Below are 57,546 nucleotides of genomic sequence, written 5' to 3' on the forward strand. Positions count from 1 at the left end.
ATGCGCAGCACATTGGCGGCTGTGATGACTTGTATGCGCTCGATGCCCGTGGTGGACTCGATCCGCTGCTGAGCTAAGAGACTTTAGGACAATTAAAAAGGGTTTTTTCATGTCAGAACAAAACAACACCGAAATGACTTTCCAGATCCAGCGTATCTACACCAAGGATGTCTCTTTCGAAGCGCCAAATGCGCCACACGTTTTCCAGAAAGATTGGCAGCCAGAGGTTAAACTTGATCTTGATACCGCATCTACCCAACTGGCGGATGACGTGTATGAAGTCGTACTGCGTGTGACTGTTACTGCCTCTCTGGGCGAAGAGACTGCATTCCTGTGTGAAGTTCAGCAGGGCGGCATCTTCTCCATCGGCGGCATCGAAGGCAACCAGATGGCGCACTGCCTGGGTGCATACTGCCCGAACATTCTGTTCCCGTATGCTCGCGAATGCATCACCAGCCTGGTTTCTCGCGGTACATTCCCGCAACTGAACCTTGCGCCAGTTAACTTTGATGCGCTGTTCATGAACTATCTGCAGCAGCAAGCTGGCGAAGGTACTGAACAACATCAGGATGCCTGATGAGCACTCTTAATGCGTCAATGACTGTGATCGGTGCCGGCTCATACGGCACCGCTCTTGCCATCACGCTGGCAAGAAATGGTCACGAAGTGGTTCTCTGGGGCCACGACCCAAAACATATCGCGACGCTGCAACGCGACCGTTGCAACGTGGCGTTCCTCCCGGACGTTCCGTTCCCAGACTCCCTGCACCTTGAAAGTGACCTTGCGACCGCGCTGGCGGCCAGCCGCAACATTCTGATTGTGGTGCCGAGCCATGTGTTTGGCGAAGTGCTGCGCCAGATCAAGCCGCTGATGCGTTCTGATGCGCGCATTGTATGGGCCACCAAAGGGCTGGAAGCCGAAACCGGACGCCTGTTGCAGGATGTCGCCCGCGAAGCGCTGGGTGATGACATCCCGCTGGCGGTTATCTCGGGGCCGACGTTTGCTAAAGAGCTGGCCGCTGGCCTGCCGACGGCGATCTCGCTGGCATCAACCGATCAGGCCTTCTCCGACGATCTTCAGCATCTGCTGCACTGCGGTAAAAGCTTCCGCGTTTACAGCAACCCCGATTTTATCGGTGTACAGCTGGGCGGTGCGGTGAAGAACGTGATTGCGATCGGCGCCGGAATGTCCGATGGGATTGGCTTTGGTGCCAACGCACGTACCGCACTGATTACGCGCGGCTTAACCGAGATGTCCCGCCTTGGCGCAGCACTGGGTGCCGATCCGACCACCTTCATGGGCATGGCGGGCCTGGGCGATCTGGTGCTGACCTGTACCGACAACCAGTCCCGTAACCGCCGCTTTGGCATGATGCTCGGTGAGGGCATGGATGTGAAAGGCGCGCAGGAGAAGATTGGTCAGGTGGTTGAAGGCTATCGCAATACCAAAGAAGTTCGCGAATTGGCGCACCGTTTTGGTGTCGAAATGCCAATAACCGAGGAAATTTATCAGGTATTGTATTGCGGAAAAAATGCGCGCGAGGCAGCATTGACCTTATTAGGTCGTTCGCGCAAGGATGAGCGCAGCAGTAACTAGTCGCAGGGATTCTTGTTAGCACTATGACCCGGCCAGCACAGAACTGGCCGGTCATTAACATGTCGTCTGGAGTAAGCAATGCCGTGTGAAGAACTGGATATCGTCTGGAACAATATTAAAGCTGAAGCCCGGGCTTTGGCTGACTGCGAGCCAATGCTGGCCAGTTTCTATCATGCGACGCTACTCAAGCACGAAAACCTCGGCAGCGCCCTGAGCTATATGCTCGCCAATAAACTGGCTTCCTCGATTATGCCCGCTATCGCCATTCGTGAAGTGGTGGAAGAGGCCTATGCCGCTGACCCTGAAATGATCGCTTCTGCCGCCTGTGATATCCAGGCCGTGCGCACGCGTGACCCGGCGGTGGACAAATACTCTACGCCGTTGCTGTATCTGAAGGGCTTTCATGCCTTGCAGGCTTATCGCATCGGCCACTGGCTGTGGAATGAAGGCCGCCGCGCGCTGGCTATCTTCCTGCAAAACCAGGTTTCCGTGACCTTCCAGGTGGATATTCACCCGGCCGCGAAAATTGGCCGCGGGATCATGCTTGACCATGCCACCGGCATTGTCGTCGGTGAAACCGCGGTGATTGAAGATGACGTTTCGATTCTGCAGTCGGTCACGTTAGGCGGCACCGGTAAAACCAGCGGCGATCGCCATCCGAAAATCCGTGAAGGGGTGATGATTGGCGCGGGCGCCAAGATCCTCGGCAACATCGAAGTGGGTCGTGGTGCGAAGATTGGCGCCGGTTCGGTTGTTCTGCAGCCTGTTCCGCCGCACACGACCGCCGCTGGCGTACCGGCTCGTATTGTCGGTAAACCAGACAGCGACAAACCGTCGATGGATATGGATCAGCACTTCAACGGTATTCACCATACGTTTGAGTATGGTGACGGTATTTAACTTCTGAGAATGGCGCCCGGGTAACCCAGCTGGCGCCATGCTTCATACACCACCACCGACACCGCATTTGACAGATTCATGCTGCGGCTGTCCGGCATCATCGGAATACGAATCTTCTGCTCAGCGGGCAGGGCATCAAGAATGGTGGCCGGCAGGCCGCGCGTTTCCGGGCCAAACATCAGATAATCACCGTCCTGATAGCGCACGGCGCTATGTGCCGGCGTACCTTTGGTGGTCAGGGCGAACATGCGCTGTGGGTTTTCGCTTTCCAGAAACGCGGCGTAATCATGATGGCGAACCACGGCCGTAAATTCATGATAATCCAGCCCCGCGCGGCGCAGACGTTTGTCGTCCCACGTAAAACCCATCGGCTCGATGATATGCAGACGAAAACCGGTGTTGGCGCACAGGCGGATAATATTGCCGGTATTCGGCGGAATTTCTGGTTCGAATAAAACGATGTTAAGCATGCTGCCCCCTTAATTGCGGGGGCAGAATAGCAGAAACCGGGCCGCTTATGCGACGCCGAGATCCTGCGAGCGGCAACGCAGCATTTTGTAGAAGGTTGCCGCGGCCGCCAGCAGGGCGGGCAGGCTAAGGATCATCAAAATGCTGTCTGCCTGCCACTGCATGGAGAGAAGCTGCGCGCTGGTCATGGTGCCCGCCACGCCACCAAAGCGGCCAATGCCCTGCATCCAGGCAATGCCCGTTGCGCGACACTCGGTAGGATAAAAGGTGGCTGCCAGCGTCTGCATTCCCGATTGTGCGCCGTTCATCGCGATCCCCATCAGGAAAATCAAGCCGCCAAACAGGGCGATATGGTTATGTTCAATGCCGAGCGCCAGAATGAGCAGCATGGTCAGGACAAAGCCACCTGCGACCACTTTGTGTGCCTCCCAGCGATCCATCATCCAGCCCGCGAGAAGGATGCCTGCGGTACCGCCGAAGGTGAACAGCGAGGTGAGCCATGCGGATTCCGCGAGGGGATAGCCCATCCCCAGCATCAGTGTCGGCATCCAGCTAAGCAGGACGTAATAAATCACCAGCCCCATAAAATAGGTTACCCATAGCATCAGGGTGCCGGGCAGCCAGGGCTGTGAAAACAGCTGTGCTACGCTCCCTTTTTTGGCGGCGACCCGATCCTCTGCAAGGAAGAAACCGGTGACGCCATCGAGGGTCGTGCGGGCGAAACGGCTGGCGATACGGTGGATCTGCATCACGTCTTTCCCGCGTTGCACCAGGTACTTTACCGATTCCGGTAAAAACAGCATCAGCAGCAGCGTTAATATCAGCGGTGCTATCGCGCCGGTCAGCAGTACGCTTCGCCAGCCATGATGCGGGATAAGCCAGGATGATATCGCCCCACCGCCGGCCGCGCCCAGCGGGAAGCCGCAGTACATGGTATTAATCGCCATGGCGCGACAGCGCTGAGGGGCAAACTCTGAGATGAGGGTGATGGCGTTCGGCATGGCGGCACCCAGCCCCAGGCCCGTCAGAAACCGCCATAGCGTCAGGGTGTTAAGGCTTTGTGCCCAGGCCGTCCCCAGGCTTGAAAGGCCGAAGAACAGACAAGAAAAGACCAGTACGCGCTTGCGGCCTATCCGGTCCGATACCGGGCCTGCGACCAGCGCTCCCAGCGACAGCCCGAGCAGTGCTGCGCTCAGTACCGGTCCCAGATCCTGTTTGTGTATGCCCCATTCTGCCGACAGCGTGGGCGCAATGTAGCCCATTGCTGCGGTATCAAAACCATCGATCGCCAGCACCAGAAAGCCCAGCACGATGAGCACCCAGTGAAACCCGGAAAAGGGACTGTCGTCGATCACCTGCTGAATATCCACCTGACCTGAATATCTCATACGCTCCCCTCTGATGTGATGGTGTTTTTGTGTTCTTGTATTTGCTTGTCTATACAATTGCGTGCGGCACAGGTATGTCAAATTTTCTTATCCAATATATTACCTAGATGTTATTTTTGACAAAAAAAAGCGCCCGAGGGGAGTTCGGACGCGAGGAGAGGGGAAGGGGAATCAAACGGGCGTCAGGCTGCGTCACCCTGGGCAAGCGGTGCCAGTGCTGCGGGTAATTTACCCAACTCCTGCACCAGGGAGTCCTTGCTGATTTCGCGAATCGTTTTTGCACCGGTCAACGTCATCGCCACTTTCATCTCTTTTTCGATCAGGTTGAGCAGATTCGCCACCCCTGCCTGACCAGCCGTAGCCAGTGCATAAAGATATGCGCGTCCGAGCAATACGCTGTCTGCGCCAAGGGCAATCATACGCACCACGTCAAGCCCGTTGCGGATACCGCTGTCGGCGAGGATAGCGATATCACCTTTCACCGCATCGGCAATCGCCGGCAGTGCGCGTGCGGAAGAGAGTACCCCGTCAAGCTGACGTCCGCCGTGGTTAGAGACCACAATACCGTCAGCGCCAAAGCGCACGGCATCGCGGGCATCTTCCGGGTCGAGGATCCCTTTGATCACCATTGGGCCGTCCCAGAATTCGCGGATCCACTCCAGGTCTTTCCACGAGATGGACGGATCGAAATTATTCGCCAGCCAGCCGATGTAATCTTCCAGCCCGGTGGGTTTACCGAGATAGGCCGAGATATTCCCCAGATCGTGCGGGCGACCATTCACACCGACATCCCAGGCCCATTGCGGGTGCGTTACTGCCTGCCAGTAGCGACGCAGGGCAGCATTTGGGCCGCTCATCCCGGAGTGGGCATCACGGTAACGGGCGCCAGGCGTCGGCATATCAACGGTAAAGACCAGCGTTGAACAGCCCGCGGCTTTGGCACGCTCCAGCGCGTTGCGCATAAAGCCGCGATCGCGCAGGACGTACAGCTGGAACCACATCGGACGCTGGAGGGTCGGGGCCACTTCTTCAATCGGGCAGACGGAGACGGTGGAGAGGGTAAACGGAATACCTTTGGCATCCGCTGCCCCTGCCGCCTGGACTTCACCCCGGCGGGCGTACATGCCGCACAAACCGACTGGCGCAAGGGCCACCGGCATGGAAAGCGTTTCGTTAAACAGCGTTGTCTCAAGGCTCAGCTCAGACATATCTTTCAGCACGCGCTGGCGCAGCGCCACTTCCGACAGATCTTCCACGTTGCGGCGCAGGGTGTATTCGGCATAAGCCCCACCGTCGATATAGTGGAACAGGAACGGCGGCAAAATGCGCTGCGCTGCGGCGCGATAGTCACTGGCTGCTGAAATAATCATGCTTTGTTCTCCCTGGAAATATCACTGTCGCCAGGCAGACGGGTAATACGCGCCTGTCGGGCCTGATCTTCATCGAATCGTTTAATGGTGGTGTGCACGAACCCCAGATGCGCCATCATCGCTTTGCGCGCGGCTTCAGCATCCCCGGCCAGAATGGCGTTGAGTACCGCCTCGTGCTGTTCGGTCAGTTGGGCAAATACCGGCGGGACCAGATACATACGCTGGCGGCTCTGCTTCACGGAGGATTGCAGCAGATCGAAGAAACCACGCATGGTCTGGAGCAGAACGACGTTGTGCGACGCTTCGGCAATCGCCAGATGAAACCGCACGTCCGCCTGCGAGGCGATGTCCGGGTCGCTGCTTTGGGTGGCGTCAAAGCAGGCTTTGAGCTTCTCTTTGTCGGCTTCAGTGGCCCGCATGGCCGCATGCCAGGCGGTACTGGTTTCGATGGCGTGCCGCGCTTCAATGATGTCGAAGCTGTAGTCCGGGTCGTTTTCCATCAGCGTTTTAAGCGGCTGCACGATGTTTTGCTCGGACCAGTCATCGTGCTGCCAGCGGACAAAGGTGCCGCCGCCCCGACGGCTTACCAGTACCCCTTCGCTGACCAGCGTCGCCAGCGCCTCACGCAGTGAGTTACGAGATACACCGAGTTGGGCGGCGAGCTGGCGCTCGGCGGGCAATTTCATGCCCGCTTCCAGCTGTTGTTCTTCAATCAGCGCCCGTACGCGAGAGGCAATCTCGTCGGACAGGCGTCTGGGCATGACTATCATGGGATCATCCAGGTTAAGACATAGGCCTGCAGGGTCGTGATCACCCCGACCATACAGGTGAATATCAGGCTGTGTTTCACGGTAAAGCGGAACAGGTCCGACTCTTTACCGACCAGTCCCACCGCCGCACAGGCAATGGCGATGGATTGCGGTGAGATCATCTTGCCGGTCACGCCGCCGGTAGTATTGGCGGCCACCAGAAGGATGTCCGACACGCCAATCTGCTGGGCTGCCGTCGCCTGCAGGGCCGCAAACAGGGCGTTAGATGAGGTATCTGAACCGGTCAGGAACACCCCCAGCCAGCCGAGGAACGGCGAGAAGAACGTGAAGGCGTGGCCGGTATGCGCCAGCGCAAGCGCCAGTGTCGATGACAGGCCGGAATAGTTCGAGATAAACGCGAACGCCAGCACCATGCCGATGGAGTAGATCGGCAGCATCAGTTCCTTAATGGTAGCCGCAAAAGTCTGTACTGCAGCCGCTGGCTTCATGCGTAACCACACCACAGACAGGATAGCGGCAAACAGGATTGCGGTGCCGGTTGCCGAGAACCAGTCAAATTTATACACCGCGGCATACGGCGTGGCGGTGTGCACCACGGGCGGCATACGGGCGACCATCTTGTCGAGGAACGGCACGGAGATGTTAATGACCATCTCATACAGTGCGCCACCCGGTGCGAACAGGGCCTTAAACGGTGGAATACTCCAGAGCGTAACCGTGGCGGTCAGGAACAGGAACGGAGACCATGCGCGAATGATTTGTCCCGCGGTATAACCGGTACGTGCCAGGGTTTGATCGACGTGTGAGGCACCCATATCGGCGAAACGGAATATGCGTACCGGCTGCCAGCGTTTCAGGAACAGCGTCAGGCAGACCAGCGACACCAGTGAAGAGATAATGTCCGGCAATTCGGGGCCGAGGAAATTCGAGCTGAGATACTGGGCAATGGCAAACGAGCCGCCAGCGACGACCACCGCAGGCCATGTCTCTTTCACGCCGCGCCAGCCATCCATAATCGCCATGATCCAGAACAGCACGATGATGGTCAGGAACGGCAGCTGACGGCCAACCATCTGGCCAATTTCAAAGCTGTCCAGACCGGTGACCTGCCCGGCGACCAGAATCGGGATCCCCATCGCACCAAACGCCACCGGCGCGGTGTTAACGATCAGACAAAGACCTGCGGCGTAAAGCGGGTTGAACCCCAGCCCGACTAACAGCGCCGCGGTGATGGCAACCGGTGCGCCAAACCCGGCCGCCCCTTCCAGAAAAGCCCCGAAGGAGAAACCGACAATCAGCATCTGCAGACGCTGGTCCGGGGTAATGGAAAGTATCGATGAGCGGATAATGTCGAACTGCCCGGTTTTCACCGAGATTTTGTAGACAAAGACCGCCGCGATGATGATCCACGCAATCGGCCACAGGCCGTAGAAGAAGCCATAGACGACGGAGGCCAGCGCGCGATCGACCGGCATTTTATAGAAGAACAGTGCCACCATCAGCGCAATGGCAACGGTGTACGTCGCGGCCAGGTATCCCTTCAGCTTGAGCTTAATCAGCGCAAAGAAGAAGAACAGGATCGGAAGCGATGCGATCAGGCTCGACAGCCAGATATTGCCAGCCGGATCGTAGTTTTGTTGCCAGAGGCTCATGCAGGTCTCCTGGGGACCAGACAGTCTGCGTAGCGGGTGAGTCTCCGCTCATCTCTGCGTCACAAACTGTGTAAAAGTGGTCCTGCCAATATTGTGTTGTAGGGTGAATGACAATAAATGGTTAACCAGTTGTTATGAGTCGGCAATGATTTTGTGAGGGGAATTAGTGGAATTGTGAACCAGGAAAGTGATTACCGGGAGATTGGTTGGGCCAATTTTAAGTGGTGAGGGGGCGATGCGGTGTGGTTTTCGCCCTCTCGCCTGGGAGAGAGGGCGGGGGACGATCAAAACGCGGTCTTACAAAAACCCGTCATCTCTTTCAGACCCATTTCGCGACCAAGCTCGGTCATTGGATGAACCACCACCAGGCCACGGACGCTTTTCTTCAGCTTGCCCATGTCGGCCTGCTCTTTTTTAGTGATGGCACGACGGTGCGGCATGCTCAACAGCTTTTGGGCTTCGTTGCTCAGCTTCTGGCCTTTGACTTCGCGCAGACGCTCGATTTCCGCTTCAAGCTTCTCACTCTCTTTCTCCAGCTCGGCATACTTCTCGGCGGACTCAACCAGCGAGAGACCAGCCATCTGGTGGCGGATCAGATCCAGGCGGTCGCTCAGGCGTTTAATTTCGTTCTTTTCGACTTCTTTCATGACAAATAACTCTGAAAACGGGGAATTTACAGGGAAGGATACACCAATGTGAGCAGGCTTACTTCTGAAACGCTTTTTTTAAGCTGATTCGGGAAATCAGCTCAGTCAGGGAAAGGACCATTGTGGAACGGACAACCTGTTGATAACGCAGCTTTTGCATTGCGTACAGCTCAGGGTCACTGTTATCAAAATGGGGAGCAGGGGGAAGCGCGGTGACGCAGTGTAGCTCGCCGAAGGGGCCAAGGATCTCATCATCGGTAAAGGTGTACTCATTACCGTCATGATTTAACTCTTCGCGCAGTGCCATCAGCAGCTCGGCATCTTCATACTCCTGTCGGTTCAACACGCCAAGACCATAAATCAGCTTCAGACGTACCGATAAATCGCCCAGCGGTCCGTCTCCGTCCAGTAACGGTTCTACAGCATATTTTACCGCGTAGTCGTCTTTGCGAAACACCTGAAGTACCAGAATATTCACCGCCTCGGTTAGCAACTCGACGGCGGCAATCAGGAAACTTCGTACGGTTTTGCCAGCATTCAGACGCTCAAGCACACGATTTTCAAAGGCCTGGGTTTGTTCCATTATTGCCTGCATATCTGACAATCTGTTATTTGGGCGCAGGCTATCCTGCGCCGCACTCTGCATCATTTGATTGCGTTGTAAGCGTTCACCGCCTCCACAACCACGTCGCTGTTGGCATCCAGACCAGAGATCTGCGCCAGCGCACCCTGCGGGCCTTTATCGTTAATCAGCTGAGCCAGCTCCTGCGCCTGTGGATCCTGTTCGCTGCGGTAATGCATCGCGGCGGCAATCCCTTTCACCAGGTTGGCGTGCGCAAGACCATACTCCAGCGTGCCCAGCAGCGGTTTAATCAGGCGATCGCCCGCGCTCAGTTTACGCAGTGGCTGACGGCCTACGCGCTCAACGTCATCTTTCAGATACGGGTTTTCAAAACGACCGAGGATTTTCTGGATGTATGCTGCATGTTTCTCAGCATCAAAACCGTAGCGTTTGATCAGCACCGCGCCGCTCTCTTCCATTGCCCCTTTAACCACCGCACGGATGCTCTCATCGAGGATCGCGTCACGAATGGTCTGATGACCGGCCAATTTTCCGAGGTACGCGGTTATAGCATGCCCGGTGTTCAGCGTGAAGAGTTTACGTTCGACAAAGGCCATCAGGTTATCGGTTAATTCCATCCCCGGAATGGTTGGCAGCGCGCCTTTAAACTGGGTTTTATCGACGATCCACTCGCTGAAGGTTTCCACGGTCACTTCCAGCGGATCGTGGGTGGCGGATTCTGATGGCGGAACGATACGGTCAACGGCGGAATCCACAAAGCCGACGTGCGCTTCCACCCAGGCTTTATCTTCGTCCGCGACGGCGGCGAGCACATGGCCTTTCAGCTGCGTGGTGCCGCGCACCATGTTTTCACAGGCGATGATGTTCAGCGGTGTGTCGATGCCCTGCGCTTTACGTTTTGCCAGGCCTTTCGCCACCGCAGGGGCAATGCGCTCAAGCACCACCGGGCCAACGGCCGTGGTCACCAGATCGACACTGGCGATGAGGTCGATAACGTCTTCGCCAATGCTGCTTACCGCATTAACGCCAGACACCGTCTCAACCTGCTCGTTTTCGCCTACCACGTGTACCTGATAGCTATGACGGGCATTCAGGGCATCCAGGACTACCTGATTCACATCGGCGAATGTCAGCGTAATGCCTGCGTCTGCCAGCAGTTTACCGATAAAGCCACGACCGATATTACCTGCGCCAAAATGTAATGCTTTCATAGTATTAACCTTAATCAATGTTTTTACCCGAGAGGGCTGGGGTGAGGCTTTGCCCTCACCCTAACCCTCTCCCCACAGGGGGAGAGGGAAGAGGTTCCGTTACTTGTTCAACAGCGCCAGCACTTCTTCCACGCTGGTGGTGTTGGCCAGACGTTCAATGACAGAGTCGTCATCCAGCGCGTTGGTCAGGCTGGTAATCACCTGGATGTGCTCGTTGTTGCGAGCGGCGATACCAATCACCAGGCGGGCGATGTCGTCTTCTTCTTCACCGAAGCGTACACCATCCGGATACTGGCAGAACACCACGCCGGTTTTCAGTACGCGGTCTTTCGCTTCAACCGTACCGTGTGGAACCGCAATGGATTCACCCAGATAGGTTGGGGTCAGCTTTTCACGCTCCAGCATCGCGTCAACGTATTCAGGCTGCACGTAGCCGCCTTTCACCAGCTGTTCACCGGCAAAGCGAATCGCCTCTTCCTTGTGGGACGCCGTGCGGCCCAGGAAGATGTTTTCTGCGCCCAGGCGGAACAGGTGGCTGTCGTTCGCGTCAAAGCTGTCTTTCAGGCTGTCGCGGACTTTGACTTCGTTATCTTCATGCCGCTGTGCGGCCACCAGACGTTCGGTCAGGTTGGTGTACAGGCCGCTGTCCAGGAAGTTGGTCAGCGAAATGTGCTGTGCCTGAGGAACCTGACGCATCGCACGTTCGGTCAGATCGCGGTGCGTAATCACCAGGTCAACATCTGCAGGCAGGCTGTTGATGGCGCTGTTGGTGACGGAGATGTTGGTCAGACCCGCATCCTGCACTTTCTTACGCAGCACGCCGGCACCCATGGCGCTGGAACCCATACCCGCGTCACAGGCCACGATGATTTTACGTACGTGGCTCAGGTCGTTAGAGACATCGCCCGCCGCCAGCGGCGTGGCGCCTTTTGATTCGGCTTTCATGTCATGCATACGACGGGTTGCCGCTTCGATATCGTCATCTTCTTTCACTTTGCTGGTTTTCAGCAGGATAGAAGAGACCACGAAGGAGACGGCCATTGCCGCACAGATGGCTGCGATGTTAGCGAAATAGGCACCTTTCGGGGTCATCGCCAGGACCGCCAGGATTGAGCCTGGAGAGGCCGGAGAAACCAGACCACCGCCCAGCACGCTCAGGGTGAACACGCCCGTCATACCGCCGAGGATAACGGCCAGGATCAGACGTGGGTTCATCAGCACGTATGGGAAGTAAATTTCGTGGATACCGCCCAGGAAGTGGATGATAGCCGCACCGCCCGCAGACTGTTTCGCACTGCCGCGACCAAAGAACATGTACGCCAGCAGAACACCCATGCCCGGGCCCGGGTTGGCTTCAATCAGGAAGAAGATGGACTTGCCGAGGTCATGAGACTGCTGAATACCCAGCGGTGAGAAGATACCGTGGTTAATGGCGTTGTTGAGGAACAGGATTTTCGCCGGTTCAACAAAGATAGACGCCAGCGGCAACATGTCGTGCGCAACCATGAAGTTAACGCCTGCCGCCAGAACTTTGGACAGCACTTCAACCGCAGGGCCAATGCCGAGGAACGCCAGAATCGCGAGGATCATACCGATGATGCCCGCAGAGAAGTTGTTCACCAGCATTTCGAAGCCGGATTTGATCTTACCATCAACCCAGACGTCGAATTTCTTAATTGCCCAGCCGCCCAGAGGGCCCGCAATCATTGCACCGAGGAACATCGGCATATCCGCACCGACGATAACCCCCATCGTCGTGATGGCACCCACAACGCCACCACGGTCTCCACCCACCAGACGACCCCCGGTAAACCCGATAAGCAGCGGCAGCAGGTAGGTAATCATTGGGCCAACAAGTTTCGCCAGCGTTTCGTTAGGCAACCACCCTGTCGGAATGAACAACGCAGTGATGATACCCCACGCGATAAACGCGCCGATATTTGGCATCACCATATTGCTGAGGAAACGACCAAAGCTTTGAACTTTGATCTTGAAATCGGATGACATAAAACACCCCTTCTTCTGTTTACGCTTAGGCTTGCGGCCCGAGGTTTATTGTTAATGAGGCGGCAGAGGTAGCCGGGCCCTGTTCTGATGCTGTGAAATCTGGCACTGAATCGTTCAACTGTCCAGACGACGGAAATTTGTGTGATATGAATCACGTAAATGTAGGGGGTGCAGACATGAATGAAGTGATCTTCGTCACAAAAATGGTGGATAAAAAAAATACGATGGCGATAAATAAAGCAAAAACCACCCACTTCTGTGATGTAAATCACATTTGGTTGTCGTGAGTTTGTTTCTGGATTGTGACTAATTTCACAAAAAATTTTTATGCAGAATTCTCCGGATGTGATCGGCGACAAATTCTGCCTGGCGATTCAACGCCAGGATGTCATGAAGTCACACATAAAGCTAAAAAATGACTTTTCATGTGTGGTATGGCGAAAAGCAATAAGGTACGTTACGCTCATATTGTAAGGTTAAGTCTATTATTATTCAGGATATATTTTGACACGCTTATAAACTTGCATGGAGATATTATAAAAAACGATACTCCCCGGCTCTGAAATATAAGTACACCTCGTATTTATAAAAAATTAATTAGGTTGCGTACCGTTTTATTAATTTAATGAGTTGACGTTGTTTAAGTGAGGAGAATATGTTTCTCAACTATTTTGCGCTGGGCGTATTGATTTTTGTATTTCTGGTTCTTTTTTACGGAATCATCGCCATCCATGATATTCCTTATAATATGGCCAAAAAACGGAATCATCCCCATGCGGATGCCATTCATACGGCGGGATGGATTAGCCTGTTTACGCTCCATGCGATTTGGCCGTTCCTGTGGATTTGGGCCACGTTGTACCGCGAAGATCGCGGCTGGGGGATGCAGAACCACATCTCAAAACCTGATGAGGTCCCGGGTATGGATGCTCTGACTAAACGTGTGGCCGAATTAGAACAAAAACTGGCAGCGGTACCTCCCACGGCTGACAAGAATACGCTGGAGCACTAATCATGGATCTGCTGATTATTTTGACCTATGTGGCCTTTGCCTGGGCCATTTTTAAAATATTCCGTATTCCGGTAAACCAGTGGACCCTCGCGACCGCAACATTAGGTGGGGTGTTTATTGTCGCCGGGCTTATCCTGTTGATGAACTATAACCATCCCTATACCTTTACGGCGCAAAAAGCGGTTATTTCCATTCCGATTACGCCGCAGGTTACTGGGGTAGTGAGTGAAGTTACCGATAAAAATAACCAGCTAATTAAAAAAGGCGAAGTGTTATTTAAACTTGATCCGGGCCGCTATCAGGCGCGCGTCGACAGACTGCAGGCCGACCTGGTCACCGCCACGCACAATATCGACAATCTCAAAGCGCAGCTTGCGGAAGCGGTCGCCAATACCACGCGCGTGTCTGCTGAACGTGATCGCCTGTATAAAGATTACCAGCGCTACCTGAAAGGCAGCCGGGCAAAGGTTAACCCGTTCTCTGAAAGCGATATCGACAACGCACGGCAAAACTATCTGGCGCAGGATGCGCTGGTAAAAGGCTCGGTGGCTGAACAGACGCAAATACAAAGTCAGTTAGACAGTATGGTCAACGGTGAGCAATCCCAGGTTGCTTCCCTGCGTGCTCAGCTTGCTGAAGCGAAATACAACCTGGATCAGACCGTGGTGCGTGCGCCGAGCAATGGCTATATCACGCAGGTGCTGATTCGTCCGGGGACCTATGCTGCCGCGCTGCCGCTGCGCCCGGTCATGGTCTTTATTCCTGAACAGAAACGCCAGATTGTGGCCCAGTTTCGTCAGAACTCGCTGCTGCGTCTGAAGCCGGGCGACGAAGCGGAAGTGGTCTTCAACGCGCTGCCGGGCCAGGTCTTCTCCGGCAAGCTCACCAGCATTCTGCCGGTGGTGCCGGGGGGGTCATACCAGGCGCAGGGTGCGCTGCAGTCGCTGACCGTGATCCCTGGCACCGATGGCGTATTAGGCACTATCGAGCTGGAACCGAATGCTGATGTCGATGCGCTGCCCGACGGCATTTATGCTCAGGTGGCGGTCTATTCGGATCACTTTGCTCACGTCTCGGTAATGCGCAAGGTGCTGCTGCGTATGACCAGCTGGATGCACTACCTCTATCTCGATCACTAACCCCTTCAGGGCAGGAATGCGACACGCATACCTGCCCTTTTTTCATCGCTTGATCCATACTGACTTTTTTCGGCATCAAGGATCAGGCAATGAAACTTATCGGCAGCTACACCAGTCCCTTCGTGCGAAAAATCTCGATTCTCCTGCTGGAGAAAGGGATTGAATTCGAGTTCGTCAATGAACAGCCTTATCACGCTGAAAACGGTGTGGCGCAGTACAACCCGCTGGGAAAAGTGCCGGCGCTGGTAACAGACGAAGGCCAGTACTGGTTTGATTCCCCCATTATTGCGGAGTACATCGAGCTGCTCGGCGTGGCCCCGGCGATGTTACCGGCCGATCCAAACGCGGCGCTGGCAATGAAGCAAATTGAAGCGCTGGCCGACGGTATTATGGATGCGGCGTTAACGTCCGTACGCGAGCAGGCAAGACCCGCCGCCCAGCAGTCTGAAACGGAACTGTTACGCCAGCGTGAAAAAATCAGCCGCAGCCTGGACTGGTGCGAACAGCTTATCCGGGAGGGAAAAATTCAACCCGATAGCCTGAACCTGGCAACGATAGCCATTGCCTGCGCCATCGGTTATCTCAATTTCCGGCACGTTTCCCCCGGCTGGTGCGTCGACCGTCCATTGCTGGTGAAGCTTGCAGAAACGCTCTTTCAGCGCGAGAGCTTTGCCCGTACCGAACCGCCAAAGGCTTGATGCGGGTTATAACACTTCGCAGCAGGAGGCGGTACAATCCCTTCTTATGTTGACTCCCTCTCCCGTCGGGAGGGGGGATGATATTTACTCGCCAGGCGCTTTCATGACAACTCATCACTCCCTGTACAGCCAGATCCCTGCAACCGACCGTCTTCTTCGCGAGCCGCGCGTGCATGCTGCCGTTGCGCGGTTCGGCCATACCGCGACGGTTGAAATATTACGTCTGCTTCAGGACGAAGCCCGCAGCCATATTCAGACAGAAAATGCATTGCCGGACTGGTGTGCGGCGTGGGGGCAGGAAGTGGAACTGAGGCTCGAGGAGAAAGCACAAAGCGCGTTACGCCCGGTCATCAACCTGACGGGAACCGTGCTGCACACCAACCTTGGTCGCGCTCAACAGGCAGAAGAGGCCGTCGCTGCAGTCGTGCAGGCCATGCGTTCCCCCGTGACGCTTGAGTACGATCTGGACGGCGCAGGGCGCGGACATCGCGATCGGGCGCTGGCGGACCTGCTCTGCGAGCTGACCGGCGCAGAAGATGCCTGCATCGTGAATAACAACGCGGCGGCGGTACTGTTAATGCTGGCAGCGACCGCCAGCGGTAAAGAGGTGGTGGTTTCCCGTGGCGAGCTGGTCGAGATTGGCGGTGCGTTTCGCATTCCGGATGTTATGCGCCAGGCGGGCTGTACCCTGCATGAAGTGGGCACCACCAACCGCACGCATGCAAAAGATTATCGCGCAGCAGTGAATGAAAATACCGGGCTACTGATGAAGGTCCACACCAGTAATTATCAGATAGCCGGATTCACCAAAACCGTTGAAGAGGCGGAGCTGGCGGAGCTGGGCCGTGAGCTGGGTGTGCCGGTGGTGGCCGACCTCGGTAGCGGTTCGCTGGTCGATCTGAGCCAGTACGGTCTGCCAAAAGAGCCCATGCCGCAGGAGATGATTGCGGCGGGCGTCAGTCTCGTGAGTTTCTCCGGCGACAAACTGCTTGGCGGCCCGCAGGCGGGGATTATCGTGGGTAAACGTGCGCTTATTGCGAAGATGCAGCAGCACCCGCTCAAGCGTGCACTGCGGGCCGATAAAATGACGCTTGCCGCGCTGGAAGCGACGCTGCGCCTTTATCTCCACCCGGAAAAACTGGCTGAACGTCTGCCCACGCTGCGCCTGCTGGCCCGTGATGCCGCCTCAATTCGCGCCCAGGGTGAGCTGCTCTTGCCACACGTTGCGCCGCACTACCCCGATTTTGACGTGCGCCTTGAAGCTTGTCAGTCGCAGATCGGCAGCGGTTCACTGCCGGTGGACAGGCTGCCCAGCGCGGCGCTCACGTTTACACCCCGTGACGGGCGCGGCAGCCAGCTTGACGCTTTGTCGGCGCGCTGGCGTGCCTTGCCAGCACCGGTTATCGGGCGCATTTACGATGGCCGAATGTGGCTGGATCTACGCTGTCTTGAAGATGAAGCGCGATTTCTGGAGATGCTGTTGAAATGATTATTGCCACCGCCGGTCACGTCGACCACGGAAAAACCACCTTATTACAGGCCCTGACCGGGGTGAATGCCGATCGTCTGCCGGAAGAGAAAAAACGCGGCATGACCATCGATCTGGGCTATGCCTACTGGCCTCAGCCTGATGGCCGGGTGCTGGGTTTTATTGATGTACCGGGACACGAGAAGTTTCTTTCTAACATGCTGGCGGGCGTCGGTGGTATCGATCATGCCCTGCTGGTGGTGGCCTGTGATGACGGCGTGATGGCGCAAACGCGTGAACATCTGGCAATTTTACAGCTGACGGGCAACCCGCAGCTGACCGTTGCGCTGACCAAAGCTGACCGCGTCGATGAGGCGCGACTCAACGCGGTGCGTGAAACCGTGCAGGCGACCTTGCGGGAGTATGGGTTTGCCGATGCGCCATTGTTCGTTACCGTGGCGACAGAAGGGCGCGGTATTGACGAACTTCGCCACCATTTGCAGCAGCTTACTTCACGCGAGCATGCCAGCCATCATCGTTTCCGTCTGGCGATCGACCGGGCCTTTACCGTTAAAGGCGCGGGGCTGGTGGTCACCGGTACCGCGCTGAGCGGTGAAGTGAACGTGGGCGATACCTTATGGCTCACGGGTGCCAACGCCCCGATGCGTGTGCGCGGTTTGCATGCGCAGAACCAGCCCGTAGAGCATGCCCATGCCGGGCAGCGCATCGCGCTCAATATTGCGGGCGATGCGGAAAAAGAGAAGCTTAACCGTGGCGACTGGCTGCTGGCCGGTGTACCGCCAGAGCCTTCTGAGCGGGCGATCGTCGCCCTGCAGACGCATGTGCCGCTGACCCAATGGCAGCCGCTGCATATCCACCATGCGGCCAGCCATATCACCGGGCGCGTGTCACTGCTGGAAAACGACCTTGCCGAACTGGTTTTCGATTCGCCGCTGTGGCTCGCGGATAATGACCGTCTGGTACTGCGTGACATTTCGGCCCGGGAGACGCTGGCCGGGGCGCGGGTGGTCACGCTCAACCCGCCGCGTCGCGGCAAGCGCAAGCCGGAGTATCTGCAATGGCTGGGAGCGCTGGCGCAGGCCGCGGATGATAAAGCCGCGTTGCTTGTTCATCTTGAGCGTGGTGCCGTCAATCTGAGCGATTTCGCATGGGCTCGTCAGCTCAGCGCGGAAGGATTACGCCTGCTGACCCAGGAGCCTGGTTTTATTCAGGCGGGTAACAATTTACTGAATGCCCCGGTCGCAGCATGCTGGCAGCGCAAGGTACTGACCACGCTCGCCACTTACCATGAACAGCATCAGGATGAACCCGGCCCGGGACGTGAACGCCTGCGACGCATGGCGTTGCCGATGGAAAACGATGCGCTGGTGCTGCTGTTGATTGAAAACATGCGCGAAAGTGGGCTGATAAAAAGCCACCACGGCTGGCTGCATCTGCCGGATCACAAAGCCGGGTTCAACGCCGGGCAAGAGGCGATATGGCAGAAAGTGGCCCCGCTGTTTGGCGACGAGCCGTGGTGGGTTCGCGATCTCGCACGTGAAACGAATACCGACGAACAGGTGATGCGCCAGGTGTTGCGCCATGCGGCGCAGCAGGGGTTAATCGTCGCGATCGTGAAAGATCGTTATTACCGTAACGATCGCATTGTGGCGTTTGCTAACCTGATCCGCGAGCTGGATCAGGCGCGAGGCACGACCTGCGCAGCAGATTTTCGCGATCGGCTGAACGTCGGGCGCAAGCTGGCGATTCAGATCCTGGAATATTTCAACCGCATCGGCTTTACCCGTCGTCGTGGCAACGATCATTTATTGCGGGATTCGTTATTATTTCCTGAAACTCCGTGACCCCCGTCGTAAACACCGTTACCGGCTGGCGAGAAAATCGCCAGCCGGAACTACCCTTGTTGTACACCAACAGCAAGGAGACGGTCATGACAAACAATCCTCCCTCATCGCGTATCCAGCCTGGCGAGTATGGTTTTCCCCTCAAGCTGAAGCCCCGTTATGAAAACTTTATCGGCGGCGACTGGGTTGCACCCGTCGGCGGCGAATACTATTCCAATCTGACGCCCGTTACCGGCCAGCCGCTGTGTGAGATAGCCAGCTCCGGCAAGGGGGATATCGATCTGGCGCTGGACGCCGCGCACAAAGCCAAAGACAAATGGGGGCATACCTCTGTTCAGGACAGAGCGGCGATATTGTTCAAAATCGCTGACCGGATGGAACAGAATCTGGAGCTGCTGGCTACGGCGGAAACCTGGGATAACGGCAAGCCAATCCGTGAAACGATGGCGGCAGACGTGCCGCTGGCCATTGACCACTTCCGCTATTTTGCCTCCTGTATTCGCGCTCAGGAGGGCGGAATTAGCGAGGTAGACAGCGACACCGTGGCGTACCACTTCCACGAACCGCTGGGCGTGGTGGGGCAGATCATTCCGTGGAACTTCCCGTTGCTGATGGCGAGCTGGAAAATGGCGCCCGCGCTGGCGGCGGGTAACTGCATTGTGCTCAAACCGGCCCGCCTGACCCCGCTGTCAGTCCTGCTGCTGATGGAAGTCATTGGCGACCTTCTCCCGCCAGGCGTGATTAACGTGGTGAACGGGGCGGGGGGTGAGATAGGGGAATATCTGGCGACCTCAAAACGGATCGCCAAAGTCGCGTTTACCGGGTCGACGGAAGTGGGTCAGCAGATCATGCAGTACGCGACCCAGAACATCATTCCAGTGACCCTGGAGCTGGGCGGTAAATCGCCGAACATTTTCTTCGCCGACGTCATGGAGGAAGAGGATGCCTTCTTCGATAAAGCCCTGGAAGGCTTTGCGTTGTTTGCTTTTAACCAGGGTGAAGTCTGTACCTGCCCAAGCCGCGCGCTGGTGCAGGAGTCTATCTATGAGCGCTTTATGGAGCGAGCCATTCGCCGCGTCGAGTCTATCCGCAGCGGTAACCCGCTTGATAACGTGACCCAGATGGGCGCGCAGGTCTCGCACGGGCAGATGGACACTATCCTCAACTACATTGATATCGGCAAGAAAGAAGGGGCGGATGTCCTGACCGGCGGTCGGCGTAAAATGCTGGGCGGCGATCTGCAGGACGGATATTACCTGGAGCCGACGATCCTGTTCGGCAAAAACAACATGCGCGTCTTCCAGGAGGAAATTTTCGGACCGGTGCTGGCCGTCACCACCTTCAAAACGATGGAAGAGGCGCTGGAGATTGCTAACGATACGCCGTATGGCCTCGGGGCTGGCGTCTGGAGCCGCAACGGTAATCTGGCTTATAAAATGGGGCGGGGCATTCAGGCCGGGCGCGTGTGGACCAACTGCTACCATGCTTATCCGGCGCACGCGGCCTTTGGGGGCTATAAGCAGTCGGGCATCGGGCGTGAAACCCACAAGATGATGCTGGAGCATTATCAGCAGACGAAATGCCTGCTGGTGAGTTATTCCGATAAACCACTGGGGCTGTTCTAACCCTCCAGCTCAGGCTGCCCCTGGGCAGCCTGAGCAATTTGCTGACGCAGGCAGTTCAGTACGCCGTCCAGAATGTACTGCACGCGCCAGGGCTGGTATTCACGTTTGCGGAATATCGCCGTCAGGTCGAGCCACCACTCTTCCTGATGGGGGAAGCAGGGAACCAGAGAACCACTCTTAAGCTCTTTTTTCAGGCTTTCTTTCGGCGCAAAAACAATACCGAGATTATTTCGTGCCAGTTCCAGCGCCGTCTGCGTATTGTCGCAAATATAATTTCCGGTCACTCTGTAATCATATACGGTCTCACTACCGTGGACGCGAAAACGCCAGATGTTCGCCTCATCCACCAGCATCGAGTCTATTAAAATACAGGAGTGATTAATTAAATCTTCAGGTCCGGTTAAGGGGTGGTTTTTCAAATATTCTTCTGTGGCAAATGCCGTGACGGAATATTTCGTTAACACACTGGCGACCAGACTTTCATCTTTCGGCTGAGCATAGGTAATGAGAATATCGCAATCATCGGGGAACGAGACCCCTTCGGAATATTCATTACGATCCAGGTTGTACGTTTTTAACGAGATGCGGATATCACCGATGTCCTCAATCTGATGGATCACGTGTCGCGCCAGATACATCACGATACCCGTTGGGGCGTAAATGGTCACTTTTCCGCGCTTCTCATGCTTATAATCAGCAATGAAATTAATGAGCTGGCTATTTTTATCCAGCGTGGCGTCAATGTAGGGGAGTAACGCTTCGCCAAACTGGGTTAGCGCCAGCTGACGGGTCGTGCGCTCAAATACCTTAAGACCGACACGCGTTTCAAAATCAGAAAGGTATTTACTGACGTTAGCCTGTGCCATGCCCAGCAGGGCGGCGGCATCGCCAATACTGTGGGTGGCTGCGATGACGGAAATAATTTTTAACTCGCGTGGCTTTAGCTGGAACTTATTCATCATGCGCACCCATCTATATGTTTTTATATATAATATTATATAAACTGCAGCGTTGCATTGGCAAATTTGTAACCATTATTATTCGCCTCGCTTGTTTGGCGTCTAAATGGATTACATGTAATGACTATTAAATACAATTTACTCATCGCAGCCACGTTATTTGCAACATCATCTGCAATGGCTGGTGACTTTTCACTTGGGGCGGGGGCTGTATTTAATGAGTCGCCTTATAAAGGTTATAACGAAAATACCACGGCGGTACCGTTAATTAGCTATGAAGGCGACCGGTTTTATATTCGCCAGACCACCGGCGGATGGATCCTGTGGAAAGACGAAAAAAATGAATTCAGCATGACCGCATCGTGGATGCCACTGCGATTTGATCCTGAAGATAACGACGACGCTCAGATGAAACACCTCGATGAGCGTAAAGCATCAGCGTTTCTCGGCGGGGCGTACTACCGCCATGAACACTGGGGCTCGCTGAAAGTGGCGGTCTCGGGGGATGCGATGGATGAGAGCGGCGGCGTGATCGGTGAAATCTCATACTTCCGTCCGGTTCGGATGGAACGTCTGACGCTGACGCCATCGGTAGGTATTTTCTACAGCGACGAAAGCTATAACGATTACTACTACGGTGTATCCGGCAATGAGTCTCGCCGCTCAGGCCTCAATGAATACACCGCAGGTGATAGCTGGACGCCGTATGTGGGTCTCGCGGCTAAATATCAGTTAACCCAGAATTTGTTTATCAACGCCAGCGCGGTCTATACCGTGTTACCTGACGACGTGAAGAACAGTCCGATGATCGACCGCGAAGACAGTTTCGCGCTGATGACCGGCATGTCCTGGCGTTTCTGATCTAAAGCCGGGTGGCGATTGCCTTACCCGGCCTCGGTTTTTATCTCCCGCGCCTGTGGGAGAGGGTTGGGGTGAGGCTGACAGGACAGATGCCTTCAGGCCTCATCCACCCAAATCCGCATTTCCCCTTCTCCCCGGTTTGCCCAGCTGAACCACGGAATAAAGGTCAACGTCCGGGGCTGGCGCTGCACCGGGGCGCGATCGTACTGCCACAGTGCCTGCGTGCCTTCCTCATCAGCGTGACGCGCGATGCCCTCCGCCTGAATCAGTATCTTGTGCGCAAAGATCCCTTTTCCTTCAAAGACCCGAAATTCGCTCTGCTCAGGCAGGGAGAGGTTATGCAGGTTCGCGCCATTGTCGGCCTCTTCCAGGCAGTAGACCAGCGGGCCACGCTGCAGCGCGACTTTACCGGCCTGCTGGCGTACCAGCGGGTTACCGTACACGCGGCGGACCGGCATGGGTAAGGTCAGCGTAAGGGTATCTCCCTCCTGCCAGCGGCGGGTGAGGTACAGATACCCCCGGGAGACATCACCCGTGACCCTTTCGCCGTTCAGTGACACGGCCGGGCTTGTGCACCAGTCTGGTAAACGTAGTGCCAGCGTGTGGGTCACCGGGGCAGGTGAGGTGATCTCGATGTTGACCTCTTCCTGCCATGGATAATCACCGCTAATCCGTAGCTGTAAGGTGCCCTCATCTACCGGTATGGCGACGTCGTTCCCCACATAGAGGTTGATAAAGAGCGCGTTCTGACGAACGGTATAGAGATAGTGGCCCAGCGAAGTGAGCACGCGGGCGATATTGGGCGGGCAACAGGCGCAGCCGAACCAGCGCTGGCGAACCGGCTTAACGTGGTCGTAGACATGATTAAATGCCAGTGTTTTAGGGTGTACCTCCAGCGGGTTCACATAGAAGAAATGTTTACCGTCCAGCGCCATGCCGCCCAGTACCGTGTTGTATAAGGCACGCTCCATCACGTCGGCGTACTGGCTGTCCGCTTCCATCTCCAGCATCCGGCGGGCAAACATCATCAGGCCAATGGAGGCGCAGCTTTCGGCATATACCGTATCGTTAGGCAAATCGTAATCGCTGCTGAAGGCTTCGCCACTGCTTTGCGAGCCGATCCCGCCGGTAATATAGAGCTGTCGCTGGGCCATGTTATTCCACAGTCGCAGGCAGTCCTGGCGTTTACCCTCGTCATGACTCAGGCGAGCAAGATGCGCCATGCCCGCCATCAGATAGACAAATCGAACCGCGTGGCCGATGGCGGTGTGTTGTTCGGCAAGCGGTTGATGCGCCTGGCTATAGGCTTTGTCCTTGACCATCCACGCCGGGCCGTACGTGTTCCAGTACGATGTCCGGCCCCGTTTCTCATATTCGATATCGTAGAAATGAGGCTGTGTGCCGCGCGTGTCGATAAAATATTTCACAAGGGCCAGGTAACGCGGTTCCTGAGTGACGTCGTAAAGCCGCATAAGCGCCAGCTCAATTTCCGGATGGCCCGGATAACCGTGAAGCTGCTCCTCGCCGGGGCCAAAGACCCGGTCGATATGGTCCGCCAGTTTGCATACCACCTCCAGCAGACGGCGTTTTCCGGTCCCCTGAAAATAGGCCACGCCAGCTTCAATCATATGTCCGGCGCAGTACAGTTCGTGGCATTCGGCAAGGTTCGTCCAGCGCTCACCGGGTGCTTTCACCGTGAAGTAGGTGTTGAGATAGCCATCGTCGCACTGCGCCGCCGCAATCAGCTCAATCACCTCATCGGCGGTTTTTTCACGTTCCGGGTCGGGCTTCTGGCACAACGACCACGCGACGGCTTCCAGCCATTTCGCCACGTCGCTGTCCTGAAACACCATTCCATAGAACTCCCCCTGTTCCAGCCCTGCCGCAATGCGGAAGTTGGTGATGGCGTGACTCGGTTCGGCTTCGGTAACGCGATCGTTTAGCGCATCCCACTGGTAGGGGATCACCACATCACGCACCAGCCGCTGATACTGGCCGAGAAACGGGTCGTTGATGTTCAGTGTGTGCAGGTCGGCTTCCATTATGGACATGTCATTCTCCTCAGGACGATACGTGACGCTGGCGCAGATCGGTGGCAATGCGCGACATCATGGGATTGTTGAGTCTGCACCAGCGGATTGAGACCGCCAGCAGCAGGTGGAAAAGGGCGGGGAGCAGCGTCTCCATCGCAGTAATTCCCTGTAACGAGGCTGGTGTCTGGTTGCCCGCGCCCGGCTGGTAAGCGACGGCGATAAACACCAGGCTGATGATCCCGGCGCTGGACGCCCAGGCGAGCTTGATGAAAAACAGATTGAAAGCGAAGTTCATGCCAGATGAACGTACCCCGTTTTTCCACTCACCATAGTCATCTGCAAATGCCATCAGCGAGAAGTGCAGGGGCAGGGTAAAACCGAGAATGACGCCGTTACTCAGAATAACGATCAGCCAGAGCGTCTGATGAGCCGGACCGCCTGGCAGAAACCACATACCCGCCGCGAGCGCGGCCAGCACGAGGTTGGTGTAGTAATAGAGTTTGACGGTATCAATCCGGCGAGAAAGGGGATTCACGATCACCGCGCCGAGAATGGCCGCAAAGGTCACCATTGTGAAGAACAGCGAGGTATAAGCGGTACTGCCCTGGAGCACGTAGGTGATGAAGTACATGTAGCCGCCGCCACGAATGTTGAAGACGTTGATCAGCAGGAATGACATCACCAGCATCAGCAGGAGCTGATCGTTGTTGCGCAGGCCGGCCAGGTGCTCGCGTAAGGTGAATTTGCCCATCAGCGCCAGCGGGACGCGCTCACGCACCCAGAAGAAGCAGCAGAGGAACATCACCACGGCGATGGCGCACAACACCCCAACGCCGAGCTGATAGCCTCGCGCAGCGTTGCCCTCGCCCAGCGCTGCGACCAGCCACGGCAGGCCAACAGAGACCAAAAAGCCCGCCACACCGCACAGCACAAAGCGCCATGACTGACAGGAGATGACCTCGCTGTGGCGGGTGGTCATGGTGTTGATCAGCGCGCAGTAGGGCACGTTGATGGCGGTATAGCCCACTGACAACAGCAGATAGGTACCAAACGCCCAGGCGATTTTCACCCCCATGCTGGCGTCAGGCACGGTGAAGGTCAGTACACCGATAACCCCGACAGGAAGCGCCACCCACAGCTGCCACGGGCGAAAACGCCCCCAACGGCTTTGTGTTCGGTCGGCAATCACCCCCATCACCGGATCGGAAATGGCGTCAAACACGCGCAGGGCAATAAACAGCGTGCCAACGAGCGCAGGCGTCAGACCAAAAACGTCGGTGTAGAAGAAGGTAAGAAAATTCATGATCAGGCAGGTAATGACCGTGCCACCCGCGTCACCCAGGCCGTAGCCAATTTTTTCGCGGACTGACAGGCGGTCATCCATTGCCCCTTGTACGACCTGTGATTCTGTAATCGGTGTGGAAGTCATGAGGTAACTCCTCGGTAATCGATTTTTATCGTATTTATGCAAGGTACCCCATTCATTCTGCACCGAACGCTCAGGCCAACAAGGGAAGGGAAAAGTATAAAAAGGTGACGATTCCGACCTGATGATAAATTTGTGATTTCGATCGGGAAGGCAGGAAGATATTCATTAATAATCAAAGCATAAGATGAATATTAATGGCAATCAGAGCGGAATGGTGAATATCCATGCTTGAATTATCCATAGCGCTTCCGATTAAAGTGCAAAATGGTGGGCTCTTTATTTCCCGGGGCGTGGGCCGGCATCCGGCGCGCAAATTAACCTCGTGGGAGATTATCTTCGTCGAAAAAGGGACATTAACGATCCAGGAAGAAAACACGCTCTTTGAGGTGAAAGCGGGAGAGAGCTTACTGCTCTGGCCGGCGCGTCGACACGTGGGGACAGAAGATTTCCCGGCGGACCTGCGGTTCTACTGGCTGCATTTTGAGGTCGAAGGGCAATCGTCGCCTTTGCCACATGCTTTTCCGGTGGCCATTGAACAACATTGCTGCGTGCGCGATGCTCAATATGTGATTGCGCTATTCCGGCAATTCCTGAGTGAGCAGGAAAAATTACAGCGAAGCGTGGCGCTGGAAATGATTTTGCTGCTGATTTTACAGCAAGTGTCGATCTCCTCAGGTTATGAAGACAGAGCCGATGAAGCCGGCGCGGCCATGGCATGGAAGGCAAAACAGCTTATTCGCACGCAGTTTCATCTGCCGCTTTCCACATCGCAACTGGCAAAAGCCTTGCACTGCAATGCCGATTATCTGGGACGCGTATTTCGCCGGACCTTTCACTTAACCCTGACGGAGGCGATCCATCGCCAGCGCGTCAGGGCGGCAGAAAAGCTGTTGCTGAACGACTCCGCGTCCCTGACCGAAGTGGCAACCCGCTGCGGTTTTAATGATGTCGGGTATTTCCGGCAGATATTTTCAAAGCATACCGGCTTAACGCCCGCCGTCTGGAAACGGCGGTACTGTAAGGAGCATATTAATTCCGGGTGATCACTGCCCGTAGTAGGCATTTGCTCCATGCTTGCGCAGGTAATGTTTATCGAGCAGTTCCTGCTGCATCGTCGGTAGTTGTGGCGCAAGCTGGCGTGAAAACAGCCCCATAAAGGCGCACTCTTCCAGCACCACAGCGTTATGTACCGCATCGGCTGCATTTTTTCCCCAGGTGAACGGGCCGTGAGAATGCACCAGCACCGCCGGGATCTGCATCGGGTTTACGTCGCGCTCCTCAAAGGTTTTGATGATGACTTCACCGGTCTGGTATTCGTATTCACCCGCAATTTCAGCCGGGGTCATCAACCGCGTGCAGGGGATCGCACCATAAAAATAGTCAGCGTGCGTGGTACCCCATGCCGGTAAATCCTGCCCTGCCTGCGCCCAGACAGTGGCGTGGCGGGAATGGGTATGCACAATGCCGCCAATTTCAGGGTAACGGCGATACAGCGCCAGGTGGGTTGGCGTGTCGGAAGAGGGTTTTTTAACCCCCTCGACCACCTGGCCCGTGGCAATGTCCACCACCACCATATCCTCTGCGGACATTACGTCATACTCCACGCCGGAGGGTTTAATCACCATCAGGCCGCGTTCACGATCCACCGCACTGACGTTGCCCCAGGTGAAAGTCACCAGATGGTGGGCGGGCAGCGCCAGGTTTGCCGCCAGGACCTCGGCTTTGAGTTGTTCTAACATGTCATCCCTCCTTCCTGCATCCGGGCTTCAATCCAGCGGCGTGCCTGGATGATTTCCAGTACCGGCTCTTTGGCTTTTTCGGTCCACATTTCAATCAGAAATGCGCCGCGATAATTGAGCTGATTCAGCGTGTTAAATATGCCCACGAAATCAACGCACCCCTCACCGAACGGTACGTCACGAAACTGTCCGGGGCTTTGTTCAGTCACGGGCTGGGTATCTTTCAGGTGGATGGCGGCGATGCGATCGATGCCCAGCGTCAGCTCGGCGGCCACATCGTTACCCCACGCGCTCAGGTTGCCGACGTCCGGATAAACGCTGAACCATGGCGAAGCGAGCATTTCGTCCCACTTTTTCCATTTGCTGATGGAGTTCATAAACGCGGTATCCATGATCTCCACTGCCAGCATGACCTGCGCGGCGGCGGCCTGCTCCACGGCCCATGCCAGCCCTTCGGCAAAGCGTTGCCGGGTACCTTCGTCATGTTCTTCGTAATAGACGTCATACCCGGCAAGCTGGATGGTGCGAATACCGAGATCGCGCGCCAGACGGATGGCTTTGGTCATAATGGCGCGTGCGCGCTCGCGGACGGTTTCGTCCCGGCTACCAAACGGGAAACGGCGGTGGGCAGACAGACACATCGACGGGATCGCGACCCCGGTTTCCAGCATCGCCTCAACCAGAGAGGCGCGCAGCGCGGTGTTCCACTCAAGGCGGGACAGACGCTCATCGGTTTCATCAATCGACATCTCGACAAAATCAAATCCGCAGCTTTTTGCCAGCACCAGGCGCTCTGGCCAGGTGAGCGCTTTCGGCAGCGCTTTTTCGTAGATACCTAACGGATGCTGACGCATGGTGACTCCCCCCAGATGTCGCGGATGTGTGAATGGAATGCATGGGCCACCTGCGGTGGGTTGGCAGCGCCTGTCAGTGCCCGTCCGGCAATAAACGCTTTCACATTGATCTGCTTAAACAGCGGCAGGTCGGCGGGGGTAATGCCGCCGGTGATCGAGAGCTGCAGGCCGATATCCGAGAGGGCTTTCATGCTGGCGAGATCCGCCTCGCCCCACTGCTGGCCGCTGGCCTGTGCGTCGCGCCCACGGTGATAAATGGCCTGTGTGACCCCGATACGGTGCCATTCACGCGCATCATCCAGCGTCCAGTGACCAAACAGCTCCATCTGAATTTCCCCGCCGCAGCGCAGAGCCACCTCGTGACCCTTCTCGACGGTTGCCAGCGGCGCGGCGCAGATGATGGTCATCCAGTTCGCGCCTGCGCCAAACGCCTGTTCAGCCAGCGTTTCTCCGGCATCGGCCACTTTCCAGTCAGCCACGATCGTTTTTTTCGGACACTGCTGGCGCAGTGCGCGTACGGCATTAACCCCTTCGGTGAGACACAAAATGGTGCCTGCTTCGATGATATCGACGTGATCCGCAAGCCGCTCGACGTCGCGCTGTGCGGCCTGAAGTGAGGTATGGTCGAGCGCCAGCTGCAGTAATGGTCGGCTCATAGGTCGTGCTCCTTAACATGGGCGTGATAGCCCTGTAGTGCTGAAATCAGTAGCTGGTAGCGCTGATACTTGCGCTGGTAGGCCGCATGGGCATGCTTGTCGGGTGTGATGACGCGAATGTGATGTCTGACAGCCTGCTGCGCGGTGCGGAAATCGGGATAAACGCCGGTACCCACCAGCGCGGCCAGCGCCGCGCCGGAACAGCCGGTCTCTTCGACCTGCGGCAGTTCTATTGCCAGACCGCTGACGTCCGCGAGCATTTGCATCCACACATCCGAATGGGCAGGGCCGCCGGTTACGCGCAATGCCTGCACGTGCGTGAAGCGCGCTAGCATGCGGTTAAGATGGGTCATGTGGCTGAAGACCACACCTTCATAGACCGCCTGCAACAGATGCGCGCGGGTATGCAGGGCCTGCATGCCGTAAAACCCGCAGGTCATCTCCAGCCCGGCGTTGCTGCCATAGAGGAACGGCAGGAAGAGCAGATCGCTTCCGGCTTTCGGCAGGCTGGCAACGGACTGGTTGATCGCATCGAATGACATGTCGCCCCACTGTGTGGTCAGCCATTCGAGGTTACCGGACGAGGTGGGGCTGGCTTCGTGAACGATGTAGTGCTGCGGATGAACGTAGCGCCCATACACATAGGGATACGGCTCGTTATGGCCTATACCGTTGGCGATCCCGCTGGTGACAGCCCAGGTGCCCATCACGGCGTTGAGCGTACTGTCGTCATGTAACCCGGCGCAGATCGCGGTGGAAACCACATCAAACAGCCCCCCCACAACGGGTGTACCCGCTGCGAGACCAGTCAGGGCGGCGGCCTGAGCGGTGATTTCCCCGCACATTTCTGCTGAACCGACGATCGGCGGCAGTGCGCCGTCAATTTCATCGATGCCGAGCCAGCGTGTGAGCTGCGGGTCGTACTGCCCGGTGTTCATGTTGTAGAGATTGGATTCAGAGATGTTGCTCTCTTCACACCCTTTAACGCCGGTGAGGCACCAGCGCAGGTAGTCGTGCGCCATCATCACACAGCCAATCTGCTGATAACGGTGCGGTTCATTCTCTTTCACCCAGCGCAGGAGGGAGGCGGGATGCCCCGTCCATAACGTCTGGCGCGTATGCGGATAAAGCTTTTCAGGAATACCGTCCTGCTGCCAGCGCTGTACAATCTCCAGCGCCCGGCGGTCAGAGGAGAGCATGGCGTTGCCGAGCGGCTGGTCATACTTGTCCAGTAAAAACAGTCCTTTACCCTGAGCTGATATCCCGACGCCTTTGATTTGTGCGCCGCCGATGCCGGCCTTTTTAAGCAGCAGGGCGACGGTGGCGTGGCACTGCTGCCAGAGTTGGTGCATATCCCGCTCAGCGTGGCCTGCGTGTGGGCTGAGTGTGGCAACCGCGCGGCGCTCAATACAGACTTCCTGGCCCTGGCTGGTGTACAGACCGGCTTTCAGATACGTTCCGCCACAATCGATACCCAGCCAGAAGGGCTCTTTTTCACTCATCGTTGACTCTCTTGTCTTACGCCCTCTCTTCAGGAGAGGGCGGGGGGATCAGGCTGCGTGCTTATGCGGGTTCACGCCGGGGTTGGGTTCCGCTCCGGCATCGCATTTCGCCGGTAGCATCAGGGCGAGCAGCGAGGCCAGCGCCAGTGAAACCGCGAGGCAGTACACCCCGGCATCTTTGCTGTAGAGGGTAATCAGCACGCCCACCGCGTAAGGGCCGCAGAACCCACCGAGGTTACCCAGGGCGTTAATCACGCCGCGAGCGCCACCGGCCATCTCTGCGCTGAACAGGCGCGCCGGGATCGTCCAGAACACACCCGCAGCGGACTGCAGGAAGAAGCCACAGCCCACCAGCGCGGCATAGGCCAGCCAGATGTTCTCTTTCAACGCCACGGAGAGGAACATGCAGAGCGCGAAGCCAATCAGCGGCAGGGAGACGAACAGCTTGCGCTTGCCGGTACGGTCAGACAGTGAGGAGAACAGGAACATGCCCGCAATGGCGCCGACATAAGGCAGGATGGCGAGCATTCCCACCTGGCCGATGCTGGTATGCGTCAGCTCTTTGAGAATGGTTGGCAGCCAGAGGGTGTAACCGTAAATCCCGGTCTGGTAGAAGAAGTTCAGGGCAATCAGCTGCCACATGGTTTTGTCGGACAGAACAGCACTCAGCGAGGCATTTTTCACCGCTTTTCCGGCAATAGCCTGCTGTTCTGCGGCCAGCGTTTGTATCAGATAATTTTTCTCGGCCTCGGAGATCCAGCGAGCCTCCTGCGGGCGGTCGTAGACGGTGAACACCCAGAGCACCAGCACCACAATGGACATCAGCCCTTCAATGATGAACAGCCAGCGCCAGTCAAGTGCGGTGATAATCCAGCCCGACAGGGGCGCGGTGATGATCCCCGCAATGGGAACAAACATGATGACAATCGCATTGGCGCGGCCGCGTTCGGCGTCCGGGAACCAGTTACTGATCATCGTGAGCACCACAGGCAGCATCCCGCCTTCTGCCACACCGAGTAAGAAGCGCAGTGCCAGCAGTTGATACTGGTTGGTCACAACGCCGGTCAGGACTGAAATCACCGCCCAGGCAACCAGCGACCAGCCAATAAACTTCTTACCGCTGCCATGCACGGCAATCTTGCCGCCGGGCACCTGCAGGAACAGATAACCGATAAAGAAGATCCCACCCGCCAGGCCTGCCATGGTGGCAGAGATACCTAACTCTTCATCCATACCGCCTGGCATCGCAAATGCGATATTCACGCGGTCCATATATGAAATAATACAGGCGATAAGAATAGGCGGAATGATTCTTAACCAGCGCTGGCGCGGAATATCCGCTTGTAGAGCATGAGTAGAAATATTCATATTTAATATCTCAGTGAATGTAACCGGAATAAGATTTTTATTGTTATTGCGTTGCTTTTTTCATTTCACTAATGCCGTCACGCAAAATAGCGATGCGATGGCTGACGTTAGCATTAGCATTTATTTCCAGTAATTTAATACCGGAGAATTTCAATGTTGCGGTACTCGCCGCAGTAAAAAGTGCTTTTACCTGGTCGGTGGTCATTAAACTGTCGGCGCAGAACGGGGAAAATGGCGCGTGCAGATCCTGCCATTCGCCGTACGCTCCGCGGACGGAGGTCCCGGAGAACATCAGTGCGCCCAGCTTCCCGGCCTCAAGTGCGGCTTTAACATGTTCAGGCGGCAGCGTGGTATTGCGTCCTTCGATAGCCGACCGCGCCCAGTTAATGCATACGCTGATATCCGTTTCTTTCACCACCTCAAGCACCTGCGCTAAGGGCAAAAACCCCTTTCGTGGCGCGGGGCCGGTCATGGCATCGCAGTGTTCAAGCACCAGGTCGCATGACCAGTCCCATGAGGTGATTTCACGTACAGAACGGGAAAACGCAGCGGTAGCTTGTTCAACAGACGGGTTTCCCGCCTGCGGCGCGGCTTGCATCTCCAGGGCAATAATTTTGCCTGGAAAGCGAGTATTGATGGCATCAATCTTTCGCAGCAGATGGCGGTAATAGTCAACGCAGGCTTTGCGCTGTTCTTCATCGGCAGAGGCCAGGCCAAACGCGCCATTTGTGCCGCGGCGGCGCATGGTTTCCATCACCGCGGTAACCACCATTTGCCAGTCTCCCGGCGTATGGCGGAACAGCCATTCGTCACCCAACGGATGGAGATCCTCAAGACACGGTTGCTCCAGCCCGCGAATATCTGGCGTATCGGAAAGCGCTCGCCAGAAGTCCTGCTCTTCTTGTTCCCCTTGCTGGTGAAACGAGGGTGCGCAGGGGTACGCACCAATTATAAAACCGGTGTTAGTCATTTCGCATTCCCAATAGAGTTCAGAAAATTAATCTATTTCGCTGATTGCTACTTTCACCACAATTTTACGAATTGCCGATACCTTATTTTTAATGCAGGCAGGACGGTGAACATCCTGCGGAAAAAATATGGCGTAACTGCCGGGCGTCATTTCTATAAATGATTCATTTTCGCTGCCGTGATAAAAAATAATATCCCGCTGTTCCAGCAGTGATTCGCTTATTTCGTTATTGCCGGTATCAATGGCGACACCGATTTTCTCTTCACCCCATGCCAGAAACTGAATGTCCAGATAGCGACGGTGCACTTCGGGACGGTTCTCATCCCACGTCCGGGTGGTGAGGTCGAGCACCTGAGCAAAAATGTTTCGTCCGTCAATGTCCACCACGCCAGGTGCCAGCGCCGTGAAATCCGTGGTGCGCAGAAAATCGAGCGCTTTCTCTATCGCCCGCGGCAGGCGACACGGATTTGGCTGCGAAATATGTCCTAAAATCATGGCCCACTCCTTACAGAGACTGGATTTTCGCCCACACGCTGTCGTCAATGGTGATGCCGTTGCGGCGGTTCTCTTCGAGCAGACGTGTGAATTCATGACCCGGCAGTCGAACCGCGACGTTGTCATCAGCCCGCTCGGCGTTGATGATAAAGTCCATGATGCGCTGCAGTTTGGCATCGCGGGTGGGTCCGTCGATCAAACGATCGACCTCGATGGCGATAAAGATTTGTGACACGCCATATTCGTCGCTGTTGTCCTGGGTCACTTCCGCAACGGAGGATCCGTTGGAGAGCAGGGTTGCGATCATGTCGAGGACGATGGATAAGCCCGATCCTTTCCAGTAGCCCATCGGCAGAATGCGGCGGTTTTTCTCGATCACACCAGGTTCTCTGGTGAGATGCCCTTCATCGTCAAAGCCCCCATCCACCGGCAACGTGCGTCCGGCCAGGCGATTCACTTCCAGCATGCCGTAGGAGAACATTGACATCGACATATCGACCATTGTGATCGGCGTAGACGGAATCGCCACGATCAGAGGGTTAGTGCCGATGCAGCACGCTTTCGAGCCCCAGGCTGGCATGACGGCAATGGAGTTAGTCCAGCAGATCCCGATGTACCCCTTCTCTGCGGCCTGCCAGCCGTAGCTGCCACCGCGCATCCAGTGGTTGGCGTTTCGCAGTGCCACCAGGCCGATACCGTGGTCGGCGGCCAGTTCGGTGGCGCGATCCATCATCTTTTTCGCCGTCAGGTTGCCAATGGAACGTCGGGCATCCCACTGTTCGATGGCACCTAGCGAGGTCACCCGTGTTGGCTGGGCATCAGGAATGATGTCGCCGGCATCAAGCTGCTGAATGAAGCGAGGGAAGCGGTTAACCCCGTGTGAATAGACGCCCGATTCCGTGGTGCGGGCAAACATCTCCGCGCAGGCGTCGGCGGTGTCCGCTTTTACGCCGCGATCGACCAGGACCCGCCTGAACGCCGCTTTTAACTCTTCAAAGGTCACTTTCATCCCTGTTCTCCTGTTTTTGTCGGGGCAAGTGTGAGTGCTTTTTTATCGCTAAATTTCACTATGCGAAATCTGATTTCAAATATAGCGTTCAAATTTTGCCAGATCAACGACATTCATGATTTTCAAAATCGATTAAAATCAAATGGTTGTGTTTTTTCTGTTGAGATCGTGAACTGAACCACACTTTGCGCTACCATCAGGACGCGATAAAAAGGAGCCATTGGATGAGCACGAAAGAGAGCGAAATGACGCAAGAAAAAGAGAGGCCAGCAGGTAGCCAGAGCTTGTTTCGCGGCCTGATGCTGATTGAGATCCTCAGCAACTACCCGAACGGGTGTCCGTTGGCCCATTTATCGGAACTGGCAGGGCTGAATAAAAGCACCGTGCACCGTTTACTGCAGGGATTACAGTCGTGCGGGTATGTTACCCCGGCGCCTGCGGCGGGCAGCTACCGCCTGACCACCAAATTTATCGCCGTCGGGCAAAAGGCGCTGTCGTCGCTGAATATCATTCACGTGGCGGCCCCGCACCTTGAGACGCTGAATATCGCCACCGGTGAGACGGTGAACTTCTCAAGCCGCGAGGACGATCACGCGATTCTGATTTATAAGCTGGAGCCCACAACCGGTATGCTGCGCACGCGTGCTTACATCGGTCAGCATATGCCGCTCTATTGTTCGGCGATGGGCAAAATCTACATGGCGTTTGGTCATCAGGACTATGTGGCGAGCTACTGGCAGAGCCATCAGGAGCAGATCCAGCCGCTCACCCGCAACACGATTACCGAACTGAGCGCGATGTATGACGAGCTGGCGGAAATCCGCGAGCACAGCATGGCGATGGATAAAGAAGAGAACGAGCTGGGCGTCTCCTGTCTTGCCGTACCGGTGTTTGATATTCATGGCCGCGTGCCGTACGCGATCTCCATTTCGCTCTCGACGTCCCGCATGAAGCAAATTGGTGAAAAAAACCTGCTGAAACCGCTGCGGGAAACGGCAGAGGCTATCTCAAAAGAGTTGGGTTTTAACGTGCGCGGAGCGTGACAGATGAACCGATTTATCCTGGCTGATACGGAAAAATGCATTGGCTGTCGTACCTGCGAAGTGGCCTGCGTGGTGTCGCATCAGGGAATGCTTTCTGCAGGCGCGTTTGCGCCCCGCATTCGGGTGGTCAAAGGCGGCGCATTCACTACGGCTGTGGGCTGCCATCAGTGTGAAGATGCCCCTTGTGCCACTGTTTGTCCGACACAGGCGATTCGCCACACCGCGGGTGCCTGGCGGGTGGAGCCGGCGCGCTGTATTGGCTGTAAAAGTTGTGTGGTAGCGTGCCCGTTTGGGGCAATGCAGGTTCAGCGAGTGGGGAACCGTGTTCAGGCGGTGAAATGTGATTTGTGCGCAGATCGCGAGGCTGGACCCGCCTGTGTGGAGGCGTGCCCAACCCACGCGCTGCGCTGCGTTGACCCCGCCAGATTACGCACCGAACGGCTGCATAATCTGGCGTAACGCGTTACTGGCTATCTTCGCGCCAGGCGTACTCAATCTCTTCGGCGAGAATTTTCACGCCCGCTTCGATTTTCTCCGGATCGGGCACGTAGTTCATGCGCATGCACTGATGCGTATGCGGCCACGGCTTATCCAGACCCGGGAAGAAGTAATCACCCGGCACCATCAACACGCCGCGCTTTTTCAGGCGCTGGTAGAGAAGCTCGGTGGTGATCGGCAGATCCTTAAACCACAGCCACAGGAAAATTGCCCCTTCAGGTTTGTGGATCAGGCAGCGTTCTTCCGGTAAGTAGCGGCGAAGAATGGCGATCGTTTCCTGTACCCGCTGGTAATAGAACGGCTTGATAACCTCGTTCGACAGGCGCAGCAGGTCATTACGTTTGATCATTTCGCACATCATCGCCGGGCCGATTCCCCCCGGGGAAAGGCTGATAATGCCGTTCATGTTGGTAATGGCGGTGATGATTTTTTCATTGGCGATGATGATCCCGCAACGGCTGCCCGGCAGACCCAGCTTGGAAAGGCTCATACACAGGACGATGTTCGGGTTCCACAGCGGACGTGCTTCGCTGAAGATGATCCCCGGGAACGGCACGCCATAAGCGTTATCAATCACCAGCGGGATGTCGTGCTGATTCGCCAGCGCATCCAGCTTCATCAGTTCGTCGTCGGTGATGACGTTGCCCGTTGGGTTGGTTGGACGTGATACGCAGATCATGCCCGTCTCTTCACCAATATGCAGATGTTCAAAGTCGACGTGATATTTGAACTGGCCTTCTGGCAGCAGCTCAATATTCGGGCGCGCCGAGACGAACAGATCCTCTTCGAGGCCGGAATCGGCATAGCCGATGTACTCTGGCGCCAGCGGGAACAGCACTTTTTTGGTAGTGCCGTCGGCACGACGGCCTGCGAACAGATTAAACAAGTAGAAAAATGCGCTCTGACTGCCGTTTGTCAGTGCAATATTCTGTGGTTCGATATCCCAACCCAGCTCTTTGCGCAGCATTTCAGCAAGCAGTGTCAGCAGTTCGGTTTTACCCTGTGGGCCGTCGTAGTTGCAAAGCGCATCAGTTGCTTTCCCGCTTTCCAGCATCTGAGCCAGCAGCGTCTGAAAATAGGTGTTCATCTCCGGGATTTGAGCCGGGTTTCCGCCGCCGAGCATGATGGCGCCTGGTGTGCGCAGCCCGTCGTTGAGGTCCTCCATCAGGCGAGTAATGCCTGAATGGCGGGTGAATTTGTCGCCGAAAAGTGAAAACGTCATAGCAGGTGATCTGTCGAGCTTATTTTGAAAGTGGGTAACCATAACGCTAGCACCGTGCTGGTGCAAATCGAGAGATGCGGTCAGGATTGTTGTTTTATGTGGTGGGAAGGTATTTAGGTAGTGGATTGTTCTGGTGAAATATCCCTCTCCCGGAGGGGGAGAGGGAACCGGTTTGCGTCGTTATTGATTACCCGCCCACACCACCATGACCTTATCGCTATTGTGCTCGCGAACGAAGCCGTAGCCTTCTTTCAGCGACAGCGTGGTTTGTTTGCCTTCACCTATTGCGGGATGCCGGGCGCGGAACTGGCCCAGAACCTGCCAGTGGGCGACGGTTAAGGCCTGCTTGCCCGTCACGTCCTGCCAGTTCATATCCGAGCGGGTGCCCTGTAATGGATCGGACCCTGTCGGTCCGAATGGCCGCTCGGATTCATCGCCGTAGTAAATTTGTACGCTGCCCGGTGCGAGCAGGAGCAGCTCTGCGGCACGCTGGCCGCCTTCACGGAAAAGGCGTGTGTCATGCGACGAGAGATAGCTCAGGACATTGAAGCTTTGCAGTTTTTCCGCCATCTGCTGCCAGGTCAGGTCGATGTCCGCCAGACAACCGACCGCTTTTGCTGCCTGCTCCTGATAATCAAAGTTGATCATCGCGTCAAACCCGTGGCGGTAATAATCGCTTTGCATCACGCCGTGGCCCCATGACTCGCCGGTCATCCAGAACGGGGTATTGTCGAGTTTTTTGTCGGGGTTCGCGCCTTTCCAGGCTGCCAGCGCCTGGCTTGCCTGATCTTTCAACTGCTGCCAGGCCTCGAGTTCCACGTGTTTTGCCGTATCCACACGGAAACCGTCAATGCCATAGTCACGTACCCACTGGCTGAGCCAGTGGGTCAGGTAATCACGCGGGGTGTAGCCCGAAATGGCCTTCGCGTGGGTATCGGGTTTATGTTGATAGAAATTAGGTAAACCGGAAGGGGTCGTCGACTCCGTTTTCAGGTCCGGCAGGAACGCCAGCGACAGGGTTAAATCGTCGAAGCCGGGATTGTCATAATCGCCAATGTCGGTGCGGATCCACTTTTTACCCCACCATTTTTCCCAGGCGGCTTTGTCGCTGAAGTTGATGTAATCGTTGAAGCTGTGCCAGCTTTGGCCTGCTCCCGGCTTCCAGTCCGTCCAGTGCTCGCCCAGCGTTTTTTTCAGTTCATCACCCTGCAGATAAAGGGCCCCGAACTGGAACGCCTGCATGTCTGCGAGCGTCGCGTAACCCGTGTGGTTCATGACGATATCAAACAGGATGCGGATCCCGCGTTTATGCGCTTCATCGACAAGGTGGCGTAAATCATCTTCGGTGCCCATGTTGGCATCAAGCGTGGTCCAGTCCTGGGTGTAGTAGCCATGATAGGCGTAGTGGGGGAAGTCACCTTTGGTGCCACCGCCAACCCAGCCGTGGATCTGCTCCAGCGGGGAGCTTATCCAGAGCGCATTCACGCCCAGCTGCTGTAAATAATCGAGCCGGGTTGTAAGCCCCTTGAGATCGCCACCGTGGAAGGTGCCGATCTCCTGCATGCCATCTTTGTGGCGTCCATAGCTGTTATCGTTAGAGGGATCGCCGTTGACAAAGCGGTCAGTCAGCACGAAATAGACGGTGGCGTTTTGCCAGCTAAACGGCGCAGGTTTGTCGGTCTCGGCGCGTTCAAGCAGCAGCAGGCCGTTGCTGTTGGCGGCGGGTTGCAGGGTGATTTTTCCATTCTGCACAGTTGCAGTCTGTTTGCTGTAGAAATCACGGACCACCGATCCTTCCGGGAAATCGTTGCCAACTTCAAGCGTCAGGGGTTTACCGTCCCACTTCGGACACTGGCGGGTAACGTTTGCAAGCGACGGTTCCGTTGCGCTCTGAATAGTCAGCATCAGTGTGGGCGTACCGGAGCGGGTATCGACACGCATCTGATACTCGCCGTCGCGGAACAGTCGCCACTGCGGCGGCGTGCCGTCACATTTTTTAAGCGACAGCATCTCATTGAGTTTTATTGCATCCGTTGGCTGCCAGCACGTGTTATCAAAACTCAGCGTAAGAGGGCGAGTACCCTTCGCAAGCTTTGCCTGGCTGGTGAATATCCCGGTACCTTCGGCGCTAAAGGCGTTGAAACCCGGTGATGACCAGTCAGCATGAGCCAGTGCGGGTAACATCAGAAAAGCTAATGCGGTGCGTTTCATTCCATTTTCCTGTCGCGGCATTTTTGACCAGTGTGCCATCAGGTGTGGGGTAAAAACTCATCCCCCAGGGCTTTCTGCAAGGATGACGCGTGAGGATGAGTGATCCCGCGCAAAATTAGGAAGTTATCTGCGAGTTCGCGCACAATTTTTCAGAATTGATGCTTATGTGAGCAGGTTTCAGGTGACATAGTTTCGGAATTGGACTATTTCTATACGTGCTCTTGCAGTCTATTTTTGTTATGATTTGAGATTCCGCTCTCAAATTTGTGAAAAAAATAAGGTGTTGGAATGTTTATATCCGACCAGGAGACCTAATGATATCGACTCCCATTCGACGATATGGGGCCGCGATACTCATGTTACTCACCATGGCATTTTCGGGTGAGGTGCTTGCGAAGACGCACACGGATACAACGAGTAAGAAAGCCCACGTAATAAAGACGACAAGTAGTAAGGTTAGCAGTAAACAAGAGTATTCTCGCAATAGTGCAAAGAGTAGTTCACTTCCTGATTTGCGAAAATACCCTTCCGGAACACCAAGGAAAAAAGCGTTTCTCCGGACGGTAATGCCTTACATCACAAGTCAAAACGCCGCGATTACTGCGGATCGTAACTGGTTGATTGCCAAACAGTACGACAGCCGTTGGTCGCCATCAGAACGCGCGCGTCTGAAAGATATCACCAAACGCTACAAGGTGAGCTGGAACGGTAACACGCGCCGTGTGCCGTGGAACTCTCTCTTAGAGCGTGTCGACATTATCCCGGGGAGCATGGTTGCGACCATGGCTGCAGCCGAAAGTGGCTGGGGCACCTCGAAACTGGCGCGTAACAACAACAACCTGTTTGGTATGAAATGTATCAAGGGGCGTTGTAACAATGCACCAGGTAAGGTGAAAGGTTATTCTCAGTTTGAATCGGTGAAAGATTCCGTGAATGCCTACGTGGTGAATCTGAACACGCATCCGGCCTACTCATCGTTCCGTAAATCGCGCGCTCAGCTGCGTAAAGCGGATCAGGAAGTGACGGCCAGCACGATGATCCACAAGCTGAAAGGTTATTCGACCAAGGGACAGAGCTATAACAACTATCTGTTCGCGATGTACCAGGATAACCAGCGCTTAATCGCCGCACATATGTAATTCAAAAAAACGCCTTCCGATGGAAGGCGTTTTCTTTTCTCTACATCATCACTTCGCTGTGACGCTCCCGGTACTCTTTTGGCGTACTTTCATACTCCTTTCGGAACACCGAATAAAAATATTGCAGCGACGGGTAACCGCACATCTGTGAGATTTCGTTGATCGACAATGAGGTGGAGATCAGCAGGCTGCGCGCTTTCTCCAGTTTCTCGGCGTGGATGACCGCATGAATGGTTTCGCCCACTTCTTCTTTAAACCGCTTCTCCAGATTCGAACGGGAAATGCCCACCGAGTCCAGCACCTGATCGACCTTAATCCCTTTGCAGGCGTTGTTGCGAATGTAGTGCATGGCCTGAATAACTGCCGGGTCGCTTAAGGAGCGGTAATCCGTTGAACGGCGTTCGACTACACGGACAGGGGGAACCAGTAAGCGCTGAAGCGGCAACGCTTCTTTATCCAGCAGACGATGCAGTAACTTCGCCGCCTGATAACCCATCTGACGCGTACCCTGTGCAACGGACGAGAGCGCCACGCGAGAGAGGTAACGCGTCAGCTCCTCGTTATCGATGCCAATGACGCACAGTTTTTCCGGCACCGGAATGTGTAAATGTTCGCAGACCTGCAAGACGTGGCGGGCACGAGCATCCGTGACGGCAATAATGCCGGTTTGCGGCGGCAGGGTTTGCAGCCAGTCCGCCAGTCTGTTTTGCGCGTGCTGCCAGTTTTCCGGCGCGGTCTCCAGCCCCTGATAAACCACGCCGCGGTACTTCTCCTGCGCGACAAGCTGGCAGAAAGCATGTTCGCGCTCAACTGCCCAGCGCTTGCCGCTGGTTGACGGTAAACCATAAAACGCGAAGCGATGGACGCCTTTCTCTTTCAAATGCAGGAAGGCGGTCTCAACCAGCGCATGGTTATCGGTGGCGATATAGTGGACCGGCGGATAGTGCTCGGGCGCATGGTAAGAGCCGCCGACGCCGACAATCGGAACGTCGACGTCAGTCAGCAATTGCTCAATGACGGGGTCGTCGTAGTCAGCGATGACCCCATCGCCCAGCCACTCTTTGATGTTTTCGAGACGGGTTCGGAAATCTTCTTCGATAAAAATATCCCACTCGGATTGCGACGCCTGCAAATATTCACCAACGCCCTCCACCACCTGACGGTCGTAGGCTTTGTTGGCATTGAATAACAACGTGATGCGGTGACGCTTTTCAAACATGGCTAACTTCCCAAATAAGTCACAATATTGTTATCAGGCTCGTCGCTTGGTTGCAGAGTCCATCCAGACTGCCAGCAAAAGAATGGCCCCCTTGACGATATACTGCCAAAACGTCGGGACGTCCATCATACTCATCCCGTTATCCAACGAAGCCATAATAAATGCCCCCATCACCGCGCCTGCCACGCTGCCGACACCGCCTGCGAGGCTGGTGCCGCCAATGACACAGGCGGCGATAGCATCCAGCTCGGCGATGTTCCCGGCCGAGGGAGAACCCGCCCCCAGACGCGAGCTGAGGATCAACCCGGCGATAGCAACCATCAGGCCGTTAATGGCGAAGACGGCGAGTTTGGTGCGCTCGACGTTGATCCCTGAAAGGCGAGCAGCCTCAAGGTTGCCGCCGATGGCATAAATACGGCGACCAAACGCGGTACGCGTGGCCATAAACATCCCGGCCAGCAGCAACAGTGCCAGCAGCAATACCGGCGTCGGGACACCGCGATAGTCGTTCAGAAGCCAGATTGCGCCCAGTACAATGACCGCAGTGAGTGCCTGACGACCGACTGTGGACGTTGACGCTGGCGATGCCAGACCCAACGCCTGACGGCGCATTCGCCCACGCCACTGCCAGGCCACAAACGCCAGCAACCCAATCACACCGAACGTAAAGCCGACGCTATCGGCGAGGTAGCTCTGACCAATTTGTGACATGGCTGCGCTGGTAGGGGAGACGGTGGTGCCGTTGGTGATGCCAATTAGGATCCCGCGGAAGGCCAGCATCCCCGCCAGCGTGACAATGAACGACGGGACTTTACGGTAGGCAACCCACCAGCCGTTCCAGGCGCCCAGCAGCAGACCCAGCACCAGCGTAACCGCAATGGTCAGCGGCAGTGGCCAGCCAAGCCAGACGTCAAAAATGGCCGCCACGCCACCAAGCAGACCCATCATCGACCCCACCGACAGGTCGATTTCCGCCGAGATAATCACGAATACCATACCCACCGCGAGGATGCCGGTAATGGCAGTCTGACGCAGCAGGTTAGAGACGTTACGCGCGCTTAAGTACGAGCCATCGGTCATCCAGGTAAAGAACAACATGATGGCAATAATCGCCGCGATCATCACGAAAACCTGCAGGTTCAGCGCTTTTAGCCCGGCAAACGCGCCGGGCGTCGGAACAGCGACTTTAATATCAGACGGATTGCTTTTCGACATGACGTTCGCTCCTTAAAGCGGCTTCCATCACCTGCTCCTGCGTCAGGTTCTGGTTAATCAGATTGGCTTTCAGTTTTCCCTCGTGCATGACCAGCACGCGATCGCTCAGGCCGAGCACTTCGGGTAACTCAGACGAGATGACAATGACGGCAATCCCTTGCTGTACAAGCTGATTAATCAGTTTGTAGATTTCGTACTTGGCGCCGATATCGATCCCACGCGTCGGCTCGTCCAGGATCAATATGCGTGGGTTGAGGAGCAGGCAGCGCGCCAGGATTGCCTTCTGCTGGTTGCCCCCGCTCAGACGTCCAATGGCCAGTTCCGGGGAGGATGTTTTGACCTTGAGTCTGGCGAGCGACTGGAGAATGCACTGCTGCTCAGCAGCATCATCGAGGCTGCTCAGCGCACCGGAGAACCTATCGAGCGCGGCAAGCGTGATGTTTTTACCCACCGCCATGACCGGGACGATGCCATCTTTCTTGCGATCTTCCGGTACCATGGCGATACCGTGGGCAATCGCCTGCTGGCAGTTCTCGATTTTTACCGGCTGTCCGTCGATAAAAATACGGCCTTCCCAGCGACCCGGCCATACGCCAAACAGGCACTGGACGGCTTCAGTTCGCCCGGCCCCGACTAACCCCGCAATACCGAGGATTTCGCCGCTGTGAAGGGAAAACGAGACGTCATTAACGCGCTTGATGTGGCGGTTAACGGGATGCCACGCGGTGAGGTTTTCCACCCGTAACACTTCGTCACCCGTGGTGTGCGTTTCGTTTGGATAGAGCGCCGTGAGCTCGCGCCCCACCATCATGGTGATAATGTCATCTTCACTCATGCCGGCAGCTTCACGTGTGCCGATGTGCTGACCGTCGCGGATCACACAGATGGTGTCCGAAATGGCTTTTACCTCATTGAGCTTGTGCGAAATGTAGATGCACGCAATGCCGTGGTTTTGCAGATCGCGAATGATATTGAGCAGGACGGCCGTTTCCTGCTCGGTGAGGGAGGCCGTTGGCTCATCGAGGATCAGCAGCCTTACCTGTTTGTTCAGCGCCTTGGCGATTTCAACCAGCTGTTGTTGCCCGAGGCCAAGATCACCGACGCGCGTATCCGGGGAAATCGCGAGACTTACCTGGGCCAGCAGTTTTTCACAGCGTAGCGTCATGGTGTCGTAATCCAGTACGCCATGACGTGAAATTTCGGCCCCCAGAAAAATGTTCTCCAGCACGGTGAGGTGCTTCACCAGCGCCAGCTCCTGGTGGATGATGGCGATGCCTTTGCGTTCGGTATCGCGAATGTGTGTCGCCTGAATCACTTCACCGGCAAAGACAATTTCGCCTTCGTAACTGCCATGCGGGTAGATCCCACACAACACTTTCATCAACGTCGATTTGCCCGATCCGTTTTCGCCACACAGCGAGACCACTTCGCCGGGATTGAGCCGCAGACTGACGTTGTCGACCGCTTTCACCGCGCCAAAGCGCTTGGTGATGCTTTTCATTTCAAGTAAATAAGGCATAACTGCTCCACATGACCCGAGGGAAGAACAGTACAACTCGATGCGCCCCCGCAGAGCAGGGGCGCGCTGGATTACAGTTCACTCTTCTTGTGGAAACCGTCTTTAATGACGGTGGCGTCAATGTTGTCTTTATTGACTTCAATGGGGGTGAGCAGACGAGCCGGAACATCTTTAAGCCCGTTATTCAGCGTCGCGTCTGCCTTAGGTTGCTTACCATTTCCCAGCTCCACGGCAATTTCCGCCGCCGTATTCGCAAGCTGGGTAATCGGTTTGTAGACGGTCATGGTTTGTGTGCCTGCCATGATGCGTTTGACGCCCGCGAGGTCGGCATCCTGACCCGAAATAGCCACTTTTCCTGCCAGCCCCTGGGCGCTGAGTGCCTGGATTGCGCCCCCTGCGGTGGCATCGTTGGATGCGACGACAGCATCGATTTTGTTGTTGTTGGCGGTTAAGGCGTTTTCCATGATTTTCAGCGCGTTTTCTGGCAGCCAGCCATCCGCCCACTGATCGCCGACCACTTTAATCTTACCGCTGTCGATATACGGCTTCAGGACTTTCATTTGCCCTTCGCGGAACAGCTTGGCGTTGTTATCAACCGGCGAGCCGCCCATCAGGAAATAATTGCCCTGAGGTACTTTGTCGATCAGGCTTTTAGCCTGTAATTCACCCACTTTTTCATTGTCGAACGAAATATAATAATCGATATCCGCATTATTAATCATACGGTCATAGGCTAAGACTTTTATGCCTTCTTGTTTGGCTTCTTTAACGACGTTACTTAATACCTGGCCGTTATAAGGGATAATGACCAGCACATCGACGCCGCGGTTGATCATATTCTCAATTTGCGACATTTGCGTTTCTTCGTTGCCGTTCGCGGATTGCACAAACACATTCGCGCCAAGTGATTCCGCTTTTTTCACAAAAATATCGCGATCTTTCTGCCAGCGTTCAAGGCGCAGATCGTCAATCGCCATGCCAATTTTGACTTCCTTGGCATGTCCGGCAAAGCTTGCAAGGAGGAGCGTAGTGCAGAGAGTAAGGGACAGGTTCTTTATCTTCATAATTATAGGGCCTTTTTGTAGGGGTATGTGTTGCTGAGATAAAAGAAACATTCACTGCTGGGACGCAGCAAATTTTTAACGGGGAAAGGCGGGCTGGCAATTACAGATTTTTATCTTCGCATTATGATATTTGGTTTATTTCTGAATTTATGACCGCGATCGAATTTTAAAATACGTAACGTCTTAATTACATTTGATTATGGAAGAGGGACCGAAAAATAGTTTGCCTGCACATTATTTTGCGAGCCAGCGCACAGTTGTGCATTCTCTCAATAGCAGTGTGAAATAACGTAATTGAGCAAGCCAAAATGTCTATTCACTATTACTCCTGTATCAACGACTCGCCGCATACCCTGATTATGGAGCTCAATATGCAAGCTTATTTCGACCAACTCGATCGTGTTCGTTACGAAGGCCCGAAAACAACCAATCCTTTAGCATTTCGTCACTACAACCCGGATGAGCTGGTGCTGGGTAAGCGCATGGAAGATCATTTGCGCTTTGCCGCCTGTTACTGGCATACCTTCTGCTGGAACGGAGCCGATATGTTCGGCGTGGGTTCCTTTGACCGTCCATGGCAGCAGCCGGGTGAGGCCATCGAGCTGGCGAAGCGTAAAGCCGATGTCGCCTTTGAATTCTTCCACAAACTGAACGTGCCGTACTACTGCTTCCATGACGTGGATGTGTCGCCGGAAGGCGCCTCACTGAAAGAGTATCTGAACAATTTCGCGCAGATGGTGGATGTGCTGGCGGCTAAACAGCAGCAAAGCGGCGTGAAGCTGCTGTGGGGCACGGCCAACTGTTTTACCAACCCACGCTATGGCGCGGGTGCGGCAACCAATCCTGATCCGGAAGTGTTTAGCTGGGCGGCAACGCAGGTGGTTACCGCAATGAACGCCACGCATCAGCTGGGCGGCGAAAACTATGTGCTGTGGGGCGGTCGTGAAGGCTATGAAACCCTGCTCAACACCGACCTGCGTCAGGAGCGCGAGCAGATTGGCCGCTTTATGCAGATGGTGGTCGACCATAAACATAAAATCGGTTTCCGCGGCACGCTGCTGATCGAACCGAAGCCTCAGGAACCGACTAAGCACCAGTACGACTACGACGTTGCTACCGTGTACGGCTTCCTGAAACAGTTCGGCCTGGAAAAAGAGATCAAAGTTAACATTGAAGCCAACCATGCCACGCTGGCCGGCCACTCTTTCCATCACGAGATCGCGTCTGCTATCGCGCTGGGTATCTTCGGTTCTGTTGATGCTAACCGCGGCGATGCGCAACTGGGTTGGGATACCGACCAGTTCCCGAACAGCGTGGAAGAGAATGCGCTGGTGATGTATGAAATTATCAAAGCGGGTGGTTTCACCACCGGCGGGCTGAACTTCGATGCCAAAGTGCGCCGTCAGAGCACCGACAAATACGACCTGTTCTACGGCCATATTGGCGCAATGGATACCATGGCGCTGGCGCTCAAAGTCGCCGCCCGTATGATTGAAGACGGTGAACTGGATAAACGTGTCGCGAAGCGTTATAGCGGCTGGAACAGTGAGCTGGGCCAGCAAATTTTGAAAGGCCAGTTATCGCTTGCGGACGTCGCGAAGTACGCTGAACAACATCAACTGGCACCGCAGCATCAGAGCGGGCATCAGGAACTGCTGGAAAACCTGGTTAATCACTACCTGTTCGATAAATAACAGTGAGTAGATAATAACGTAAGCCCGGTAAGCGTCGCGCCACCGGGCATTTCTGTTAAAGGAGTCACCGAATGTATATCGGGATTGATCTTGGCACATCGGGTGTGAAAGCCATCCTGTTAAGCGAGCAGGGCGACGTGTTAGCAACGCAGACAGAAAAGCTGCAGGTCTCACGTCCGCATCCGCTATGGTCGGAGCAGGATCCGGAGCAGTGGTGGCTGGCAACGGATCGTGCAATCAAAGCGCTAGGTGAACAGCACAGTCTGCGTGACGTCAAAGCCCTCGGCATTGCCGGGCAAATGCACGGCGCGACGTTACTGGACAGTCAGCATCACGTTCTGCGACCGGCCATTCTCTGGAACGATGGTCGCTGTGCAGAAGAGTGCGCACTCCTTGAAGAGCGAGTACCCACCTCCCGCAGTATTACCGGCAACCTGATGATGCCCGGTTTTACCGCACCAAAGTTACTGTGGGTACACCGCCATGAGCCGGAAATTTTCCGTCAGGTGGCGAAAGTTTTACTGCCAAAAGATTATCTGCGTTTTCGCATGACGGGTGATTTCGCCAGCGACATGTCTGACGCTGCCGGCACGATGTGGCTCGACGTGGCCAAGCGTGACTGGAGTGAGGCCATGCTCGATGCCTGCCACCTGACCCGCGAACATATGCCAGCGCTCTATGAGGGCAGTGAGATAACGGGTACCTTACAGACAGCCGTCGCAGAGCGCTGGAATATGCCCGCTGTCCCGGTGGTGGCCGGTGGCGGTGACAACGCGGCGGGTGCCGTGGGGGTCGGGATGGTGGAAGCCGGGCAGGCGATGCTTTCGCTGGGAACGTCTGGCGTCTATTTTGCGGTCAGCGATGGTTATCGCAGTAATCCTGAAAGTGCCGTTCACAGTTTCTGCCATGCGCTGCCGGGAAAATGGCATCTGATGTCGGTTATGTTGAGCGCCGCCTCTTGCCTTGACTGGGCCGCGAAACTGACCGGGATGGCTGATGTTCCGGCACTGATTGCTGCTGCACAGCAGGCGGATGAAAGTGCGGGTACCGTCTGGTTTTTACCCTATCTTTCCGGCGAGCGCACGCCGCATAACAACCCGGAAGCGAAAGGGGTATTCTTTGGGTTAACCCATCAGCATGGTCCGGCGGAACTGGCTCGTGCCGTTCTGGAAGGCGTGGGATATGCCCTTGCGGACGGAATGGACGTGGTACATGACTGCGGTGTGACGCCGGCGAGTATCACCCTGATTGGCGGCGGTGCGCGTAGCAGCTACTGGCGCCAGATGCTGTCTGATATCAGCGGACTGCAGCTCGATTTTCGTACCGGTGGTGATGTGGGGCCTGCGCTCGGTGCAGCGCGACTGGCACAGATTGCCATGAACCCGGAAACGCCGCTTTCTCAGCTGTTACCGCAGCTTCAACTGGAACAGGCGCATCTGCCTGACGCGGCACGTCATGCGCGTTATGCGCAAAGACGCGAGGTCTTTCGCAAAATCTACCAACAGCTGCTGCCGCTGATGTCGTAAATACGGTTGTCTGTCAGAGGCACGAGGTTGTCCTTTTTTGGTCTGTGCGGGCCTTCATTTCCTTGCCAGTATGGTGTCATACCCACTGGCGAGGAGATTCAACATGTCACGTACTGCATTAATCAACATCGATACTCAGCAGTCATTTCATCACCGCGATTACTGGCAGGAGAACGAGATTCCTGCCTTTCAGCAGGCGATGCTGGGGCTGATTGAGGGCTGCCAGGCGCGTGGCATTCCTGTCGTTGATATTTTCCATGTAGATGAAGACGGTCCGTTCACACTGCAAAGCGGCTATGTCAAACCGATGGCCTTTTTACGTCATCAGCCGGACGTGGTCTTCCAGAAACACGTCCATAATGCGTTCACGGATACCGGGCTTGACCGCTGGCTGCGTGAGCGAGACATTAATCAGCTCATCGTGTGCGGCATTCGCACGGAGCAATGCTGTGAAACCACTGCGCGGGTGGCATCCGATCTGGGCTATGCTGTGACCTTCGTTAGCGAGGCAACGCTCACGTTTCCAATGACGCACAAGGGGATAACCCTGAGCGCAGAGGAACTGCGCCATCGTACCGAGACGGTACTGGCCGGGCGGTTTGCCGACATTAAAACGGTTGCGGAGACGCTGGAGTCACTGTAATGAGCATCGACGTCTGGTTTGTGATGTTGCCCGGGGTGCTGTCATTAGACATGACGGGCCCGGCAGAGACCTTTGTGCTGGCAGGGGACGCGTTTCGCCTGCATTACATTGGTCCGCAGGCAGAGGTTCCGACGTCGATTGGTCTGATGATGGGCGGTATTCAGCCGCTGCCGGAAAGCCTGCCTGAGGGCAGTTTGCTGGTGCTGCCGGGGGTAAGCGACTCCCGCTTTCAGTTTTCAACGCCGCAGGCGCAGTTGATTCAGCACTGGTTAATGCGCCTGCAGCCGCACATTCATCGTCAGGATATCACCGTCATGTGCGTCTGTTCAGGGGCGTTGCTGGCGGCAAAATCGGGCTTGCTGAATCACCGGCAGTGCACAACGCATCATGACGTTATAAGCCGTTTGCGTACGGCGGCTCCGACGGCAATCATCAAAGAAAACCGGATCTTCGTGCAGGATGAGAATATCTGGACCAGCGCAGGCATCACCTCGGGCATCGACCTGGCGCTGCATATGATTAACCGCCTGTGTGGCGCAGAAAAAGCGCTGGCCGTGGCGCGCGAAATGGTGGTCTGGTTTCGTCGCTCCGGGGACGATCCCCAGCTGTCGCCATGGTTACGCTACCGCAATCATCTTCACCCGGCCATTCATCGCGCGCAGGACGCGCTTACCACCGAGCCGCACAAAGCCTGGGCTTTACCCGAGATTGCCGCTCTGGCGCATGTCAGCCCGCGCCATTTAACGCGGCTTTTTCAGACGCATTTAGGGATAAGCGTTCGCGACTATCTGGAGCAGTTGCGTCTGGCGGTGGCTGAACAGTGGCTGTTGCAAGGGCGTGGCGTGGAACAGGCCTCACTGGCCGCGGGGTTTTCCTCCCCGCGCCAGTATCATCGTGCCCGACAGCGCAGCGTTAACTGACGAAGCGGCGGGTGTCGACCTTCTGCAGCAGCATTGACAGCAGCAGGCTCGCCATCAGCGTGACGGTGAAAATCCAGAGGATATCCAGTACCGGCCAGCTTTTGAACTCGACCCCTCTCGTTCTCAGGGCGTGGATCACCAGCGCGTGAAAACCGTATATTCCGAGCGAGTGTCGGGAGATAACGCTCAGCACCGGAAGGGGGCGTGCGTTCAGGGTGTTTTTGGCGAGCGTAAGCAGGGATACGGCACAGATGAAGACCATCGGGCCGCAGTACAGGTACCAGGTATCGGCAAAATTGCCGCGCCATTGCAGTTCATGCAGCGTCCCACGCGAAATTACGATCACGCCGATGATAAACAGCGCTGCACATAGCCCGTTCATGCCGCGTTTTTGGGTGTCCATCATCCCGATAGCTCGCCCCAGCATGCCGTAGAGCACGTAGTAAAAGGTATCGCCGTTGATATAGAGATTGACCGGTAACCATTCAAAACCATCAATTTTCTGCGAGACCGTATTCGGGTTGGCTATGATGCCAATGACCACCATCAGCGCCAGCAGCATTTTCCCGCTCACGGTTTTCACCTGAATCAGTGGGGAAACCAGATAGATAACGATAATGGCGAAGAAAAACCACAGATGGTAGAAGACGGGTTTTTGCAGAAGGTATTTGAAAGATAGCCCGGCGTTAATCGAGGTGAACAGGGTGATATAGAGCAAGGCCACGGCGCTGTAGAAGCCCAGGCAGGCGGCGATGCGGATAAAATGACGCGGTTGCGCGCTACGCTCGCCAAAAAAGAGAAAGCCGGAAATCATAAAGAACAACGGCACACTGACCCGCGACGCGGAGTTAAGAATATTGGCTATATCCCAGTTAACAGGGCTGATACTGTGCGCATTGGTGACATACCAGGTCGTCGTGTGGATCATGACCACCATCAGACACGCTATTCCTCGCAGATTATCAATCCAGCTAATTTTTGACGACATCAGTTCCTCATCATCCCTTGTAAATTCAGTGTGACTGCGATTGTATTGAAGCCTCTCTCTGGAAAATTCTGAGTTTTATTGAGCAGCCTTGTTTGAAAGCCGCGAGGTTCGCAGAATGCCAGGGCATAATCTATAAAAGCTTTGCTACTAAAAATAACAGCCACTGAACAGGGCGGTAATAAAAATGATGATGAAGCGTGCGGCGTCACTCTTTCTGCTGTTTATCCTGGCAGGATGCAGTACGCCACCCTCTGCACCCGTGCAAAAAGCACAGCAGGGAAAAATCAGCCCGGAACGCTCCCTGAATATGGAGCAGTTCTGTAAGGATCAGGCTGCGCGCCGCTATAACTCGGATGCGCAGAACATTGATGTCACCGGATTTGAGCGATTCCAGGGGAGTTATGAGCTGAAAGGCCATACGTCCCGTAAAGAGGGCTTTGTCTGTTCGTTTGACGCAGACGGTCAGTTTTTACATCTCTCCATGCGCTAAGCCGCTCGCATAATCAACAGCCAGACGCCGGCAGCTGCCTGGCGTGGTGGCTTATTTCCCCAATTTTCCCTAAACAAACCCGTTTCGTACTGTATATCTTGCAGGCAGCGGGTATACTGGTCCCTTCCATTTAAAACCACACGTATCCAGCACGACATACTATGCAAAAGTTTGATACCAAGACCTTCCAGGGCCTGATCCTGACCTTACAGGATTACTGGGCTCGTCAGGGCTGTACCATTGTTCAACCTTTGGACATGGAAGTAGGCGCAGGCACTTCACACCCAATGACCAGCTTACGCGCGTTGGGGCCGGAGCCAATGGCGACTGCTTATGTGCAACCTTCACGTCGTCCGACCGATGGCCGTTACGGCGAAAACCCGAACCGTCTGCAGCATTACTATCAGTTCCAGGTGGTGATTAAGCCATCGCCAGACAACATTCAGGAACTGTACCTCGGGTCACTGAAAGAGCTGGGTATGGATCCAACCATTCACGACATCCGTTTCGTGGAAGATAACTGGGAGAACCCAACGCTGGGTGCCTGGGGTCTGGGTTGGGAAGTGTGGCTGAACGGTATGGAAGTGACGCAGTTCACTTACTTCCAGCAGGTTGGCGGTCTGGAATGTAAACCGATTACCGGCGAAATCACCTACGGTCTGGAACGTCTGGCCATGTATATTCAGGGCGTAGACAGCGTTTACGACCTGGTCTGGAGCGACGGCCCGCTGGGTAAAACCACCTACGGCGACGTGTTCCATCAGAACGAAGTGGAGCAATCCACTTATAACTTCGAATACGCGGATGTGGACTTCCTGTTCACCTGCTTCGAGCAGTACGAGAAAGAAGCGCAGCAGTTGCTGGCGCTGGAGTCTCCGCTGCCGCTGCCTGCTTACGAGCGTATTCTGAAGGCCGCCCACAGCTTCAACCTGCTGGACGCCCGCAAAGCCATCTCCGTGACTGAACGTCAGCGCTACATTCTGCGTATTCGTACCCTGACCAAAGCCGTTGCAGAAGCGTACTATGCGTCCCGTGAAGCCCTTGGCTTCCCGATGTGCAACCGAAACAAATAAGAGGCGGCCATGTCTGAGAAAACTTTCCTGGTGGAAATTGGCACCGAAGAGCTGCCACCAAAAGCCCTGCGCAGCCTGGCTGAATCTTTTGCTGCGAACGTGACTGCTGAGCTGGATAACGCTGGCCTGGCACACGGTAAAATTGAATGGTTTGCTGCTCCGCGTCGTCTGGCGCTGAAAGTGGCGAACCTGGCGGCGTCTCAGCCGGATCGTGAAGTTGAAAAACGTGGACCGGCGATTGCTCAGGCATTTGATGCTGAAGGCAAGCCAAGCAAAGCGGCTGAAGGCTGGGCGCGTGGTTGTGGTATCACCGTCGATCAGGCTGAGCGTCTGACCACCGATAAAGGCGAGTGGCTGCTGTACCGTGCACATGTGAAAGGTGAAAGTGCGCAAGCGCTGCTGCCTGACATGATCGCCACGTCACTGGCCAGGCTGCCGATTCCAAAACTGATGCGCTGGGGCGCAAGCGACGTGCACTTCGTGCGTCCTGTGCACACCGTGACGCTGCTGCTGGGCGATACCGTTATTCCGGCTACCATCCTGGGTGTGGCGTCCGATCGCGTGATCCGTGGGCACCGCTTCATGGGCGAGCCTGAGTTCACCATCGACAATGCTGACCAGTATCCGCAGATCCTGCTGGAGCGCGGTAAAGTTATTGCTGACTACGAACAGCGTAAAGCCAAAATCAAGGCGGATGCGGAAGACGCGGCGCGTAAGATTGGCGGTAAAGCGGATCTGAGCGACAGCCTGCTGGAAGAAGTGACCTCTCTGGTTGAATGGCCAGTGGTACTGACCGCGAAGTTCGAAGAGAAATTCCTGGCCGTGCCGGCTGAAGCGCTGGTGTACACCATGAAGGGTGACCAGAAGTACTTCCCGGTTTACGCCAACGACGGCAAGCTGCTGCCAAACTTCATCTTCGTGGCGAACATTGAATCAAAAGATCCGATCCAGATTATCTCCGGTAACGAGAAAGTGGTGCGTCCACGTCTGGCGGATGCCGAGTTCTTCTTCAACACCGACCGTAAAAAGCGTCTGGAAGATCACCTGCCACGTCTGCAGACCGTGCTGTTCCAGCAACAGCTGGGTACGTTGCGCGACAAGACTGACCGTATTGCGGAGCTGTCTGGCTGGATCGCACGTGAAATCGGTGCGGATGTGAACCACGCAACGCGCGCGGGTTTACTGTCCAAGTGTGACCTGATGACCAACATGGTGTTCGAATTTACCGACACCCAGGGTGTGATGGGGATGCACTACGCGCGTCACGACGGTGAAGCGGAAGATGTGGCCGTGGCCCTGAACGAGCAGTATCAGCCGCGCTTCGCGGGTGACGCGCTGCCGTCTAATCCGGTGGCCTGTGCGGTCGCGATTGCCGATAAGATGGACACCCTTGCAGGTATCTTTGGCATCGGTCAGCATCCAAAAGGCGACAAAGACCCGTTTGCGCTGCGTCGTGCTGCCCTGGGCGTGCTGCGTATCATCGTTGAAAAGAACCTGAACCTGGATCTGCAGACCCTGACTGAAGAAGCGGTACGTCTGTACGGTGATAAGCTGACCAACGCCAACGTGGTCGATGATGTGATCGACTTTATGCTTGGTCGCTTCCGTGCGTGGTATCAGGACGAAGGTTACACCGTCGATACCATTCAGGCGGTACTGGCACGTCGTCCAACCCGTCCGGCAGATTTCGATGCGCGTATGAAGGCGGTTTCCCACTTCCGTACGCTGGAAGCGGCATCTGCACTGGCCGCGGCTAACAAGCGTGTCTCTAACATTCTGGCGAAATCAGACGAAACGCTGAACGAGCGTGTGAACGCTGCGACGCTGAAAGAGCCAGAAGAGATCGCCCTGGCGATGCAGGTTGTGGTACTGCGTGACAAGCTGGAGCCGTATTTCGCCGAAGGCCGCTACCAGGAAGCCCTGGTGGAGCTGGCGGAACTGCGTGATGTCATCGATGCCTTCTTCGAGAAAGTGATGGTGAACGTGGAAGATAAAGAGCTGCGTATCAACCGTCTCTCTATGCTCGAAAAACTGCGTGAGCTGTTCCTGCGCGTGGCGGATATTTCGCTGCTGCAGTAACGTGCATGTGCCCGGTGACGGGCCAGCAGATGAGAAAAACCCGCTTCGGCGGGTTTTTTTATGTCTCGTTTTTTCGTGGGCCGGATAAGTGCAGTGCAATCGCCTAAAAATTCACCTTGAAATGGTCAGCAAATTACCGTTATCCTGTTTCTCGTTATATTTCTCCCTCAGGAGCGCATCCCGAAAATGAACAAACACGACTGATGAATTTCGATCCTTGCTAAACGCGACCGCGTCGGCAGGGGATGTTTTGATTTCATTCAGGAGTGCTTATGGCTCATTTTGCGCAATCCCCTTCTTTTATTTTGCATCAGGTGACCTGTCAGTTTGCGACGGGCGATACCCTTTTTGGTCCGCTGAATCTTTCTCTGGCGCCGTCACTGTGCGCGCTGGTTGGCCCCAACGGCAGCGGTAAAACACGTCTGCTACGTTTGCTGGCAGGGTGTGATGAACCTGCCAGCGGTCATATCGAACGTTTTGCAACGCACGCTTATGTGGCACAACAGCCCGATATCTCCCCGCGAACCACGCTTGCTGAGCTGCTGGGGTATGAGGCGATTTTTGCGGCGCGTAAGCGCATCGACAGCGGTGACTACCAGCCCGATGATTTGGCGTTACTCGACGGACACTGGGATGTAGCAGAACGCCTGAGCGAGGCGTTTTTCCACGCAAAACTTCCACCATTTGACCCGGATAAATCAGCCATGGAACTCAGTGGCGGCGAGCGCATTCGCGCGTTGCTCTGTGGCGCGTTTACGGCTGATGCGGATTATCTGCTGCTGGACGAACCCACCAACCATCTCGACCGGCAGGGACGTGAGTGGTTCTACGACCAGCTCGCCCGTTATCAGGGGGGCGTGCTGGTGGCCTCCCACGACCGTGAACTGCTGGCGAAGGTACCGCGTATTCTTGAACTGAGCGCCTCGGGTCTTCGCCACTACGGTGGCAGTTACGACGACTATACGCATCAGCGGGACGCCGAACAGCAGGCAGCCCGTGCGGCACTGGAACATGCGGCAACAGAACGCAAACGCACCCGCGCGCGGATGCAAAAAGAGCATGACGAAAGCCAGCGGCGTTCGGCGAAGACGTTACGTACGGTCGATAACCTTAATATCGCCTCGTTCGAGCGGGTCAAATACAAAATGGCCGCCAAAGAGCGCATTGGCGCCTGGAAAAAACAGCATGGCGATCAACATGAAGCGCTGAATGCTGCGGTGAACAAGGCCCGGGAGCGAGTTGAAGAGGAGAATCCGGTGATGTTCACGTTGCCTGGAAGCCAGATTGCTGAGGGGAAACAGGTGCTGGTGATGGAGGGGCTGGTGCTGCCACACGTCACTCTCCCGCCGACCAACTGGCGGATGGACGGACCGATGCGCGTGGCGCTAAAAGGACCAAACGGCTGCGGTAAATCGACGCTTTTAAAAGCCATTCTCGGCGAAGTGGCTCCGCTCTCAGGAACGTGTAAGGTATCGGTAAACTGCGCTTATCTCGATCAACATCTGTCGCAACTCGATCTTTCGCAGTCGGTGATGGCGCATCTCAATCTAAGTCACACACCTCTGGAAGAGGGTGTGCTGCGAACCCGTTTAGCGCAGCTTCAGTTGGGCGCTGACAAAGTGGCGCTTCCGCTGGCTGAGCTGAGCGGCGGGGAACGTCTTAAGGCTGCTCTGGCCTGTGTTTTGTGGCGCGAAGACGCTACGCAGCTTTTACTGCTGGATGAACCGACCAACCATCTGGATCTGGCCTCGGTCGAGGCGATTGAAGCCGCACTGGCCGGTTTCCCCGGGGCATTGCTGGTGGTTTCTCACGATGAGGCTTTTTTGCGGGGGTTAGCATTGACGCATGAACTGGTCTGGGAAGAGGCGGGTTGGCGGTGTGCCCCCCTTTAAAACACAAGCCCCCGCAAAGGCGGGGGCGTTAACTCACTTTACTGCATCATGCTATATGCTTGCTGAGTGCAGGGTTGGCCTGAATCAGGCGCATCAGCTTTAGCTCGGTTGGGGTGGGTTTTTCGCGTTTTGACTCCCACTCCTGCACCATAGCCACGCTGACACCCATCGCTCTGGCGAATTCTTCAGTTTTTAATCCAGTCCCTTTGCGCAATTGCTCATATTCTTTAAAGGGATTGGATCTTTGTTGCAGGGTTAACGTCTGCGGTACATCTTTAAAAATAATCTGTTCCAGGCTGCTCAGCAGCTCAAGCTCAGGATCTTTATATTCCATTGAGGACTCCTCTTAAATCACATACCGGGATCAAGAACATCAGAGAGCCTGTTAAGAATAGTCCCTAATACAAACGACGGATCGTCACGGATGTGATTAATCGTGCGGTAACGATCGCTTTATGCGTTTCAGCCGTTGCCAGGGTGAGACTAATTACCTGATTACGCTTATGTCGGCTTCGCCAGGTATTTTTTTGTAAATAGTAAGAAATAAAACGGCAATAGCCGTTTTGCATGAAAAGAGTATCTTGCAGGGCTGACCTGGACTATCCTTGTCAGCGTCGGGCACGCATGTGCCGGTGTGCGCTTTTTTGGGTGAAAGGAGTAATGAAATGGCGACAGGAAAGTCCTGCTCTCGCTGGTTTGCGCCTATTGCGGCGTTGTTGATGGTTGTTAGCCTGAGTGGGTGTTTTGATAAAGAAGGCGATCAGCGCAAAGCGTTTATCGATTTTCTACAGAATACGGTGATGCGCAGCGGTGAACGGTTGCCGACGCTGACTGCGG

General features: G+C 55.5%; 52 protein-coding genes (2 of these 52 only partly in view). 24 read left to right on the forward strand and 28 right to left on the reverse strand.

Features of this window, described 5'->3' with window-relative positions; translation table 11 throughout:
• From grxC to cysE, 4 genes are all read left to right on the forward strand, one after another.
• Positions 1–77 carry the 3' portion of a glutaredoxin 3 gene (grxC, locus tag BJP35_RS04050; protein WP_014168078.1) on the forward strand. Its footprint begins 175 nt before the window's first position, so only the last 77 of its 252 coding nucleotides appear in the window; its start codon lies beyond the left edge, outside the window; the stop codon is at positions 75–77.
• A gap of 32 nt (positions 78–109) precedes the next feature.
• Complete coding sequence (gene secB / locus BJP35_RS04055) at positions 110–577, forward strand: protein-export chaperone SecB (RefSeq protein WP_014168079.1); 468 nt, start codon at positions 110–112, stop codon at positions 575–577.
• Positions 577–1,596 (forward strand): NAD(P)H-dependent glycerol-3-phosphate dehydrogenase, encoded by a 1,020-nt coding sequence (gpsA, locus tag BJP35_RS04060; RefSeq protein ID WP_047742780.1) that lies wholly within the window; start codon positions 577–579, stop codon positions 1,594–1,596. Before secB ends, gpsA begins: the two co-directional genes overlap by 1 nt.
• A 78-nt stretch (positions 1,597–1,674) precedes the next feature.
• Positions 1,675–2,496: a serine O-acetyltransferase gene (gene cysE, locus BJP35_RS04065; RefSeq protein WP_008502718.1), complete on the forward strand. Its 822-nt coding sequence runs from the start codon at positions 1,675–1,677 to the stop codon at positions 2,494–2,496.
• Here the strand turns inward: cysE and trmL are convergent.
• The 9 genes from trmL to BJP35_RS04110 all read right to left on the reverse strand — a co-directional run bounded on the left by trmL (position 2,493) and on the right by BJP35_RS04110 (position 12,592).
• Positions 2,493–2,966 (reverse strand): tRNA (uridine(34)/cytosine(34)/5-carboxymethylaminomethyluridine(34)-2'-O)-methyltransferase TrmL, encoded by a 474-nt coding sequence (trmL, locus tag BJP35_RS04070; protein WP_014168081.1) that lies wholly within the window; start codon positions 2,964–2,966, stop codon positions 2,493–2,495. The genes cysE and trmL overlap by 4 nt on opposite strands.
• A gap of 45 nt (positions 2,967–3,011) precedes the next feature.
• On the reverse strand, positions 3,012–4,352 hold the full coding sequence (locus BJP35_RS04075; RefSeq protein ID WP_047742783.1) for an aromatic acid/H+ symport family MFS transporter: 1,341 nt from the start codon (positions 4,350–4,352) through the stop codon (positions 3,012–3,014).
• A gap of 182 nt (positions 4,353–4,534) precedes the next feature.
• The gene (lldD, locus tag BJP35_RS04080; RefSeq protein ID WP_014168083.1) at positions 4,535–5,722 is read right to left on the reverse strand and encodes an FMN-dependent L-lactate dehydrogenase LldD; all 1,188 of its coding nucleotides are present in this window, start codon (positions 5,720–5,722) and stop codon (positions 4,535–4,537) included.
• On the reverse strand, positions 5,719–6,492 hold the full coding sequence (lldR, locus tag BJP35_RS04085; RefSeq protein WP_014168084.1) for a transcriptional regulator LldR: 774 nt from the start codon (positions 6,490–6,492) through the stop codon (positions 5,719–5,721). Before lldR ends, lldD begins: the two co-directional genes overlap by 4 nt.
• A complete protein-coding gene (gene lldP / locus BJP35_RS04090) occupies positions 6,489–8,144 on the reverse strand; it encodes an L-lactate permease (RefSeq protein WP_020882668.1) in 1,656 nt (551 codons plus the stop codon). Before lldP ends, lldR begins: the two co-directional genes overlap by 4 nt.
• Before the next feature lie 284 nt (positions 8,145–8,428).
• Entirely contained in the window at positions 8,429–8,791 is a 363-nt protein-coding gene (locus tag BJP35_RS04095) for a YibL family ribosome-associated protein (RefSeq protein WP_014168086.1), read from the reverse strand.
• Positions 8,792–8,849: 58 nt separating this feature from the next.
• The gene (gene mtlR / locus BJP35_RS04100) at positions 8,850–9,437 is read right to left on the reverse strand and encodes a mannitol operon repressor MtlR (RefSeq protein ID WP_025206446.1); all 588 of its coding nucleotides are present in this window, start codon (positions 9,435–9,437) and stop codon (positions 8,850–8,852) included.
• Positions 9,437–10,585 carry a mannitol-1-phosphate 5-dehydrogenase gene (mtlD, locus tag BJP35_RS04105; protein WP_020882667.1) on the reverse strand — a complete coding sequence of 383 codons (1,149 nt, stop codon included), beginning with the start codon at positions 10,583–10,585 and terminating at the stop codon, positions 9,437–9,439. The genes mtlR and mtlD overlap by 1 nt, the downstream gene beginning before the upstream one ends.
• 99 nt (positions 10,586–10,684) lie before the next feature.
• Entirely contained in the window at positions 10,685–12,592 is a 1,908-nt protein-coding gene (locus tag BJP35_RS04110; RefSeq protein ID WP_014168089.1) for a PTS mannitol transporter subunit IICBA, read from the reverse strand.
• 655 nt (positions 12,593–13,247) lie between these two features.
• On the opposite strand from BJP35_RS04110, the gene BJP35_RS04115 reads away from it, so the two are divergent.
• The 6 genes from BJP35_RS04115 to BJP35_RS04140 all read left to right on the forward strand — a co-directional run bounded on the left by BJP35_RS04115 (position 13,248) and on the right by BJP35_RS04140 (position 20,399).
• A complete protein-coding gene (locus tag BJP35_RS04115) occupies positions 13,248–13,604 on the forward strand; it encodes a DUF3302 domain-containing protein (RefSeq protein WP_014168090.1) in 357 nt (118 codons plus the stop codon).
• Positions 13,605–13,606: 2 nt separating this feature from the next.
• A complete protein-coding gene (locus BJP35_RS04120) occupies positions 13,607–14,743 on the forward strand; it encodes an HlyD family secretion protein (protein ID WP_014168091.1) in 1,137 nt (378 codons plus the stop codon).
• Positions 14,744–14,832: 89 nt separating this feature from the next.
• On the forward strand, positions 14,833–15,441 hold the full coding sequence (locus BJP35_RS04125; protein WP_014168092.1) for a glutathione S-transferase: 609 nt from the start codon (positions 14,833–14,835) through the stop codon (positions 15,439–15,441).
• A 103-nt stretch (positions 15,442–15,544) separates the two neighbouring features.
• A complete protein-coding gene (gene selA, locus BJP35_RS04130) occupies positions 15,545–16,930 on the forward strand; it encodes an L-seryl-tRNA(Sec) selenium transferase (RefSeq protein WP_086462920.1) in 1,386 nt (461 codons plus the stop codon).
• A complete protein-coding gene (gene selB / locus BJP35_RS04135) occupies positions 16,927–18,774 on the forward strand; it encodes a selenocysteine-specific translation elongation factor (RefSeq protein WP_047355983.1) in 1,848 nt (615 codons plus the stop codon). Before selA ends, selB begins: the two co-directional genes overlap by 4 nt.
• Positions 18,775–18,860: 86 nt before the next feature.
• Positions 18,861–20,399 carry an aldehyde dehydrogenase family protein gene (locus BJP35_RS04140; protein ID WP_020882663.1) on the forward strand — a complete coding sequence of 513 codons (1,539 nt, stop codon included), beginning with the start codon at positions 18,861–18,863 and terminating at the stop codon, positions 20,397–20,399.
• Here the strand turns inward: BJP35_RS04140 and BJP35_RS04145 are convergent.
• On the reverse strand, positions 20,396–21,361 hold the full coding sequence (locus BJP35_RS04145; RefSeq protein ID WP_062777982.1) for a LysR family transcriptional regulator: 966 nt from the start codon (positions 21,359–21,361) through the stop codon (positions 20,396–20,398). The two genes, BJP35_RS04140 and BJP35_RS04145, sit on opposite strands and share 4 nt — an antisense overlap.
• A 117-nt stretch (positions 21,362–21,478) precedes the next feature.
• Here BJP35_RS04145 and BJP35_RS04150 point away from each other — a divergent pair, with 117 nt between their 5' ends.
• Positions 21,479–22,219: a MipA/OmpV family protein gene (locus tag BJP35_RS04150; protein ID WP_014168097.1), complete on the forward strand. Its 741-nt coding sequence runs from the start codon at positions 21,479–21,481 to the stop codon at positions 22,217–22,219.
• A gap of 95 nt (positions 22,220–22,314) precedes the next feature.
• On the opposite strand, the gene BJP35_RS04155 is transcribed toward BJP35_RS04150, so the two are convergent.
• Together BJP35_RS04155 and BJP35_RS04160 are read right to left on the reverse strand one after the other, a co-directional pair.
• Positions 22,315–24,270 carry a glycoside hydrolase family 127 protein gene (locus BJP35_RS04155; protein WP_047742786.1) on the reverse strand — a complete coding sequence of 652 codons (1,956 nt, stop codon included), beginning with the start codon at positions 24,268–24,270 and terminating at the stop codon, positions 22,315–22,317.
• Between the two features lie 10 nt (positions 24,271–24,280).
• Positions 24,281–25,681: an MFS transporter gene (locus BJP35_RS04160; RefSeq protein ID WP_047355987.1), complete on the reverse strand. Its 1,401-nt coding sequence runs from the start codon at positions 25,679–25,681 to the stop codon at positions 24,281–24,283.
• Positions 25,682–25,905: 224 nt separating this feature from the next.
• On the opposite strand from BJP35_RS04160, the gene BJP35_RS04165 reads away from it, so the two are divergent.
• Positions 25,906–26,724, forward strand: a complete 819-nt coding sequence (locus BJP35_RS04165) for a helix-turn-helix domain-containing protein (RefSeq protein ID WP_020882659.1) — start codon at positions 25,906–25,908, stop codon at positions 26,722–26,724.
• Here the strand turns inward: BJP35_RS04165 and araD are convergent, their stop codons facing one another.
• From araD to yiaK, 8 genes are read right to left on the reverse strand one after another with little or no spacing between them, the layout of a single operon-like run.
• Positions 26,725–27,420, reverse strand: a complete 696-nt coding sequence (araD, locus tag BJP35_RS04170; protein ID WP_047742789.1) for an L-ribulose-5-phosphate 4-epimerase — start codon at positions 27,418–27,420, stop codon at positions 26,725–26,727.
• On the reverse strand, positions 27,414–28,274 hold the full coding sequence (locus BJP35_RS04175; protein WP_047742791.1) for an L-ribulose-5-phosphate 3-epimerase: 861 nt from the start codon (positions 28,272–28,274) through the stop codon (positions 27,414–27,416). The genes araD and BJP35_RS04175 overlap by 7 nt, the downstream gene beginning before the upstream one ends.
• On the reverse strand, positions 28,256–28,930 hold the full coding sequence (gene ulaD / locus BJP35_RS04180) for a 3-keto-L-gulonate-6-phosphate decarboxylase UlaD (protein WP_047742793.1): 675 nt from the start codon (positions 28,928–28,930) through the stop codon (positions 28,256–28,258). Before ulaD ends, BJP35_RS04175 begins: the two co-directional genes overlap by 19 nt.
• The gene (locus BJP35_RS04185; RefSeq protein WP_047742795.1) at positions 28,927–30,432 is read right to left on the reverse strand and encodes an FGGY-family carbohydrate kinase; all 1,506 of its coding nucleotides are present in this window, start codon (positions 30,430–30,432) and stop codon (positions 28,927–28,929) included. The genes ulaD and BJP35_RS04185 overlap by 4 nt, the downstream gene beginning before the upstream one ends.
• A 48-nt stretch (positions 30,433–30,480) precedes the next feature.
• Positions 30,481–31,800 carry an MFS transporter gene (locus BJP35_RS04190; RefSeq protein WP_014168105.1) on the reverse strand — a complete coding sequence of 440 codons (1,320 nt, stop codon included), beginning with the start codon at positions 31,798–31,800 and terminating at the stop codon, positions 30,481–30,483.
• A gap of 43 nt (positions 31,801–31,843) precedes the next feature.
• Entirely contained in the window at positions 31,844–32,770 is a 927-nt protein-coding gene (locus BJP35_RS04195) for a DUF4862 family protein (RefSeq protein ID WP_086462921.1), read from the reverse strand.
• A gap of 27 nt (positions 32,771–32,797) precedes the next feature.
• Positions 32,798–33,265: a YhcH/YjgK/YiaL family protein gene (locus tag BJP35_RS04200; RefSeq protein WP_086462922.1), complete on the reverse strand. Its 468-nt coding sequence runs from the start codon at positions 33,263–33,265 to the stop codon at positions 32,798–32,800.
• A 10-nt stretch (positions 33,266–33,275) separates the two neighbouring features.
• Positions 33,276–34,274 carry a 3-dehydro-L-gulonate 2-dehydrogenase gene (gene yiaK, locus BJP35_RS04205; protein ID WP_014168108.1) on the reverse strand — a complete coding sequence of 333 codons (999 nt, stop codon included), beginning with the start codon at positions 34,272–34,274 and terminating at the stop codon, positions 33,276–33,278.
• A 224-nt stretch (positions 34,275–34,498) separates the two neighbouring features.
• Here yiaK and yiaJ point away from each other — a divergent pair, with 224 nt between their 5' ends.
• Both yiaJ and BJP35_RS04215 read left to right on the forward strand, forming a co-directional pair.
• Positions 34,499–35,317, forward strand: a complete 819-nt coding sequence (gene yiaJ, locus BJP35_RS04210) for an IclR family transcriptional regulator YiaJ (RefSeq protein ID WP_020882654.1) — start codon at positions 34,499–34,501, stop codon at positions 35,315–35,317.
• A gap of 3 nt (positions 35,318–35,320) precedes the next feature.
• Positions 35,321–35,776, forward strand: a complete 456-nt coding sequence (locus BJP35_RS04215; protein ID WP_047742808.1) for a 4Fe-4S binding protein — start codon at positions 35,321–35,323, stop codon at positions 35,774–35,776.
• Between the two features lie 4 nt (positions 35,777–35,780).
• Here the strand turns inward: BJP35_RS04215 and avtA are convergent, their stop codons facing one another.
• Positions 35,781–37,037, reverse strand: a complete 1,257-nt coding sequence (gene avtA / locus BJP35_RS04220; RefSeq protein WP_020882652.1) for a valine--pyruvate transaminase — start codon at positions 37,035–37,037, stop codon at positions 35,781–35,783.
• A 180-nt stretch (positions 37,038–37,217) separates the two neighbouring features.
• Positions 37,218–39,248, reverse strand: a complete 2,031-nt coding sequence (locus BJP35_RS04225; protein WP_047742810.1) for an alpha-amylase — start codon at positions 39,246–39,248, stop codon at positions 37,218–37,220.
• Positions 39,249–39,562: 314 nt separating this feature from the next.
• On the opposite strand from BJP35_RS04225, the gene BJP35_RS04230 reads away from it, so the two are divergent.
• Positions 39,563–40,387 carry a protein bax gene (locus tag BJP35_RS04230; RefSeq protein WP_020882650.1) on the forward strand — a complete coding sequence of 275 codons (825 nt, stop codon included), beginning with the start codon at positions 39,563–39,565 and terminating at the stop codon, positions 40,385–40,387.
• Positions 40,388–40,427: 40 nt separating this feature from the next.
• Here BJP35_RS04230 and xylR read toward each other — a convergent pair whose 3' ends face one another.
• From xylR to xylF, 4 genes are all read right to left on the reverse strand, one after another.
• Positions 40,428–41,606, reverse strand: a complete 1,179-nt coding sequence (gene xylR / locus BJP35_RS04235; protein ID WP_020882649.1) for a D-xylose utilization transcriptional activator XylR — start codon at positions 41,604–41,606, stop codon at positions 40,428–40,430.
• 33 nt (positions 41,607–41,639) lie between these two features.
• On the reverse strand, positions 41,640–42,821 hold the full coding sequence (xylH, locus tag BJP35_RS04240; protein ID WP_014168116.1) for a xylose ABC transporter permease XylH: 1,182 nt from the start codon (positions 42,819–42,821) through the stop codon (positions 41,640–41,642).
• A complete protein-coding gene (locus tag BJP35_RS04245) occupies positions 42,799–44,340 on the reverse strand; it encodes a xylose ABC transporter ATP-binding protein (RefSeq protein ID WP_086462923.1) in 1,542 nt (513 codons plus the stop codon). Before BJP35_RS04245 ends, xylH begins: the two co-directional genes overlap by 23 nt.
• A gap of 71 nt (positions 44,341–44,411) precedes the next feature.
• The gene (gene xylF / locus BJP35_RS04250; protein WP_032679983.1) at positions 44,412–45,404 is read right to left on the reverse strand and encodes a D-xylose ABC transporter substrate-binding protein; all 993 of its coding nucleotides are present in this window, start codon (positions 45,402–45,404) and stop codon (positions 44,412–44,414) included.
• A 371-nt stretch (positions 45,405–45,775) separates the two neighbouring features.
• On the opposite strand from xylF, the gene xylA reads away from it, so the two are divergent.
• The 4 genes from xylA (at position 45,776) to BJP35_RS04275 (ending at position 50,187) form a co-directional block, all read left to right on the forward strand.
• On the forward strand, positions 45,776–47,098 hold the full coding sequence (xylA, locus tag BJP35_RS04260; protein WP_086462926.1) for a xylose isomerase: 1,323 nt from the start codon (positions 45,776–45,778) through the stop codon (positions 47,096–47,098).
• A 71-nt stretch (positions 47,099–47,169) separates the two neighbouring features.
• Positions 47,170–48,624, forward strand: coding sequence for a xylulokinase (gene xylB / locus BJP35_RS04265; protein WP_047742813.1), 1,455 nt, complete (start codon positions 47,170–47,172; stop codon positions 48,622–48,624).
• A gap of 103 nt (positions 48,625–48,727) precedes the next feature.
• Positions 48,728–49,267: an isochorismatase family protein gene (locus BJP35_RS04270; protein ID WP_047742815.1), complete on the forward strand. Its 540-nt coding sequence runs from the start codon at positions 48,728–48,730 to the stop codon at positions 49,265–49,267.
• Entirely contained in the window at positions 49,267–50,187 is a 921-nt protein-coding gene (locus tag BJP35_RS04275; RefSeq protein WP_014168122.1) for a GlxA family transcriptional regulator, read from the forward strand. The genes BJP35_RS04270 and BJP35_RS04275 overlap by 1 nt, the downstream gene beginning before the upstream one ends.
• Here BJP35_RS04275 and BJP35_RS04280 read toward each other — a convergent pair.
• Complete coding sequence (locus BJP35_RS04280) at positions 50,180–51,175, reverse strand: acyltransferase (protein ID WP_047742817.1); 996 nt, start codon at positions 51,173–51,175, stop codon at positions 50,180–50,182. The two genes, BJP35_RS04275 and BJP35_RS04280, sit on opposite strands and share 8 nt — an antisense overlap.
• 184 nt (positions 51,176–51,359) lie before the next feature.
• Between BJP35_RS04280 and BJP35_RS04285 the strand changes: the two genes are divergently transcribed.
• The 4 genes from BJP35_RS04285 (at position 51,360) to BJP35_RS04300 (ending at position 56,709) form a co-directional block, all read left to right on the forward strand.
• Positions 51,360–51,665: a YsaB family lipoprotein gene (locus tag BJP35_RS04285; protein WP_014168124.1), complete on the forward strand. Its 306-nt coding sequence runs from the start codon at positions 51,360–51,362 to the stop codon at positions 51,663–51,665.
• 161 nt (positions 51,666–51,826) lie between these two features.
• On the forward strand, positions 51,827–52,738 hold the full coding sequence (glyQ, locus tag BJP35_RS04290; RefSeq protein WP_014168125.1) for a glycine--tRNA ligase subunit alpha: 912 nt from the start codon (positions 51,827–51,829) through the stop codon (positions 52,736–52,738).
• 9 nt (positions 52,739–52,747) lie between these two features.
• Positions 52,748–54,817 (forward strand): glycine--tRNA ligase subunit beta, encoded by a 2,070-nt coding sequence (glyS, locus tag BJP35_RS04295; protein WP_014168126.1) that lies wholly within the window; start codon positions 52,748–52,750, stop codon positions 54,815–54,817.
• Between the two features lie 272 nt (positions 54,818–55,089).
• Positions 55,090–56,709, forward strand: a complete 1,620-nt coding sequence (locus BJP35_RS04300; RefSeq protein ID WP_047742819.1) for an ABC-F family ATP-binding cassette domain-containing protein — start codon at positions 55,090–55,092, stop codon at positions 56,707–56,709.
• Between the two features lie 46 nt (positions 56,710–56,755).
• On the opposite strand, the gene BJP35_RS04305 is transcribed toward BJP35_RS04300, so the two are convergent.
• Positions 56,756–57,043, reverse strand: coding sequence for an HTH-type transcriptional regulator (locus BJP35_RS04305; RefSeq protein ID WP_014168128.1), 288 nt, complete (start codon positions 57,041–57,043; stop codon positions 56,756–56,758).
• Between the two features lie 331 nt (positions 57,044–57,374).
• Here BJP35_RS04305 and BJP35_RS04310 point away from each other — a divergent pair, with 331 nt between their 5' ends.
• Positions 57,375–57,546 carry the beginning of a DUF3053 domain-containing protein gene (locus tag BJP35_RS04310; protein WP_020882641.1) on the forward strand. The gene runs 539 nt beyond the window's last position, so 172 of the gene's 711 nt are visible here — the first part of the coding sequence; the start codon lies at positions 57,375–57,377; its stop codon lies beyond the right edge, outside the window.

The sequence above is a fragment of the Enterobacter sp. J49 genome, assembly GCF_002148625.1.
Classification (GTDB): domain Bacteria; phylum Pseudomonadota; class Gammaproteobacteria; order Enterobacterales; family Enterobacteriaceae; genus Enterobacter; species Enterobacter ludwigii.

Excerpts from the sequence above, each read along its gene's own strand:
- secB (WP_014168079.1), top strand. The coding sequence starts at position 110 with ATGTCAGAACAAAACAACACCGAAATGACTTTCCAGATCCAGCGTATC.
- gpsA (WP_047742780.1), top strand. The coding sequence starts at position 577 with ATGAGCACTCTTAATGCGTCAATGACTGTGATCGGTGCCGGCTCATAC.
- cysE (WP_008502718.1), top strand. The coding sequence starts at position 1,675 with ATGCCGTGTGAAGAACTGGATATCGTCTGGAACAATATTAAAGCTGAA.
- trmL (WP_014168081.1), bottom strand. The coding sequence starts at position 2,966 with ATGCTTAACATCGTTTTATTCGAACCAGAAATTCCGCCGAATACCGGC.
- BJP35_RS04075 (WP_047742783.1), bottom strand. The coding sequence starts at position 4,352 with ATGAGATATTCAGGTCAGGTGGATATTCAGCAGGTGATCGACGACAGT.
- lldD (WP_014168083.1), bottom strand. The coding sequence starts at position 5,722 with ATGATTATTTCAGCAGCCAGTGACTATCGCGCCGCAGCGCAGCGCATT.
- lldR (WP_014168084.1), bottom strand. The coding sequence starts at position 6,492 with ATGATAGTCATGCCCAGACGCCTGTCCGACGAGATTGCCTCTCGCGTA.
- lldP (WP_020882668.1), bottom strand. The coding sequence starts at position 8,144 with ATGAGCCTCTGGCAACAAAACTACGATCCGGCTGGCAATATCTGGCTG.
- BJP35_RS04095 (WP_014168086.1), bottom strand. The coding sequence starts at position 8,791 with ATGAAAGAAGTCGAAAAGAACGAAATTAAACGCCTGAGCGACCGCCTG.
- mtlR (WP_025206446.1), bottom strand. The coding sequence starts at position 9,437 with ATGCAGAGTGCGGCGCAGGATAGCCTGCGCCCAAATAACAGATTGTCA.
- mtlD (WP_020882667.1), bottom strand. The coding sequence starts at position 10,585 with ATGAAAGCATTACATTTTGGCGCAGGTAATATCGGTCGTGGCTTTATC.
- BJP35_RS04110 (WP_014168089.1), bottom strand. The coding sequence starts at position 12,592 with ATGTCATCCGATTTCAAGATCAAAGTTCAAAGCTTTGGTCGTTTCCTC.
- BJP35_RS04115 (WP_014168090.1), top strand. The coding sequence starts at position 13,248 with ATGTTTCTCAACTATTTTGCGCTGGGCGTATTGATTTTTGTATTTCTG.
- BJP35_RS04120 (WP_014168091.1), top strand. The coding sequence starts at position 13,607 with ATGGATCTGCTGATTATTTTGACCTATGTGGCCTTTGCCTGGGCCATT.
- BJP35_RS04125 (WP_014168092.1), top strand. The coding sequence starts at position 14,833 with ATGAAACTTATCGGCAGCTACACCAGTCCCTTCGTGCGAAAAATCTCG.
- selA (WP_086462920.1), top strand. The coding sequence starts at position 15,545 with ATGACAACTCATCACTCCCTGTACAGCCAGATCCCTGCAACCGACCGT.
- selB (WP_047355983.1), top strand. The coding sequence starts at position 16,927 with ATGATTATTGCCACCGCCGGTCACGTCGACCACGGAAAAACCACCTTA.
- BJP35_RS04140 (WP_020882663.1), top strand. The coding sequence starts at position 18,861 with ATGACAAACAATCCTCCCTCATCGCGTATCCAGCCTGGCGAGTATGGT.
- BJP35_RS04145 (WP_062777982.1), bottom strand. The coding sequence starts at position 21,361 with ATGATGAATAAGTTCCAGCTAAAGCCACGCGAGTTAAAAATTATTTCC.
- BJP35_RS04150 (WP_014168097.1), top strand. The coding sequence starts at position 21,479 with ATGACTATTAAATACAATTTACTCATCGCAGCCACGTTATTTGCAACA.
- BJP35_RS04155 (WP_047742786.1), bottom strand. The coding sequence starts at position 24,270 with ATGTCCATAATGGAAGCCGACCTGCACACACTGAACATCAACGACCCG.
- BJP35_RS04160 (WP_047355987.1), bottom strand. The coding sequence starts at position 25,681 with ATGACTTCCACACCGATTACAGAATCACAGGTCGTACAAGGGGCAATG.
- BJP35_RS04165 (WP_020882659.1), top strand. The coding sequence starts at position 25,906 with ATGCTTGAATTATCCATAGCGCTTCCGATTAAAGTGCAAAATGGTGGG.
- araD (WP_047742789.1), bottom strand. The coding sequence starts at position 27,420 with ATGTTAGAACAACTCAAAGCCGAGGTCCTGGCGGCAAACCTGGCGCTG.
- BJP35_RS04175 (WP_047742791.1), bottom strand. The coding sequence starts at position 28,274 with ATGCGTCAGCATCCGTTAGGTATCTACGAAAAAGCGCTGCCGAAAGCG.
- ulaD (WP_047742793.1), bottom strand. The coding sequence starts at position 28,930 with ATGAGCCGACCATTACTGCAGCTGGCGCTCGACCATACCTCACTTCAG.
- BJP35_RS04185 (WP_047742795.1), bottom strand. The coding sequence starts at position 30,432 with ATGAGTGAAAAAGAGCCCTTCTGGCTGGGTATCGATTGTGGCGGAACG.
- BJP35_RS04190 (WP_014168105.1), bottom strand. The coding sequence starts at position 31,800 with ATGAATATTTCTACTCATGCTCTACAAGCGGATATTCCGCGCCAGCGC.
- BJP35_RS04195 (WP_086462921.1), bottom strand. The coding sequence starts at position 32,770 with ATGACTAACACCGGTTTTATAATTGGTGCGTACCCCTGCGCACCCTCG.
- BJP35_RS04200 (WP_086462922.1), bottom strand. The coding sequence starts at position 33,265 with ATGATTTTAGGACATATTTCGCAGCCAAATCCGTGTCGCCTGCCGCGG.
- yiaK (WP_014168108.1), bottom strand. The coding sequence starts at position 34,274 with ATGAAAGTGACCTTTGAAGAGTTAAAAGCGGCGTTCAGGCGGGTCCTG.
- yiaJ (WP_020882654.1), top strand. The coding sequence starts at position 34,499 with ATGAGCACGAAAGAGAGCGAAATGACGCAAGAAAAAGAGAGGCCAGCA.
- BJP35_RS04215 (WP_047742808.1), top strand. The coding sequence starts at position 35,321 with ATGAACCGATTTATCCTGGCTGATACGGAAAAATGCATTGGCTGTCGT.
- avtA (WP_020882652.1), bottom strand. The coding sequence starts at position 37,037 with ATGACGTTTTCACTTTTCGGCGACAAATTCACCCGCCATTCAGGCATT.
- BJP35_RS04225 (WP_047742810.1), bottom strand. The coding sequence starts at position 39,248 with ATGAAACGCACCGCATTAGCTTTTCTGATGTTACCCGCACTGGCTCAT.
- BJP35_RS04230 (WP_020882650.1), top strand. The coding sequence starts at position 39,563 with ATGATATCGACTCCCATTCGACGATATGGGGCCGCGATACTCATGTTA.
- xylR (WP_020882649.1), bottom strand. The coding sequence starts at position 41,606 with ATGTTTGAAAAGCGTCACCGCATCACGTTGTTATTCAATGCCAACAAA.
- xylH (WP_014168116.1), bottom strand. The coding sequence starts at position 42,821 with ATGTCGAAAAGCAATCCGTCTGATATTAAAGTCGCTGTTCCGACGCCC.
- BJP35_RS04245 (WP_086462923.1), bottom strand. The coding sequence starts at position 44,340 with ATGCCTTATTTACTTGAAATGAAAAGCATCACCAAGCGCTTTGGCGCG.
- xylF (WP_032679983.1), bottom strand. The coding sequence starts at position 45,404 with ATGAAGATAAAGAACCTGTCCCTTACTCTCTGCACTACGCTCCTCCTT.
- xylA (WP_086462926.1), top strand. The coding sequence starts at position 45,776 with ATGCAAGCTTATTTCGACCAACTCGATCGTGTTCGTTACGAAGGCCCG.
- xylB (WP_047742813.1), top strand. The coding sequence starts at position 47,170 with ATGTATATCGGGATTGATCTTGGCACATCGGGTGTGAAAGCCATCCTG.
- BJP35_RS04270 (WP_047742815.1), top strand. The coding sequence starts at position 48,728 with ATGTCACGTACTGCATTAATCAACATCGATACTCAGCAGTCATTTCAT.
- BJP35_RS04275 (WP_014168122.1), top strand. The coding sequence starts at position 49,267 with ATGAGCATCGACGTCTGGTTTGTGATGTTGCCCGGGGTGCTGTCATTA.
- BJP35_RS04280 (WP_047742817.1), bottom strand. The coding sequence starts at position 51,175 with ATGTCGTCAAAAATTAGCTGGATTGATAATCTGCGAGGAATAGCGTGT.
- BJP35_RS04285 (WP_014168124.1), top strand. The coding sequence starts at position 51,360 with ATGATGATGAAGCGTGCGGCGTCACTCTTTCTGCTGTTTATCCTGGCA.
- glyQ (WP_014168125.1), top strand. The coding sequence starts at position 51,827 with ATGCAAAAGTTTGATACCAAGACCTTCCAGGGCCTGATCCTGACCTTA.
- glyS (WP_014168126.1), top strand. The coding sequence starts at position 52,748 with ATGTCTGAGAAAACTTTCCTGGTGGAAATTGGCACCGAAGAGCTGCCA.
- BJP35_RS04300 (WP_047742819.1), top strand. The coding sequence starts at position 55,090 with ATGGCTCATTTTGCGCAATCCCCTTCTTTTATTTTGCATCAGGTGACC.
- BJP35_RS04305 (WP_014168128.1), bottom strand. The coding sequence starts at position 57,043 with ATGGAATATAAAGATCCTGAGCTTGAGCTGCTGAGCAGCCTGGAACAG.